The sequence below is a fragment of the Providencia sp. 6390 genome (assembly GCF_058148425.1).
The window spans coordinates 1-57,671 of the sequence record NZ_JBYVYL010000006.1 but is presented as its reverse complement, the minus strand read 5'-3'; the positions used below and the strand labels follow the sequence as shown (position 1 = coordinate 57,671).

Annotated in this window: 52 protein-coding genes; 25 read left to right on the top strand and 27 right to left on the bottom strand. The window is 37.2% G+C overall.

Features of this window, described 5'->3' with window-relative positions; genetic code table 11:
• Positions 1–250: 250 nt before the first annotated feature.
• The 21 genes from hpaC to AC3Z9T_RS13580 all read right to left on the bottom strand — a co-directional run bounded on the left by hpaC (position 251) and on the right by AC3Z9T_RS13580 (position 26,982).
• Positions 251–769 (bottom strand): 4-hydroxyphenylacetate 3-monooxygenase, reductase component, encoded by a 519-nt coding sequence (gene hpaC, locus AC3Z9T_RS13680; protein ID WP_070926679.1) that lies wholly within the window; start codon positions 767–769, stop codon positions 251–253.
• A 19-nt stretch (positions 770–788) separates the two neighbouring features.
• The gene (hpaB, locus tag AC3Z9T_RS13675) at positions 789–2,351 is read right to left on the bottom strand and encodes a 4-hydroxyphenylacetate 3-monooxygenase, oxygenase component (protein ID WP_490126668.1); all 1,563 of its coding nucleotides are present in this window, start codon (positions 2,349–2,351) and stop codon (positions 789–791) included.
• 501 nt (positions 2,352–2,852) lie between these two features.
• Positions 2,853–3,533 carry a LysR family transcriptional regulator gene (locus tag AC3Z9T_RS13670; protein WP_490126667.1) on the bottom strand — a complete coding sequence of 227 codons (681 nt, stop codon included), beginning with the start codon at positions 3,531–3,533 and terminating at the stop codon, positions 2,853–2,855.
• Between the two features lie 569 nt (positions 3,534–4,102).
• Complete coding sequence (gene galU, locus AC3Z9T_RS13665) at positions 4,103–4,993, bottom strand: UTP--glucose-1-phosphate uridylyltransferase GalU (protein WP_490126666.1); 891 nt, start codon at positions 4,991–4,993, stop codon at positions 4,103–4,105.
• A 276-nt stretch (positions 4,994–5,269) separates the two neighbouring features.
• The gene (locus AC3Z9T_RS13660; protein ID WP_490126665.1) at positions 5,270–6,169 is read right to left on the bottom strand and encodes a GGDEF domain-containing protein; all 900 of its coding nucleotides are present in this window, start codon (positions 6,167–6,169) and stop codon (positions 5,270–5,272) included.
• Between the two features lie 5 nt (positions 6,170–6,174).
• Positions 6,175–6,630: a cellulose biosynthesis protein BcsD gene (gene bcsD / locus AC3Z9T_RS13655; protein WP_490126664.1), complete on the bottom strand. Its 456-nt coding sequence runs from the start codon at positions 6,628–6,630 to the stop codon at positions 6,175–6,177.
• Between the two features lie 2 nt (positions 6,631–6,632).
• The gene (locus AC3Z9T_RS13650; protein ID WP_490126663.1) at positions 6,633–10,328 is read right to left on the bottom strand and encodes a cellulose synthase subunit BcsC-related outer membrane protein; all 3,696 of its coding nucleotides are present in this window, start codon (positions 10,326–10,328) and stop codon (positions 6,633–6,635) included.
• Positions 10,318–12,636 (bottom strand): cellulose biosynthesis cyclic di-GMP-binding regulatory protein BcsB, encoded by a 2,319-nt coding sequence (locus AC3Z9T_RS13645; RefSeq protein WP_490126662.1) that lies wholly within the window; start codon positions 12,634–12,636, stop codon positions 10,318–10,320. Before AC3Z9T_RS13645 ends, AC3Z9T_RS13650 begins: the two co-directional genes overlap by 11 nt.
• A complete protein-coding gene (gene bcsA / locus AC3Z9T_RS13640) occupies positions 12,629–14,737 on the bottom strand; it encodes a UDP-forming cellulose synthase catalytic subunit (protein ID WP_490126661.1) in 2,109 nt (702 codons plus the stop codon). Before bcsA ends, AC3Z9T_RS13645 begins: the two co-directional genes overlap by 8 nt.
• Positions 14,738–14,774: 37 nt before the next feature.
• Entirely contained in the window at positions 14,775–15,104 is a 330-nt protein-coding gene (locus tag AC3Z9T_RS13635; protein WP_490126660.1) for a hypothetical protein, read from the bottom strand.
• A gap of 427 nt (positions 15,105–15,531) precedes the next feature.
• Positions 15,532–16,413, bottom strand: coding sequence for a 4-hydroxyphenylacetate catabolism regulatory protein HpaA (gene hpaA / locus AC3Z9T_RS13630; RefSeq protein ID WP_490126659.1), 882 nt, complete (start codon positions 16,411–16,413; stop codon positions 15,532–15,534).
• 218 nt (positions 16,414–16,631) lie between these two features.
• Complete coding sequence (gene hpaX / locus AC3Z9T_RS13625) at positions 16,632–18,002, bottom strand: 4-hydroxyphenylacetate permease (RefSeq protein ID WP_490126658.1); 1,371 nt, start codon at positions 18,000–18,002, stop codon at positions 16,632–16,634.
• 179 nt (positions 18,003–18,181) lie between these two features.
• A complete protein-coding gene (gene hpaI, locus AC3Z9T_RS13620) occupies positions 18,182–18,988 on the bottom strand; it encodes a 4-hydroxy-2-oxoheptanedioate aldolase (protein WP_490126657.1) in 807 nt (268 codons plus the stop codon).
• A gap of 10 nt (positions 18,989–18,998) precedes the next feature.
• On the bottom strand, positions 18,999–19,802 hold the full coding sequence (hpaH, locus tag AC3Z9T_RS13615) for a 2-oxo-hept-4-ene-1,7-dioate hydratase (RefSeq protein WP_490126656.1): 804 nt from the start codon (positions 19,800–19,802) through the stop codon (positions 18,999–19,001).
• Positions 19,803–20,042: 240 nt separating this feature from the next.
• A complete protein-coding gene (locus AC3Z9T_RS13610; RefSeq protein ID WP_490126655.1) occupies positions 20,043–21,506 on the bottom strand; it encodes an NAD-dependent succinate-semialdehyde dehydrogenase in 1,464 nt (487 codons plus the stop codon).
• On the bottom strand, positions 21,503–22,729 hold the full coding sequence (locus AC3Z9T_RS13605) for a Bcr/CflA family multidrug efflux MFS transporter (RefSeq protein WP_490126654.1): 1,227 nt from the start codon (positions 22,727–22,729) through the stop codon (positions 21,503–21,505). Before AC3Z9T_RS13605 ends, AC3Z9T_RS13610 begins: the two co-directional genes overlap by 4 nt.
• Positions 22,730–22,738: 9 nt before the next feature.
• The gene (locus AC3Z9T_RS13600) at positions 22,739–23,119 is read right to left on the bottom strand and encodes a 5-carboxymethyl-2-hydroxymuconate Delta-isomerase (protein ID WP_490126653.1); all 381 of its coding nucleotides are present in this window, start codon (positions 23,117–23,119) and stop codon (positions 22,739–22,741) included.
• A gap of 8 nt (positions 23,120–23,127) precedes the next feature.
• Complete coding sequence (gene hpaD / locus AC3Z9T_RS13595; protein WP_490126652.1) at positions 23,128–24,009, bottom strand: 3,4-dihydroxyphenylacetate 2,3-dioxygenase; 882 nt, start codon at positions 24,007–24,009, stop codon at positions 23,128–23,130.
• 107 nt (positions 24,010–24,116) lie between these two features.
• Positions 24,117–25,583, bottom strand: coding sequence for a 5-carboxymethyl-2-hydroxymuconate semialdehyde dehydrogenase (gene hpaE / locus AC3Z9T_RS13590; protein ID WP_490126651.1), 1,467 nt, complete (start codon positions 25,581–25,583; stop codon positions 24,117–24,119).
• Complete coding sequence (locus AC3Z9T_RS13585; RefSeq protein WP_490126650.1) at positions 25,583–26,350, bottom strand: fumarylacetoacetate hydrolase family protein; 768 nt, start codon at positions 26,348–26,350, stop codon at positions 25,583–25,585. The genes hpaE and AC3Z9T_RS13585 overlap by 1 nt, the downstream gene beginning before the upstream one ends.
• Positions 26,350–26,982 carry a fumarylacetoacetate hydrolase family protein gene (locus tag AC3Z9T_RS13580; RefSeq protein WP_490126649.1) on the bottom strand — a complete coding sequence of 211 codons (633 nt, stop codon included), beginning with the start codon at positions 26,980–26,982 and terminating at the stop codon, positions 26,350–26,352. The genes AC3Z9T_RS13585 and AC3Z9T_RS13580 overlap by 1 nt, the downstream gene beginning before the upstream one ends.
• Before the next feature lie 406 nt (positions 26,983–27,388).
• Between AC3Z9T_RS13580 and hpaR the strand changes: the two genes are divergently transcribed.
• Positions 27,389–27,841 carry a homoprotocatechuate degradation operon regulator HpaR gene (gene hpaR, locus AC3Z9T_RS13575; RefSeq protein WP_490126648.1) on the top strand — a complete coding sequence of 151 codons (453 nt, stop codon included), beginning with the start codon at positions 27,389–27,391 and terminating at the stop codon, positions 27,839–27,841.
• Positions 27,842–27,902: 61 nt separating this feature from the next.
• On the opposite strand, the gene AC3Z9T_RS13570 is transcribed toward hpaR, so the two are convergent.
• The 4 genes from AC3Z9T_RS13570 to AC3Z9T_RS13555 all read right to left on the bottom strand — a co-directional run bounded on the left by AC3Z9T_RS13570 (position 27,903) and on the right by AC3Z9T_RS13555 (position 31,795).
• Positions 27,903–29,909, bottom strand: coding sequence for a BCCT family transporter (locus AC3Z9T_RS13570; RefSeq protein WP_490126647.1), 2,007 nt, complete (start codon positions 29,907–29,909; stop codon positions 27,903–27,905).
• A gap of 465 nt (positions 29,910–30,374) precedes the next feature.
• The gene (locus AC3Z9T_RS13565) at positions 30,375–30,641 is read right to left on the bottom strand and encodes a DksA/TraR family C4-type zinc finger protein (RefSeq protein ID WP_490126646.1); all 267 of its coding nucleotides are present in this window, start codon (positions 30,639–30,641) and stop codon (positions 30,375–30,377) included.
• Between the two features lie 46 nt (positions 30,642–30,687).
• Positions 30,688–31,125, bottom strand: a complete 438-nt coding sequence (locus AC3Z9T_RS13560) for a GNAT family N-acetyltransferase (RefSeq protein ID WP_490126645.1) — start codon at positions 31,123–31,125, stop codon at positions 30,688–30,690.
• Between the two features lie 265 nt (positions 31,126–31,390).
• On the bottom strand, positions 31,391–31,795 hold the full coding sequence (locus tag AC3Z9T_RS13555; protein WP_490126644.1) for a hypothetical protein: 405 nt from the start codon (positions 31,793–31,795) through the stop codon (positions 31,391–31,393).
• A 194-nt stretch (positions 31,796–31,989) separates the two neighbouring features.
• On the opposite strand from AC3Z9T_RS13555, the gene AC3Z9T_RS13550 reads away from it, so the two are divergent.
• Positions 31,990–32,643 carry a DUF421 domain-containing protein gene (locus AC3Z9T_RS13550; RefSeq protein ID WP_490126643.1) on the top strand — a complete coding sequence of 218 codons (654 nt, stop codon included), beginning with the start codon at positions 31,990–31,992 and terminating at the stop codon, positions 32,641–32,643.
• 57 nt (positions 32,644–32,700) lie between these two features.
• Here the strand turns inward: AC3Z9T_RS13550 and cptA are convergent, their stop codons facing one another.
• Positions 32,701–34,410, bottom strand: coding sequence for a phosphoethanolamine transferase CptA (cptA, locus tag AC3Z9T_RS13545; protein WP_490126642.1), 1,710 nt, complete (start codon positions 34,408–34,410; stop codon positions 32,701–32,703).
• A 360-nt stretch (positions 34,411–34,770) separates the two neighbouring features.
• On the opposite strand from cptA, the gene AC3Z9T_RS13540 reads away from it, so the two are divergent.
• From AC3Z9T_RS13540 to AC3Z9T_RS13435, 22 genes are all read left to right on the top strand, one after another.
• Positions 34,771–35,943, top strand: coding sequence for an ion channel (locus AC3Z9T_RS13540; protein ID WP_490126641.1), 1,173 nt, complete (start codon positions 34,771–34,773; stop codon positions 35,941–35,943).
• A 32-nt stretch (positions 35,944–35,975) separates the two neighbouring features.
• Entirely contained in the window at positions 35,976–36,593 is a 618-nt protein-coding gene (gene ccmA, locus AC3Z9T_RS13535; protein ID WP_490126640.1) for a cytochrome c biogenesis heme-transporting ATPase CcmA, read from the top strand.
• On the top strand, positions 36,593–37,258 hold the full coding sequence (gene ccmB / locus AC3Z9T_RS13530) for a heme exporter protein CcmB (RefSeq protein ID WP_490126639.1): 666 nt from the start codon (positions 36,593–36,595) through the stop codon (positions 37,256–37,258). The genes ccmA and ccmB overlap by 1 nt, the downstream gene beginning before the upstream one ends.
• 1,127 nt (positions 37,259–38,385) lie before the next feature.
• Positions 38,386–38,781 carry a helix-turn-helix domain-containing protein gene (locus AC3Z9T_RS13525; RefSeq protein WP_490126638.1) on the top strand — a complete coding sequence of 132 codons (396 nt, stop codon included), beginning with the start codon at positions 38,386–38,388 and terminating at the stop codon, positions 38,779–38,781.
• A 118-nt stretch (positions 38,782–38,899) separates the two neighbouring features.
• Positions 38,900–39,448 (top strand): fimbrial protein, encoded by a 549-nt coding sequence (locus tag AC3Z9T_RS13520; protein ID WP_490126637.1) that lies wholly within the window; start codon positions 38,900–38,902, stop codon positions 39,446–39,448.
• Positions 39,449–39,501: 53 nt separating this feature from the next.
• Positions 39,502–40,029 carry a fimbrial protein gene (locus AC3Z9T_RS13515; RefSeq protein WP_490126636.1) on the top strand — a complete coding sequence of 176 codons (528 nt, stop codon included), beginning with the start codon at positions 39,502–39,504 and terminating at the stop codon, positions 40,027–40,029.
• A gap of 73 nt (positions 40,030–40,102) precedes the next feature.
• A complete protein-coding gene (locus AC3Z9T_RS13510) occupies positions 40,103–42,637 on the top strand; it encodes an outer membrane usher protein (protein ID WP_490126635.1) in 2,535 nt (844 codons plus the stop codon).
• Between the two features lie 77 nt (positions 42,638–42,714).
• On the top strand, positions 42,715–43,464 hold the full coding sequence (locus AC3Z9T_RS13505; protein WP_490126847.1) for a fimbria/pilus periplasmic chaperone: 750 nt from the start codon (positions 42,715–42,717) through the stop codon (positions 43,462–43,464).
• A gap of 37 nt (positions 43,465–43,501) precedes the next feature.
• Complete coding sequence (locus AC3Z9T_RS13500) at positions 43,502–44,104, top strand: fimbrial protein (protein WP_490126634.1); 603 nt, start codon at positions 43,502–43,504, stop codon at positions 44,102–44,104.
• Positions 44,105–44,113: 9 nt separating this feature from the next.
• The gene (locus AC3Z9T_RS13495; RefSeq protein ID WP_490126633.1) at positions 44,114–44,638 is read left to right on the top strand and encodes a fimbrial protein; all 525 of its coding nucleotides are present in this window, start codon (positions 44,114–44,116) and stop codon (positions 44,636–44,638) included.
• A 10-nt stretch (positions 44,639–44,648) separates the two neighbouring features.
• Positions 44,649–45,143, top strand: coding sequence for a fimbrial protein (locus AC3Z9T_RS13490; protein WP_490126632.1), 495 nt, complete (start codon positions 44,649–44,651; stop codon positions 45,141–45,143).
• 9 nt (positions 45,144–45,152) lie between these two features.
• Entirely contained in the window at positions 45,153–45,671 is a 519-nt protein-coding gene (locus tag AC3Z9T_RS13485; RefSeq protein WP_490126631.1) for a fimbrial protein, read from the top strand.
• A 15-nt stretch (positions 45,672–45,686) separates the two neighbouring features.
• On the top strand, positions 45,687–46,220 hold the full coding sequence (locus AC3Z9T_RS13480; protein WP_490126630.1) for a fimbrial protein: 534 nt from the start codon (positions 45,687–45,689) through the stop codon (positions 46,218–46,220).
• Between the two features lie 38 nt (positions 46,221–46,258).
• Positions 46,259–47,086: an MrpH family fimbial adhesin gene (locus AC3Z9T_RS13475; RefSeq protein WP_490126629.1), complete on the top strand. Its 828-nt coding sequence runs from the start codon at positions 46,259–46,261 to the stop codon at positions 47,084–47,086.
• Between the two features lie 43 nt (positions 47,087–47,129).
• Positions 47,130–47,417: a helix-turn-helix domain-containing protein gene (locus AC3Z9T_RS13470; RefSeq protein WP_490126628.1), complete on the top strand. Its 288-nt coding sequence runs from the start codon at positions 47,130–47,132 to the stop codon at positions 47,415–47,417.
• A gap of 300 nt (positions 47,418–47,717) precedes the next feature.
• Entirely contained in the window at positions 47,718–48,032 is a 315-nt protein-coding gene (locus tag AC3Z9T_RS13465) for a helix-turn-helix domain-containing protein (RefSeq protein ID WP_490126627.1), read from the top strand.
• An 878-nt stretch (positions 48,033–48,910) separates the two neighbouring features.
• Entirely contained in the window at positions 48,911–49,231 is a 321-nt protein-coding gene (locus tag AC3Z9T_RS13460) for a helix-turn-helix domain-containing protein (protein WP_490126626.1), read from the top strand.
• Between the two features lie 283 nt (positions 49,232–49,514).
• Entirely contained in the window at positions 49,515–50,129 is a 615-nt protein-coding gene (gene ecpA, locus AC3Z9T_RS13455; protein WP_490126625.1) for a common pilus major fimbrillin subunit EcpA, read from the top strand.
• A gap of 180 nt (positions 50,130–50,309) precedes the next feature.
• Complete coding sequence (locus AC3Z9T_RS13450; RefSeq protein ID WP_490126624.1) at positions 50,310–50,990, top strand: EcpB family pilus assembly chaperone; 681 nt, start codon at positions 50,310–50,312, stop codon at positions 50,988–50,990.
• Positions 50,991–51,008: 18 nt separating this feature from the next.
• Positions 51,009–53,504, top strand: coding sequence for a TcfC E-set like domain-containing protein (locus AC3Z9T_RS13445; RefSeq protein WP_490126623.1), 2,496 nt, complete (start codon positions 51,009–51,011; stop codon positions 53,502–53,504).
• A 55-nt stretch (positions 53,505–53,559) separates the two neighbouring features.
• On the top strand, positions 53,560–55,125 hold the full coding sequence (locus AC3Z9T_RS13440; RefSeq protein WP_490126846.1) for a fimbrial protein: 1,566 nt from the start codon (positions 53,560–53,562) through the stop codon (positions 55,123–55,125).
• 28 nt (positions 55,126–55,153) lie between these two features.
• Positions 55,154–55,831 carry a fimbrial protein gene (locus tag AC3Z9T_RS13435; protein WP_490126622.1) on the top strand — a complete coding sequence of 226 codons (678 nt, stop codon included), beginning with the start codon at positions 55,154–55,156 and terminating at the stop codon, positions 55,829–55,831.
• 45 nt (positions 55,832–55,876) lie between these two features.
• On the opposite strand, the gene ugpQ is transcribed toward AC3Z9T_RS13435, so the two are convergent.
• The gene (gene ugpQ / locus AC3Z9T_RS13430) at positions 55,877–56,617 is read right to left on the bottom strand and encodes a glycerophosphodiester phosphodiesterase (RefSeq protein WP_490126621.1); all 741 of its coding nucleotides are present in this window, start codon (positions 56,615–56,617) and stop codon (positions 55,877–55,879) included.
• 269 nt (positions 56,618–56,886) lie between these two features.
• On the opposite strand from ugpQ, the gene AC3Z9T_RS13425 reads away from it, so the two are divergent.
• Positions 56,887–57,441, top strand: coding sequence for a tyrosine-type DNA invertase (locus AC3Z9T_RS13425; protein ID WP_490126620.1), 555 nt, complete (start codon positions 56,887–56,889; stop codon positions 57,439–57,441).
• Positions 57,442–57,671: the final 230 nt, after the last annotated feature.

Genomic DNA, 57,671 nt, shown 5'->3' with positions numbered 1-57,671 from the left:
TATTATCATTCAATAAATTAAGGTGTTATTAATATCAAAAAATGAGTTTGTACTAATGTCTTGATTTAAAAATAGTATAAACACAAGTAATTTACATTTGGGCAGGTAATATAATTACATAATATTTGTTGGGGTAATGGTTGGAATGCTGATTTGAAGAGTGATAAAAAGACCCCCAATAATTACTTGTCCAACTATTGGGGGTCACTTCATTATTTGCGGCCTCTTGAGGCTGTGATAATTTAATATGCTATGCAGTCACGGCGAGCAGCTGATGCATCACTGGGTGGAATTTACGTTTAAAGTAAACTAACCCATGGCCTTCTTCTCTCACGATGATTTGCTTTATCTCAACCAAGTAAACCGAGTGAGTGCCAATGTCTTGAACTTGAGTGATTTCACCTTCAAGATTCGCCAGAGCATCTTTCAGTAATGGCTGTTGTAGAATGCCTCTATCCCAAACATTCCAACCAAAACGTTCTTCCATGGTCGAGCCTTTCATACCCGCAAAATGGCAGGCCATTTCTTCTTGTTCATGATTTAGCACGTTCACACACAGGCGGCCATTTTCTTGAAAAACCGCATTCATAGCACTGTTGCGGTTAACACACACCATAAGAGTGGGTGGCGTATCTGTAACTGAACAGACCGCGGTTGCTGTAATACCGCAACAGCCCGCAGTACCATCCGTGGTGACAATATTGACTGCTGCACCAAGACTTGCCATCGCATCTCTAAAACGCAGGCGATGTTCATTTTCTAAAGACATATTGACCTCCTGCTGCCGATTACTTCAGCAGCGAATCTAACTGATTAATATCATTATTGTTATGTAGGTGTGAGCGTTTCCAGCCATGCTGATCGTAATCAGACAGGCAGCGATCAACCATATCTGTCATCGATTTCATATTGCCAGAACCGTATGCATGACGTAGACATTGCAGACGAATTTCGTCTTGGCTACCTGCGTAGTTGATTTCGTACAACTCATGTCGACCACCAAATTCACTGCCGATTGCATCCCACATCAATTTTAGGATCTTAATACGTTCTACATGATCCATACCGTTTGAGCCACGAACATATTTTGCCAGATACTTATCGATTTCTGGGTTATTCATATCTTTCACGCTGGATGGTAGATAGATCAGACCGCTCGTTACGTTACTTTCAATGATGTTTTTAATTTTGGTATAAGCCATTGGTGCCATCACGCGATATGTTTGAATCGCTTGCGTATCTGGTAGATATGCACCACCTTCCCAGGCTTTTGCTTCAGCGGTCATTGCATCAGTGAGTGACCAAAACAAGTTACGCCATGCAACCACTTCACCCAAGTCTGCTTGTACGCCACGGAAGTCGATAACGCCAGTACATTCAAGGCTCTTTTGTAGTAAACCAGTAATAAAATCCAGTTTGACTGCTAAACGTACGCAAGCTTGTAGAGGGAATAGACGAGCAAACCCACCTTGTACTGCCCAATTACGTGCTCGGTCAAAATCACGATAAATTAGCACGTTTTCCCAAGGGATCAGCACATGATCCATCACCAAGATGGCATCATTTTCATCAAATCGACTTGATAATGGGTAGTCAAAAGGTGCTCCCGTCGCACCTGCCACTAACTCATATGAAGCACGAGAGATCAATTTAACGCCATCAGCATCCATTGGAGCAACAAACATCAGTGCAAAATCTGGGTTATCACCCATAACTTGAGCGGAACCAAAACCAATAAAGTTATAGTGGGTTAATGCTGAGTTGGTTGCGACCACTTTTGCGCCGCTGACGATAATACCTGCATCAGTTTCTTTTTCCAGCTTGATATAAACATCTTTAACTTCATCAGCGGGTTTGTGGCGATCGATGGGTGGATTAACAATAGCATGGTTAAAATATAAACCACTTTCTTGAATTCGCTTATACCAATTGCGTGCATTATCAGCGAATTGCCCATAATATTCAGGATTAGCACCTAAACAGCTGGCGAATGCCGCCTTATAGTCTGGAGTGCGTCCCATCCATCCATAACTTTGTCTTGACCAATCAGCGATGGCATCGCGTTGTTGGCGTAATTCGTCTGCACTTTTGGCAAAGCGAAAGAATTTATGCGTGTATCCACCATTTCCGGTGTCGGTTCCCCAGCAAAGGCTGTCATGAGTTGCTTTATCATGGAGTGCATCATATAACTGTCCTATTGAAGCCGCAGAATTACGAAATGCAGGGTGTGTTGTAACATCTTTAACACGTTCACCATAGATATAAATTTCACGGCCATCTTGTAGGCTTTTCAAATATTCTTGGCTATTAAATGGGCGTTTAGCATCAGAGCGAAAATCTTCTGGTTTCATGTCTACCTCGTATCTCACAAAGAATGCCAGCGTGTTATAGGGTACTCTAGGCGCTGGTATCTGATTTATGTTAATTTTATGTTTATTTTGTGTTTCTCAATTGAAGCGCTTTATTGACAGATAAGAAAGAGATTTTAGAAAGGATCACTGGTACTTTTCGTTGAAGAGATGGTTTTATGATAAGAATGTGATCATTGTTGTATTTTTTATTAATAAAAAAATAAGCTTATAATAAAAAAATAAGTAAATTCATTATGTTATAGATCATTAATTGTTTAATAAATTTAAATGTTACATGAAAATTTGATAGATAAATAATCAATAAAATGAGACAAAAAGATTGATAGTCATAAAAAAAGTACTTTTTAAAGATGTTTATAGGTTGGTTGAATGAAGTGAAATGAGAAAAATAACGGAAAAAGTTAATGAAAAGTTGCATAAAGCGTACTTAATACAGCTACAGAGAGCGAATACTCAAGTACGCCTTTTGTTAATTGCTTATCAGGCTATATAAGCTTTTTTTGATATAGTATCTATTGATTCATTGATTAAATTACCAATGTTCAGATAGTTATCCATATTTTTATCACCATTTCTAAAGCAAATTTTAGATTTAATCTCAGAGTGAGCGCCTAGAATACTGGTGAATTGCTCATCATGCCCTTTATGTGAGGTATGCTGGTGATTTATTGGGAAACTTATCAATGAAGCAGAAATAAAATTATCTGGACATTTCATTGATGAAACAATTAATAAATTTAAAGACATAGCAGCAAGTTGTGAAAATAATACTTCGGTCTTATCAATGGTTATATTTAAATTAATGGTAGGATCATTATTTGAAACGGCTCCTGTAATATAAGAAATAAAGTATTCTGGTAATGTATCAGAAATACCAACATGAAATGTTTTAATATTATTATTTGTCGATTGTTGAGCGATAGCTTTAATCTCTTCAACTTCTCTTAAAATAATTTGGCTATGTTCTAAAATTCTCAATCCTAAAGGTGTGAAATTAACTCTACGTGTTGTTCTTTCTAGTAAGAAGCAACCTAAGTGATTTTCAAGTTTACCAATTTGGATACTTAATGTTGGCTGTGCCACATTACAGTATTGAGCCGCTTTCTTAAAGTTAAGAAATTTACCTAATGCGTTCAAATACTCAAAGTCTCTAAGATTCATGTTATTGCCTCTGCTGTAATTTAAATTTAACCCTAGTTGTTATTGTTTATTGCTCACATATACTCGTCATACTTCAAGTTCCAGCACCTTTTGTTAAGGTACGGTGACTATGTTCTCTTGTGCCAGCCACAGTATTTTTTAGATTCCTAGCGACTGATTCACTTGTCACTTAGCTACACCTCGAATTATTTAGAGTAGAGTGATGAGCGAGAGCTAATAGCAGAAAATAGTTTTCGCATTATAAAATGTGAAATTTACTGCCATTAATATTAAGTCGGCCTATCACCAAACTTATTCATAATGAAATCTCAATACGTTTAATAGAAGCAAATGCTGAGATGCCATTATTGGATAAGCTTTGCTCATGAAGCGAATTAATTTTTAGAATTAAATATAAAAAAGTATTAAAGGGCTATAACTAGTCTTCTAGTTTTTTTTGATACAAATCCAATCCTGAATTGCATTAGTTTAGCTATGTTTTCTAACGAAAAACGCAGTATCCAGACGACTGATTGGATTTAGTTAATTCATATTTGTGTACCTTTATAAGCTTAAACTTATGAGTGCTATTAAACGGCGACGACAGTATCTTTTATCCATCGGTGGAACTGTGATCCAAATGTTTGATGCTGTCGACTGTATTCAAAAAATGCTTTTATATAGCCCATTTTGTCACCACAATCATGGGATTGGCCTTTGATGTGGTATCCCTCAATTGCATGAGTTTTAAGTAATGCCGACAGTGCATCTGTAAGTTGTACTTCACCACTGACTCCAATAGGCGTAGTTTCTAATAATGGCCAAATCTCCCGGCTTAAAACATAGCGGCCAACAACAGCAAGATCAGAAGGGCTATTATCTTTATGTGGTTTCTCTACAATGGCAGAGATACTATTAAAGGAGCCTCTACTGGATGGTTCGTTATTACAATCAACGATACCATAGTTTTCTACATGCTCTTTACTGACTCTTTCGATTAGTATCTGACTTTTCCCTGTCGAATTAAACCGCTGTATCATGGCAGGCAGATTGTCTAATTGATAATTACATTCATATTCATTAATAATGACATCAGGTAAAACAACAATAAAATCATCATCCCCTATGAACGGTTTTGCACATAAAATTGCATGGCCTAAGCCATTTGAATCACCTTGTCTAACATGCATTATTTTTATATTTTTAGGTATCACATCATTAATTTCATTTAACAGCTGTTGTTTCCCCTTTTGCTCAAGCAATGACTTTAATTCAAATGACGTATCAAAATGGTTCTCAATTGAATTTTTTGACGAATGAGTAACGAAAATAATTTCATTAATACCCGCCATACAACATTCTTTTATGATGTATTGTATAATCGGTTTATCGACAAGAGGTAACATCTCTTTCGGTATCGCTTTTGTTGCTGGTAACATGCGAGTGCCTAAACCAGCAACAGGTATTACAGCTTTTAACATATATGATCCTTGGTCAATAAAATATTTAGTATATACATGCTATACTCGTCACATTTCAAATTGCAGCGTTTTCGTTGAGGTATAAGTGACTACGTTCGCTTATCACCTAGCTGCATCTCGGATTATTTAGAGTATATATTTCGGGTTGCAGTACTTTTTATTAAGATATAGCGATTTTGCTCATCTCCTTGCCACTGATCTGCATCTCGAATATATATTGCTATCAAAAACGTACTTTTGGATTTTATTAATATAAATAGCTATATAGTGTTAAAACTAAATAAATTTTTGTACTTTGTTTCCTCCTTCTTCTTTGGCCTTGTATAAGGCAATATCAGCATTTTTTAATAACAATCCCAAACGATTGCCATCTAATGGGTACTGTGCAACACCAACACTAATATTTATGTTTGAGATTTTTGCTCCCAAGTAACGATATGAATAGATCCTCATGCTATTCAAAAAATTTAAAAAAAATAACTCGACATTTGGAATGCTCAATTTATTGAGCATTAGAACAAATTCATCCCCACCAAGCCGAGCAAAAAGCACATCACTTGGTAGATTTTCTTTGGCATTCTTAGAAAATTGCTTTAACAAGTGATCACCATAAAGATGGCCAAAGGTATCATTTATTGTTTTAAATTTATCAATATCAATAATGGCAATATAATATTCTGTAGTATTACGCTGAGCGAGCTTTATTTTCATTTTACTTTTTTTATAAAAACCATATCTATTTAATAATTTTGTTAATGGATCATGATGAACCTGAAAAAGTAATTTGTTTCTTATAAATATGAATTTAGTAACCTCTGTTAGTGTAATGCAATACTGATAATTTTGATTAAGGCCACTTTTAAATTCAACTAAATTGGCAATAAAGAATATTTTCTGCTTTGTTTTCGTTATGAAAAAAATTTCTTTCTTGAAGCAATTATACCGTTTAACAGAAAATGAACTGTTTATACCTAAAATTAACTGATTTTTCTTTATATCAAATGCTAAGCCTACGATTTCATTATATTCATAGTGATAATTTTCTATGAAATATGAGCTAGCATAAGAGACTTTTCCATGTATATCAATTAATAATAATGCTACTACCTCATCTAGTATTAAATCTAAAGGGATGCTTTTATTGTTTTTTGATATAACCTTATTATGATTAAGCATAATAATTATTTAGATAAAGCATAGCGAAATATAAAAATGTCTTCTGTTGCGTTTTCATTCCATAAAACAGGAACTGACTTATTACCGCCTTGAGAGACTAACCACTGAGTGTACAAGCCCTCCAAAACACTGGCACTTGCTCTACGCCATTTTTTATTGACCGATTTTGGTGCATGAGGCCAAGCACAGTGAATAATGAGTAATTCACTATTAGCTGGAGCCATTTTAATAAATCCCCAGTTAAAGCCTTCTAAAGCACTATTAATACTTTTCTCTAATTGGGCTAATGTGTTTGCATTTTCAATTTTATGTAATTCACCTAATTGTTGTCCAATTTTTCTTAAAGTATTGCAACCTTCATTGGTTTCACCAGATGAAAACTCATAAAATAAGAAATTGATTAAATCATGCCAACCAGTTTTAAAGCTGCGTTGTAAGTAACTATCTTGGTCATAAATCATTTCTATTTTCCTAGTATATCGTTGTCGAATAAATATTTAAAGTAAATATTTGCTTTTGTTTCATCATAATTTCCAAAAGTGTTATAACTGACATTTGCACCAATCAATGCTGATGGTGATATTTTATATTTAGTATCCACACCAATTGCATAGCTAATACCATTTTTACTGTCACTCTTATAGCGAGCATCAATATATTCATCATTAATTATGTAGTTCTCTAACGTTTCTTGATATTGGCGATTATTGGGATAATAGTCTGTACTTTCAGTTGTATAAGACTGATAACCAATGCTTGAGCTTAATTTTACTGATAGATTATTGATATCTTGTTGATAGGATACAGGCAGTGAAAAGGCTATATATTTTTGTGGGCTAAAATAACCTGCATGGCCTAATGTATAATAATTAAGATTTTTATCAAACGCCATATAATGTACATTTGCACCAAAAGTTAGCTTTTTGTTATTTTTATTTATTCCATAAATATATGTGCCAGTATTAAAATCAATCGATTGGTTAGTTTGAACATTAGTACCGATGTATTTATTTCCTGCAATTTTTGTATATGCACCATAGTGGCTATTGTCCCATGCATATTGGGCAGAAACAGTATTACGAGTTATGGCTCCCCATTCTTTACCTGTGGCGTTATCTTTTAACCCGCCATAAGAGAGTAAACTATCTTTTACTGCGCGCCGTTCGGCGACAAATGTTAGTTGGCTATTTGGTGTTGCATCAACTGTCCATTCCGCCCCACCGACTAAAGAGACAATTAAGGCATCACTGTTGGTATGACCAAAATCTAATTGGAAATTGTCGTCTTTAAGCAGAATACTTGACTCCAAACCTTGTCGTGTATTGTTATCAATTGCATCGGCGTGAATATTTTCACGTAAGGAACTATCAACGAGGCTACGACGATTTGCTCTAGTTAGAGCACCGCTACCGACTAAACTGGCATTTTCAGCAGGGGTTTTACCTGAACTGATTACTGATGGCGATATATTTAATGCTACTTTCATATCATCAGATACAGGAATGGAAAGGCTTAGCGTATCTTTAAATTCAGTAAACTTACTTAATCCAGACTCTCCTGAATGACTATTGAACTCAATGGCGTTGTTTAAAGTAATAGCGGTTTTTTGCTGTAAATCGGTGAGCATCTTTTCAATATAGCTTAGTTGCTGTTCTTGTTGAGCACTTTGATGTGTATTCTCGAATAACTCTCCAGCTAGCGGGTGATTTATGGGTAAATAATTTGCGTCGTTATTAGGTTGAATTAAACCCCATTGTGCTGTTTTTAATAGCTTTATTGCTTGGGTGTTGTTTCCTTCAAGTCTCGCAACTCTAGCTGATAACATGATGTAATCTGTTTTGTTGGTTGCTGGTATTTCATTAAAATATTTTTTTACTGTAGAAAGATCTTTATCGGTTAATGCGATGTCAGCTAATCCCATTAATGCCTCCTGATTTTGAGGCGAAATAGAGAGAACATAACGGTATATATCACCTGCTTGATTAGCTTGTCCATTGGCTTGATAAATTCGTGCAGTCGCAAGAAGTAATACACTGTTATTTGGGTTAGCTTTGATTTCAGGAGCCAATATCTGCCATGCCGCATCCAAATGACCTTTTTCTCGATACAAGTCAGCTTGCTCACTTAAATAACTTGCTCTGATATTGTTTATTTCTTTTTCATTTGCGGTAGCTAACAGAGCAGGGGAGTTCATTAGGCTTTCTGCTTCAGACACGTATCCTAAGCGACGTAAAATAAGGATCTGTTGCCCATATTCATTGAGGCTTCCTTGAGGCTCAGATAATTGGTTTTGGCGGATCACTTGTAAAGCCATTTGATTGTCGCCAGCATCCATATAGAGTTGAGCTAAACGGCCGACATCACTTGGGTTATTTGGTGGTGTCTTAATGTTTATTCTAAGTGTATTGAGTGCAGCATTGTTGTTTCCGTTCTCTATATAATGTTTAGCAATGTCGATTTGCTGGTTAAATTTAGCTCGTTGCTTTAACTCAATAATTTCTGCCGATTGAGCTTCAATAGGGATGTTGTTGGATAACGTTAGTACATCACGCCAATTGTTTAGCTCTGATGCGAAAATAAGGGCACTATGCCAAGTTGCAGTAGAGGGGGAATGAGCAACTAGGTTGTTCATCACTGCTGATGCTTTATTTTTTTCGCCTTTTTTGTTTAGCAGTCGTGCGTAGTCAAGGTTTAGCCAAGCATCCTTAGGGTTTTTATTAATCGCTTGTTTTAAGATAGCCTCAGCTTCACCATCTAAGCCATTATCTAGTGCTTGTTGTGCTTCTTTTCGATATTGTTCACTCATGTCGATTCGTTGCTGGTAATAGTGACGTTCGGAAACCGGTAATGTTGCCAATAATTGGTTTAGTTCGGTATATTTTTTTTGATCTGCAAATAACCAAACTTGTTGTTCTTTGACCAACCTATTGTTGGGATATTTTTGATTGAGTTTTTGATAGAGAGACTCTGCACTCGCATAGTTTTTTTGATCGCGATAGATTTGCCCTCGTAGCAAATCTAAAGTGAGTTGCTGCTGTAAGCTATTTGCTGGAGCCCGATCAATAAAAGCAAAAGCCTGATCATATTGCTTATTTCGTGTTAGTTGCTTTATTGTGTCTAATGAAGAGTAATAACCAATATTTTCGATGTCTTTTAACCATTGTTCTCTTTTATGCTCAGTTGTACTATCTGCGGCTTCACGTAATCGCATTTCAGCTTGCTGGTAATCTTTCTTATGCAGTGCGACATAACCAAGACCGGCCATTGCATCACTATTTTTGGGATTATTTTCTAATACAGTTGTAAATTTTTGTTTTGCTTGATCAATGCTACCTTTATTTAACAGTGTAAATGCCGCTAATATTTCATTACCACCAACGCTACGATTATAGTGATCCATAACGCTATTATCGTTAGGAGAAAGGTTGATAAAATTTTGATAAAGTGGCAAATCTTTTTCATTAGCTTGCAGCCACAGTAACGCCTGTTGAATAGCGTTAATCACAGCGGCATTTTTATTGTCTAGCTGACTAAGTTTTTGAATACCTTCCCGGCGAGTTTTCTCTTGATAAGTTAATACAGTCGCGAGTACACGTTGTATTTTGCTATCTGAAGGAGCCTGCTGAGCTCTTTTTCTCAATTCTGTTATCGCTTTATCCAGATACTCCTTACTCCCTGCTAGAGTTTCATAATATTCAATTGCCAGATCACCACTTGGTGGATTGTTGAGAAACAGGTTGTTATAAGTTTGTATCGCTTGATCAATTTGGTCATTTTTTGCTAATGAACGTGCTTTTTTAAGCAATGTGTCTGATGCATTTTTTTGTGGATCAAGCTGTATTAGTTGACTGATCCTTTGGTCATTTGGGGCGTATTTTTTGAATTGTTCGATCCATGGAGTGGCATCTTGTTTGTTTCCTTGTTGGATCTTATAGCGTGACATCAAATATAACGCTTCAACATGATTTGGATCGATGGCGAAAATCTTATTTAACGCATCATAAGCCAATTCATAGTTAGATTTTCCATGCCAATAATCTGCCTTTTCCAATAGGACCTTGATTGCGGCTTCATTCTCTAAAGATGCTGCAGATACGGTAAATACAGGGATCCCACATAGCAGCATGATCAGCATTTTTCCAGCTTTACTATTTTTCATCGTATTTTTTCATCCTTGATAGGCGTTTAGATTCATGTGCTTTTAATCGTTTAAATAGATACAAACTGATTAAAAATAGCGCGCCAAATAATATGAGTATCAGTAAAAAGAGATGTTGGCTAAAAAACCAGATGGTTAAAGTAGTTAATGGCAATTCACCAGACAGGAATGACGGGTTTAGTCGTAGGATTTTTACATCATCAAGATCACTAAACAGCAAAGTATCACCAGACTCATTTTGTTGTCGTCCTGGTGTTGTCATATCAGTTGTTAACTTATTTAACTGTTCTGAGTTGGTTCCAGTGAGAATGGTGACGATCTTGTCTGAAGACCAAGGGGATTTAAAGCTAAGAGATCCACGCCATTGATGTGTGTTTAATAAGAAGTTATTAGCTTCTTCAAATTGATTTTTCCATTCACCCAGTAGTAGTAGTTTTGTTTTATGTATGAGTGAAGGTGAAGCAATTTGCAGGTTGCCTTTGTTATAATGATAGGATGTATTTGCGATTAATGGATGTAACGCCGCGAGATCCTTTAATTTACTGATAACAATAATATTTGATGATTTTAACTTTTCATTAGATTGTATTTTCTCAAAACGGCTAAGCAGCGTTAAATTTCTTACAGGAAAACCCGTGATACGCCCTGATTGCTCCATAAGATTGAGCAATAAAGTCACTTCATCTTTTTCAGGGGGATCAGGTAGTAAAATAGTGGTGTCTGATAAATCAGCATATTTTGTAAATGGGAAGAGACCACTCAGCAGCCAAGCGCTATTCGGTAATTCACCAAAATTAGCTATGTTACGTAAATCGAGTGTTGAACTGGATAATATCTGATTAATAATATCGTTATTGCTGAGGATATTACAGGGAGTGTCCTTGTTTGGAATGATATTGAAGTAAAAGCTTAATTTGTTTTCTCCTTGAAAACGTGTGTTATCTAAATAAAGTGTTGTGCTATTGCTATTTTGCGTTTCAAAGAAATCCACAATAGGCGCTATAACACTATGATTTTTAGCATTAACATTTTTTAAGAATTGCTGATTTAATGCAATGGTTAACATGGAGTTATCAACATCAAACCAGTTTTTTCGATCGAAAGTATAATCAATTTTTAAAGGAATTTTATTGCCTGATAACATAAACATGTCAGGAGGAACTCTAAAGTGAATTTTTTTCTCTTCATTCCAAAACATATGTGCCTGTAGTTCATCAGGGCTTTTTATCAGTTGGTTAAACTGAACAACTTTTTTTGCTGAAAGCCAGTTAGGTGCATCATAAGCTTGTCGTTTGTTGATGGATTGAGGTTGAACTTGCATACTGCTGTTATCAGGTAAGCTAGCAGTGAAAAGTTGATAAGCGGCTTGCCGTAATTCTTCGGTATTACGGCCGCTGACAACGAGCAATTTATATTTTTTATTATTAGGATTATCAATTAGTTTTAAGCTAGAACCATTAGGATCTGCAAAAGATTGCCCTGAAATGGTTTCGCCCACTGTGGTGAATAAAACTGCATGTTTTTCTGGGATCTCATCAAAGTAAACTTTGAAATCATTTTCTTTCTCACCACTTTTGATGCCAAAAATAGAGGCAACGATTGCCGATGACACTAAGGTATCTGAGCTTGGTGAAGCTGCATAAATAAAAGCAAGTTCATTTTTATTAATTTTTAAGGGATCTAAGAATGGACGTGGGAAATCAGCAAGTGATTTACGCGTATTCATGAGGATCCCTTTCATTGTCATTGAGCTTGATGGTGCTATTTTAATGACAAGGTTTTTGAGGTCTGGCCGCTGACATGTCCATTCATTATTAATAATGTCATCATTACTAATAACCTGAAAATTCAGATTATTTTTTGATACCAATAGTGAATTAGGTATTTTTAACGTAAAAATAGAGCGGTTCTCTTCAATTTGTGACAAAGGAACAGCACCTAAAGATTGGCCATTTAAGATAACTTGTAAGTTTTCTTTTTCGATGTCGTCTGCCTTATTAACTGATATAACAACTCGTATATCAGAATTAATTGCAATAAAATCATATGGTAAAGTGAAACTGAGCCCTGATTGCAACTTACTATTAGTTAGCGTTAGTCCATTGGTTAATCCTAATTTTTTGAGTGAAATTTCTTCAGAGGTTGTTTCAACATTATTTTTGTTATCGGGTAAATTACTGCTTAAAATAAAATCTAAGTCAGTAGCCAGTTTTTTATATTCACTTTCAAGTGGTTGGGCGTAAACAGTGATACATTGCATTAGCAACATATTCATGATCAGCAACAAAGTAATATAGCGTTTAGACATGTTGCTGCTCTTTATTTGGTGTGGAAAGAACGATTGAATTATCTGATAACTTTCTATCTTTACGGATAACAAAGAGCCCAAGAGCGCACTGTAAAACATCAACAAATGCTCTTAATGGTTTATCACCACTATGCTGTGAACTTAACCATGCATCTGCGCGAGTTAATACCACACGAACAACATCACGTCGTATGTCATATGTTAAGTGAGCAAATTCCATTCTTAAATAATCACCATCAATCCATGTTTTTTGAATTGGAATTAATGCTTTTTCTTTTCCGATACCAATCGCTATTTGTGTGACATATTGTTGTGTAGAACTGTGCTTAAAAGGATAATTAAGTCTTACACCGCTCATAGATAAATCAATTGAATGAGTTTCTATTTGGCTATTATCAGAAAAATAAACAGTAACAGGCAATATTGCAGATACTCGAGTTGTCCGCCGTAGTTGCTTAGTTTCTTTCGCTACCGCAATCGAAGCTAATACGATCAGTAAACTATAAATTCCCCATATTAAATTGATAATGATGACGCCATTATCAATGTGGCTATACATACCCATGGCCCATTTAATTAGTGCCATACTGATACCAGATACCAAAAGTATCGCTACGATGATTAAAGGACGAACAGCAGTATGGTCAAAATAATTTTTATCAGTTAAGTCACCTTTGTCCGTTACATTAAATTTACCCAGTTTTGGAGACATTAAACTCATTAATGTCGGAAGTATTAAGTGAAATGCCATGACCGTTTCATAAATTTCCCCCCAAAATGAGTAACGGTAACTACCAACTAATTTTGAGTTAACATAGTTAGAGGTAATTAAGTGTGGTAATGCATAAGAAAATATCAATGCTGCTGATGATGAAATAATATTTAGGTCGAATAAAATAAACACGAGTGGTGAGAGTAGAAAGGTGGCTCTGGGTAAACCATATTGAAAATGCAGCATTGCATTGAGATAACAAACACGTTGAGTGAGGGATAGCCCACGCCCAAGCATTGGGTTATCTACACGGAAAATTTGCGTCATTCCTCTGGCCCAACGAATACGTTGGTTGATATGCAAGGTTAATCTCTCTGTGGCTAAGCCTGCGGCAAGTGGGATTGCTAAGAATGCGGTATTCCAGCCTTTACGTTGCAATTTTAATGCTGTATGGGCGTCTTCGGTTACTGTCTCAATGGCAAATCCATTGGTTTCTTTCAATGCGTTACGGCGAATAACAGCACATGATCCACAAAAAAAAGCAGCATTCCAGTTATCATTACCTTGTTGTACGGGACCATAAAATAACGATCCTTCATGAGGTGCTCTTTTAGCTGCTTTTAGGTTGCGCTCAAAAGGATCTTTTGAGTAAAAATGATGTGGAGTTTGTATTAGTGCCAGTTTATCATCCACTAAGAAAGCACCAACGGTCGCTTGTAAAAATACCCGTGTAGCAACATGGTCGCAATCAAAGATACAAATAAGTTCTCCATGCGTTTTTGTTAGCGCATGATTTAGATTACCTGCTTTTGCATGGCTATTATCAGGGCGGGTGATATAACCGACATTGATTTCTTCAGCAAATTGACGAAATTCTTCTCGTTTTCCATCATCTAATATAAAAATTTTAAGTTTGTCTTTGGGATATTCAATGCATTGAGCAGCGAGTACAGTATCTTTGACGATATCGAGACTTTCATTATAGGTTGGTATAAATAAATCAACCGTTGGCCATAGTGTTGTATCTCGTGGTAATGGATCTATGGTTCTTTTTAGTGGCCAACATGTTTGAATATAACCAAAGAGTAAAATAGCGAGTGAGTAAAGCTCAGCAATAAACAGTAGTGAACCTAGAATCAGTTCAATATAAGAATCAAAATAAAGCGTTGTCGTTGCTCTCCACCAGATATAACGAGATGTACAGAGTAACGAAATTAATATCATCATCAGCTGGATTTTTTTACCTTTAAATAATCCAATAAAAAAAGTAAATATAATAAGAATACACCCTAATAAAAGTTGTCTTTCACTATCCAACGGGATAATGATTAATGAAAAGAATAGCAGCAATAAAAATATTGAGCTAAAAAATTTGAGTATTTTCTGCATATAACTAACTCATGATAATATTACGGTAAAATAAAATTTATTTTTTACTAATGCTTGAAAATAGTGCACTAAGTATAATGGCTTGCTCTGTATGAGATGTAGAACCATTTATTTCACTATAATAATGACTATTATTGTAATTAATAAAGTGTGTAAATTCATTGGTTACTGTAAGATTATCCTGTGATGGAGCTAGTTCTATTGCTGTGAGATGGCTATCTTTTTTATCTGACATTGGTCTTTCTAATGTATCCGTTATATTGGATAATAGTTGTCCGCTATTAGATGGCGCGGTTTCTTCAATTTCAAGAAAAGAGAAATTATCCATTTTAAGCTGTCGGCTTAATGAATTTAAATCATCGTACATAGTTAACCTTCACTCTGAGAATAGCAAACGCAATTACGCATAAGATGAGTGATTTTTACCATGGTCTTCTAGGTAAATCATCTTATTTTGATATAATATTTAGTTATAATATTAACTAAATAAATTTAATTGATAATATGTAAATAATCTAGAGAGATACGTCCTTTAACTTTATGATTTGATTTTTAATTATGGAGTAGTTATGAATATTTAATAAATAGTTGTTGTTAATTTGTCCAATATTTATAATTATTTTAAATAAATTTTAAATAGTATTAAAAGCGCTAAAAATAGAAGTGGTTACTTATTGATATATAATGCCAATTATTTTGTTTTTTTATTGTTCGCAAAGAATAAAAAGTGGGCTAACCAATGAACAAATAAAACATTTCTGTGTTACTAGTCAGATGATTTATGAGCAATAGGGTTAATGAACATTTTTATCACGCCATTGGCTCGGCGAATCGCCAACAAGCCGATTAAAGAAGCGGGCAAAGTAAGCCGGATCTTTAAAACCAAGTTGATAAGCAATCTCAGATACAGGGCTATCACAAAATAGCAGCATGCGTTTAGCTTCTCGTAATAGACGATCGAAGATCAGCCTCTTAGGTGGGCGGTTAGCAAACCGTCGGCACATATCTTTAAGTCGCGATTCTGTGACGCCTAATTTATCAGCGTATTCTGGAATAGAAAGGTGTTCGTGGTAGTGTGCATCAATCAGTTGGTTAAAACGTTGAAATAAACGATGTTCTCCTCTAACGCCACTGACAGGGTGGTCATCAAGCGGGATAGATCGTAGTAAAAAAGTAAATAAGGCTTGAGCGAGGGAAGAAAGGACTTGGTCCCGTCCTGCATAGCTGTTTGATGATTCGCGCGCCATTAATGACCAATAATAGCTAAAGGTTTCTAGATCGTCAGGTTTATCTGCAACTGATAAGCATATTGCGGGGATCGCTACCAAATCAGGGTTAGCGGGATAAAGCGATTCTAATAACGGAATAATCAGATCTTGTCGAACAGTGAGCACATGGCCATCCGTATCTTCTTGAGTAAAAAAGGCATGGGGGATTGAAGGCGGGGTAAGTATAAATAGCGGAGCTTGTACTGAATAGCGCTGTTCATCGAGTTGTAGTGTGATATGGCCTGTCTCAAGATAATGTAGCTGGAAAAAACCATCGTGTCGGTGAGCTTGCATGTCTCGACCAAAAAATGCGGCCATATTGCCAAAGGTTTGATAATGGACGTCATCGTTACCTTGTGTCTCATCATAATCTTTACTGATATCGATATTGGTTATTAGTGATGGCACCGCATTTATCCTTTACGTTATAAAACGAGCCGTTAAACACGGCTCGCAGACTGCTGACAAATGTATTTTGTTTGTCGGTGGTCATTAAGGTTTTTGAATAAACGAGGAAAATCAATTTATTGATTTTCGGCTGATAACACGGAGCGGGAAAAACCACGCTTTTATCCCGCTTCGTCAACAACCTCCGAGCCGTTAAACACGGCCCAGATCATTATTCTTTAAGGGGTTGCTCTTGGGCGTGAACTTTTCATGGGTATTAGCACAACCAATATAGCGCCAATCACCAGTAATCCTGCCACAAAATAAAGCCCTGAGTTAAAGCTGCCAGTTTGGTCTTTTAGCCAGCCAATCAATAACGGGCTGACAGCAGAACCAATATTACCGGTGGCATTAATAACCGCAATACCTACGGCACGTGCACGTAAACTAATTGATTGGTCTGGTGTGGTCCAGAACACCGCCATCGCTGTAAATGACCCCGTTGATGCCATAATAATACCGAGTAATTGGATCATTGGCTGGTGTGTCAGTGCTGCGATGACCCATCCTGCGGCGGCAAATAAATAAGGGAGTGCAGTGTGCATTTTACGTTCTTGTAGCCTATCAGAACGCCGACTCCAATATACCATACCTAATATCGTACAGAACTGAGGGATTGCTGTAAGTAAGCCGATCATGGCGTTACTACTGCCTTGATTAAAGCTCTGCATAATTTGTGGCGTCCAAATATTAATAGCACTGAGCGTATTGGTCAGGCAGAAATAAGCCACGGTATACATAAGAACAACAGGGGTAAAAATCTCTTTCCATAAGCTTGTGTTTTGTAATGCACTATGGCTTTTTGCACCCTGTGGTTGTACTAGCTCTAGCCTATCTTGATCCATCATTTCTTGGAGGCTTTCTTTATCTTCTTTGGTCAACCATTTTGCTTTGGCTGGCGAATCATCAAGATAAAACCAAACAAGAACACCTAAAATTACGGATGGGAAGCCTTCCAGCAGAAACAGCCATTGCCAGCCCTTAAGATTTAAAACACCATCTAAGCCTAAAATGTAACCAGAAGCTAGAGAGCCAAATGCCATCGTTACAGGCATTGCGACCATGAATAAGGCATTGGCACGAGCGCGGAAATAGGCTGGAAACCAATAAGTAAGATAAACAAGGATCCCCGGTAAGAAGCCTGCTTCAGCGACACCCACTAACATGCGTAAAACATATAGACTAGTCGGGCCCGTGGCAAACATGGTTGCAGTTGACGCTATTCCCCAGAGCACCATGATGGTGGCAATCCAACGGCGTGCGCCTACAATACCTAACATGATGTTGCTAGGAATACCAAAAATAACATAGGTTGCATAGAATAAGGTTGCAGCAAGGCCAAACATGGTGGAAGTCAGGCCAATATCTTTCCCCATGGTTAGTCCCGCAAAACCAATATTAATGCGGTCAAGGAAAGAGAAAACAAACAGCACAAATAAAAAGACAATTAATCGACGAAATAACTTTTTAATAACGCGTTGTTGTGGTTCTGTTAAGTTTTTATGCTGTTCTGCCGGGTTTTTCTCAGCAATGTTTGATGTATTGCTCATTTTGTAAATCCCTCATTTATATGCATTTAATGCTATTATGGGCACAAAAATCCGTTAGGCAGCCATACAATAATGTCTGCCCTAAAGGTATGTTGGTTGTTAATATTGGTTATTACTAGCTATCAGATACATGTAGTTGTAGGGTAATTTGTACCAGATAGCATATTTACTCTTTATGATTAATACACACTAGGCGTACTTGGAGCACCCTCAGAAATCGCTTTACCAAAGCGTGCGGCAAGTGATTCTGCTCCACGAGCTAGCAGCGTAGTATCAACGCCTACAGCAACAAATAATGCACCTAGTTTTAAATAATGATCTGCGACATCCGGAACTGCCATTAAAATACCTGGAGCTACGCCCGCAGCACGAATTTGTACGATGGCTTTTTCGATCACAGCTTTAACTTCAGGGTGGTTTGGATTACCAGAAAAGCCCATATCGGCACTGAGATCAGCAGGCCCAATAAATACTCCATCAATCCCTTCAACTTGCAAAATATCAGCAAGGTTATTTATTGCTTCACGAGTTTCAACCTGTACGATCACACACATTTCATCATTGGCGCGTTTTAGGTAATCAGGGATGCGGTTCCAACGTGAAGCTCTTGCTAAGGCACTGCCAACTCCACGGATCCCCTCTGGTGGATAGCGTGTCGAGCGAACCGCTTGTTGTGCTTGCTCTGCATTTTGCACCATGGGTAGTAATAATGTTTGTGCACCAATATCTAATAATTGTTTAATAATAACCGGATCATTCCAAGGCGGCCTAACCACTGGCTGCGATGGATATGGCGCTATGGCTTGTAATTGAGTCAGTGTGGTTTGCACGTTATTTGGGGCATGTTCACCATCTATCAGTAGCCAATCAAAGCCTGCCCCAGCGACTAATTCCGCGCTATATGAACTGCATAAACCTAACCATAATCCAATCTGTGGACGCTGTTCTTTCAACGCTTGTTTAAACTTGTTATGTAAAATATCCATGATGATTTCCTTATACAAAACGGCAGCTAACTGAGCCCATTACACCATAATCAACATGGAATACGTCTCCTTTACGAGCTGCAACAGGGCGAGTGAAAGAGCCACCTAAGATAATTTGGCCTGCTTCTAACTGGACATTGTGTGGTGCTAATTTATTGGCTAACCAAGCAACACCATTTGCAGGATGATTGAGAACCGCAGCAGCGACACCTGATTCTTCAATCACACCATTGCGATAAAGCAGGGCACTGATCCAACGTAAATCAAGATCACGAGGTTTGATGGGTCTCCCACCTAAAATAACGGCGCCATTGGCAGCATTATCTGAAATGGTGTCGAACACTTTGCGCGGGCGCTTTGTTTCAGGATCGATACCATGGCAACGAGCGTCAATCAATTCAAGCGCTGGTATTACATAGTCGGTTGCGTTATAAACATCAAACAGTGTGCAATTAGGGCCACTTAATGGTTTTGCTAAAACAAAAGCGAGTTCTACTTCAATACGCGGTACGATAAAGCGGTCTGTTGGAATTTCACAGCCATCATCAAAAAACATATCGTCAAGAAGTGCACCATAGTCAGGTTCATCAATCTGTGAACTGGCCTGCATCGCTTTAGAGGTTAGACCAATTTTATGGCCTTTAAGTGAACGCCCTTCAGCAATCTTCAAGCCAACCCATTCACGTTGGATAGCGTAGGCATCTTCAATCGTAATTTCTGGATGATCCAAGGAAATTTGGCGGATCTGCTCACGATTTTTTTCGGCCTGATTAAGGCGTTGTGCAACTTGCGATATAACATCTTTTTGTAACATGCGAATATTGCTCCTGTTGATTTCTGCTGTTAACGCAAGAAACGCTAGAGGCTTTTATACTCGTCATACTTCAAGTTGCAGGGCTTTTCGTTAAGATTTAAGGGACTACGCTAAGCTCACCGAATCACATAGTTTATCTATGCTCATCGTCTATCTTCACTTGTCGCCTACCTGCAACTCGAATTATTTAGAGTATAAATCCGCACTACACTGTTAGCGTAGTGCGGTAACTGACCTAAGTTAGTTAGAAAGCCCACCAAAGCAGAGGTATTTCACTTCCAGATAATCTTCAATTCCGTAACGTGAACCTTCACGTCCCAGACCTGATTGTTTAATGCCACCAAATGGGGCGACTTCATTTGAGATAATGCCTTCATTGATACCTACCATGCCGCTTTCTAACGCTTCAGCGACACGATAAATACGACCAATATCCCGTGAGTAGAAATAAGATGCCAAACCAAACTCAGTATCATTGGCTAGTTGGATAGCTTCTTGTTCATCGCGGAATTTAAATAATGGTGCTAATGGGCCGAATGTTTCTTCTTTTGCAACAATCATCGATTCAGTCACATCAGCCAGCACAGTCGGTTCAAAGAACAAACCGCCTAATGATGCGGATTTACCACCCGCGAGCACTCGAGCACCTTTAGATACTGCATCAGTAATGTGTTCGTTGACTTTATCGACAGCAGCTTGATTAATCAGAGGGCCTTGTTGTGAATCGGCTTGGGACGCTGGGCCGATTTTCAGTTCATTCACTGCTTTTGCCAGACGCTTCGCAAATTCTTCGTAAACACCTTCTTGAACTAAAATTCGGTTAGCGCAGACACAAGTTTGCCCACTGTTACGGAATTTAGCTGCTAATGCACCTTGAACGGCGGCATCTAGATCAGCATCATCAAAGACGATAAATGGTGCGTTACCACCCAGCTCTAATGACAATTTTTTCACTGTGTCAGCACATTGTGCCATCAGTAATTTACCCACACGGGTTGAGCCCGTAAATGTCAGCTTGCGCACAACTGGACTCGCGGTCATCACGCCACCGATAGCTTTGGCATCAGTACCCGGTACAATATTGAAGACACCAGCAGGGATCCCTGCCTCTTCACCTAATGCCGCGAGCGCAAGAGCAGATAATGGTGTTTCAGCCGCAGGTTTAAGTACCATAGTACAGCCAGCTGCTAGTGCAGGGCCGACCTTACGGGTGATCATCGCATTCGGGAAATTCCATGGAGTGATTGCAGCGACGACACCAACAGGCTGTTTGATGGTGACTAAGCGGCGGCCAGGGAGTGGAGAAGGAATGGTTTCACCGTAAACACGTTTACCTTCTTCAGCAAACCATTCGATAAAACTTGCACCATAAGCAATTTCACCCATTGATTCAGTGATAGATTTACCTTGTTCCCAACTCAATAGCTCCGCAAGTTCTTTTTGATTATCCATCATCAGTCGGAACCATTTGTTAAGGATTTGGCTACGTTCTTTAGCACTTTTGGCACGCCAAGCTGGCAGCGCTTTTTCTGCTGCATCAATCGCTTGCTGGGTTTGTGCTGCACCTACATTACTGACCTTAGCAATGATTTCGCCGTTAGCAGGGTTAGTGACATCAAACTGGCTATTATCGTTGGCATTGACCCATTGACCGTTGATATAAGCCTGCTGGCGGAATAAGGTAGAATTAACGTTAATACTCATTTCTCTTTTTTCTCCGAAGACACTGAAACTAACTGTGAGTGGACATTTCTAGCCGAAAAACGTTGGCTAGTGAAACTGAGTCCGGCACAGACAGCCATAACCAGTGCCATAGCAAATGGGGATTCATCCTGTAGTACAGAAACTGCAACACTTGCAATTGCTGCCAATGCAAACTGTATAGAAATCGCGAGTGCACTAGCGCTGCCTGCAATTTTTCCTCGATGCTGCAATAACAGTGATAAACTGTTTGTACCGATAGCATTGACCATTGATAAAAACAGCACGACCAGAATAACAATAATAGGCAGGCTTTGCTGGTAGAAAATAAGTAATAACACACCGAACAGCAATTGAGCCCCGCTTTGAAAGCAGAGGATACGGGTTAAATTATAGACTTTGAGCAATCGAACATTCAGTAGCAATACAGCGATCATACCAAGTATATTGCAGCCAAATAGTAGCCCGTAATACTGCTCAGACACCCCAAAATATTGGATATAAACAAAAGGTGAGCCGCTGATAAACGCAAACATACCTGCGAAAGAAAATGCCATGGTACCAATGATGCTCATGGCTTCTCGGTCATTTAATACCTGAGCGTAATTATGAAACGCGACGCTAAGTAAATTTTTAGAACCCGTTTGATGCGTAAGGGTTTCTGGGAGCAAAACGAAAATACAGCCCGCAGAACAAAGACCAATTAGTGCAAGAAGATAGAAGATCGCTTGCCACTGAAAGTGAATAAGCAAAAAACCGCCAAGCAAAGGCGCGAGTAGTGGGGCTATCATGGTGACTAAGGTCATTAAAGACAATACTTTAGGTAATGCACCTATTGGATAAACATCTCTTGCAATCGCTCTCGCCATCACGATCGCTGCACCACTACCAAATGCTTGTAATGCCCTAAAAGCAATTAAGGCCTCAGCCGAAGTGGCTTGTGCGCATAGCAAACTTGCCAGCGTAAAAATAGTGAGGCCACTTAACAACATTTTACGACGTCCAAGGATGTCGCTAAGTGGCCCATAAAACAGCATGCCAATACAGAAACCGGTGAAAAATGCACCGAGTGTGTACTGCATCTGCCCTTGGCTTGCATGGAGGTCGACCCCCATTTGCGGTAATGCAGGTAGATACATGTCGATCGATAACGGCCCAAAAGCCACTAATGACCCTAATAATGGGATTAGATAGCGAGGGATATGTTTATCGAATGCAGTCGACATCGCTATTCCTTACTTAAACAATGCATGAACATTGTTTTGTTTATAATTCAGCACGGGGTCTAACTCTTCCATGGTAAAAGACAGAGCAAGGTATCTATCATTCATCAACTGAGCGAAGTGCTCTTTGATTAATGCAAATAGTAATTCACCCGTTTTTTGGCGATCTTCAAGAGAACGACCCGCACCAATTTTGAGTGTCATGTGAACAAAGGCATAGTCATGCTTACCATCGGCCATTTGCCAAGTGTCTAACCAAATAGCACGGCTGCGGATCCCACCAAGAGGAAAAATACCTGTGCCCGCGAGCGCATTATTGACCTTTGAAAACAGCTCAGGTAGTTTTGCATGTTCACGAATGTTGTCAGTACACTCAGCAATAAAATGAGGCATGATGACTCCTAAGCAGTGGTTTGTTGTTTGTCAGTAATATAGCTAGGTAATGGGAAGATGGCGTTGATTTGACCTGTACCTGAACTAGGGAACAAATCGGTCAGCACTTCAACTTTTTCTGCATATTTATCCCAACCCAACATGCCTAATAGCATCACCGTATCGTGCATATGGCCTTCGCCATAACAGTAGTCAGCATATTCAGGTAACATTTTACAGAACTCATTGAAACGGCCTTCACGCCACAGCTTCACAACACGTTTATCCATTTGCTCATCAAATTCGCGGGTATAGTTGTTCATCCCTTCTTCTGCGCGATGGTCATCAATAAAACGGTGTGATAGTGAGCCACTTGCCAGCACTGCAACAGTGCCATCATATTTTTCAATCGCAGTCAGTACCGCTTCACCGAGCTTACGACTGTCTTCAAAACGGTGAGATGTACAGAAAGCAGAGATAGAGATCACTTTAAAATGGCGATCACTATTCATATAACGCATAGGAACGAGAGTGGCATACTCTAAAGTCAGGCTTGGAATTTCATGTGATTGTGCTCGAACACCTAATTTACGGGCTTCCTCACCAATCATACGTCCCAGTGCTGAATTACCCTCATATTCATATTCCATATCACGAATAAAGTGAGGTAGTTCGTTACTGGTGTAGATCCCTTCAAAGTGATCTGCACAGTTAATATGATAAGCACTGTTAACTAACCAGTGCGTATCAAAAACAATGATGGTATCAACGCCGAGCTCGCGGCAGCGACGGCTAATTTCTTTGTGACCATCAATTGCGGACTGACGGCAGCCGTGATGTTTGCCGGGTAATTCTGACAGGTACATGGATGGAACATGTGTGATTTTTGCCGCTAGTGCTAACTTACCCATAAGTCCTTACCTCCCCTGTGAGAGTCCGAGCAGAAACCAAAGGCGATTGCTCGAACTGTAATAGGGCATTATGTTGAATTAATATTGGTTTTTAGTATTTCAATAAATTACACACCCCAACGAGGAATATTATGATCCCCGTAGGAAATACAAACGTTTTTCATTTCAGCAAATACTTCAAAGCTGTATTCACCGCCTTCACGACCTACGCCAGATGCTTTAACACCACCAAATGGTTGACGTAAGTCACGTACGTTTTGCGTATTCACAAACACCATACCGGCTTCGATACTGCGAGATAATCGCAGGATTTTGCTGACATCTTGTGTCCAAATATAGGAAGCTAGTCCGTACTCAACATCATTAGCCATACGTAACCCATCTTCTTCTGACTTGAATGGGATCAAACACGCGACGGGTCCAAAGATCTCTTCTTGGGCAACACGCATGCGGTTATCAACGTCAGCCAATACTGTTGGGCGCAAGAAATTACCGTTTTTCAGATGAGCAGGTAGGTCGGTTGGTTTGTCTGGGCCACCTGCAAGTAATGTTGCACCTTCTTCAACTCCAAGACGAATATAACCAGAAACTTTGTTCCAATGTTGTTCGCTGATCAGTGCACCCACTTGTGTTTTCGGATCCGTTGGGTCACCGACGATTAGGCGATTTGCTCGCTCAGCAAAGCGCTTAACAAACTCAGGGTAGATACTCTCTTGGATAAAAATGCGTGAACCCGCAGTACAACGCTCGCCATTAATGGAGAAAATAGTAAACAGAGCGGCATCTAATGCACGCTCAATATCGGCATCTTCGAATACCAGAACTGGAGATTTACCGCCGAGTTCCATTGAGTATTTTTTCAGACCTGCATTTTGCATGATCATGCGGCCTGTTGCGGTGCCACCTGTAAAGGAAACTGCACGTACATCATGGTGTTTAACCAATGCATCGCCAGCAGTGCTGCCATAGCCTTGAACTACGTTGAGAACACCTGCTGGGATACCTGCCTCCAGTGCCAGTTCACCTAAGCGGTTTGCTGATAGAGGTGATAGTTCTGACATTTTTAACACCGCGGTGTTACCTAACGCTAAACAAGGTGCCGTTTTCCATGTTGCTGTCATAAATGGCACGTTCCATGGTGAAATAAGTGCACAAACACCAACTGGCTGGATCAGCGTGTAGTTCATCATTTTGTCGTCAACAGGGTAGGTACGACCATTCATCTGTTGGCAAATTTCTGCAAAGAACTCAAAGTTATGAGAAGCACGTGGGATCAGCACGTTTTTGGTTTGGTGAATTGGTAAGCCTGTATCTTGGGTCTCCATTTCAGCGATTTGAGGCACATTTTGGTCGATCAGCTCGCCAAGGCGACGCATCAAACGTGCGCGCTCTTTCATTGGCGTATTTGCCCATTTAGGGAAGGCTTCTTTTGCAGCAGCAACGGCTTGGTTGATTTCATCTTGTCCGCCAGAAGCTACTTCAGCTAGCACTTCGCCAGTAGCAGGGCTGGTGGTTTGGAAGTATTCTTTGCTGGCAACGTTTTTGCCATTGATCCAATGATTAATCTTAGTCATTACACTCGTTCCTCATATTCTTTTTCGCTGACAATGTAGTTGATCAGCCTGCCAACACCTTCGACTTCAACAATGACTTCATCACCCGGTACCACATCGGAAAGCCCTTTCGGTGTTCCTGTTGCGATCATGTCGCCTGGTTGCAGTGTCATAAAGTCACTGAGGTAGGCAATTAAAAATGGGATATTGAAAATCAGATCCGCAGTGGTGCCTTTTTGGCGTAATTCACCATTCACATAGGTGTAAAGTGCAAGGTTGTGCGGATCTTTAATCTGATCTTTATCGATAACCCAAGGGCCGATAGGCGTTAAGGTATCGCGGCTTTTCACGCGCAGGTTTGGGCGATAATAGTTTTCTAAATAGTCACGGATCGCATAGTCATTACATACGGTGTAGCCTGCCACATAGTCCATAGCATCTTCTTGTGAAACTTTATGTGCTGGTTTACCGATTACCACCACAAGCTCTGATTCATAATGCATATAGTCGACATTATCAGGGCGAACTGAAACTTGACGATGACCTGTTAGTGTGTTGTCTGCTTTGATAAAAATCAGTGGTTCTTCAGGTGGTTTAAAATCGAGTTCTGTAGCATGATCGGCGTAGTTTAAGCCAAGGGCAAACAGCGTGCCTCTTACTGGCGGTAGCCACTCAATATTCGCATCATCACCTGCAATGACTTGGCCATTTGGCAGTGTGATTTCTTCGTTATCACCAACTGTTACTGAGTACTCGTTACCTTGATAACGAATTTTGGCGTGTTTCATTATGACTGTCCTCCTGCCACAACAACGTGATTGCTTAAGCTTGGGAAGCCCTCTGCTTGTATAACCACTTGATCACCCGGCTGGATGGTGGCGCGTTGATGAGGAGTACCAATTAGGATCACATCACCTGCTTTTAATGTTGCGAATTCACTCAATGCAGCGACTAATTGATAGGCATCACGAACCAGATCTTTGGTAGACCAGCGATCGACTTCTTTGTCGTTAATCAGTGTGACTATTTCAACAGGAGAGGACAAGGTTGTCTCAACCATCTCACCAATTGGGCAGAAGCTATCACAGCATTTGGCTTTAATAGCGGGGCGATAAAATGAATCTTCAGGCAGACTAACTTCATTAGCTAATGCAAAACCAGCAATGTAATGTTTTGCTTCTGCTTGGCTGACTTTACGTGCATCTTTACCAATGATTAAAGCAAGTGTTGCACCACTTTTTACGGTCTCACCAGCAGGGTGCAAAATATTATCGCCTGAATTAATTAGCGTATTACGCGGCTTGATAAACCACACGGGTGTTTTAGGTGGGGTTTTATAAGGGGCTTGCCCGAAAGCCTCATGCCAGTGTGTAATTTGGCTTTGGTGATTGAGGGCAACGGCAAAAACAGTGCCTTTCATTGACAACTCCTTACTAAAAATCGAAGATTTTGAATGATTGTTAATATATTAATAATGTATTAATTCGGAATTGGCAATAGGCTAATGCATTTGTTAATTTTAATTGTGATCTCTTTAACATATTCAGATTGTTTGCATATAAGTATTTGATATTCATTATGTTGATATTTTAAATTATTTTTTGATGTAACTTTTCATTAACTTTTCCGTGTGTAAGTAAATTATTTACTCATTAATATTTTAGGGTTTTTCTTTGTGATTGTTATTTTACCGTGCTAACCTTGCTTTTAAGTGAATAGAGCTATCTATCACCGAACGTGAATTTACGATGTAAAGGTGTAACACATGAAGTGGTACCAGTGACTTGGTGCTAATTAAACATTTAAGAGTGGTGGGTTTTAGGCTTATGCATGAATCATTGACAATTGCATTATTACAGGCAAGAGAGACTGCAATGGGGTTCTTTCGGCCTATTTTAAAGTCATACAATTTGACTGAACAGCAATGGCGTATTATTCGAGTACTTGCGGATAAGCGCTCTATTGATTTCCATGAGTTATCAGTTCAAACCTGCATTCTTCGCCCGAGTTTGACGGGTATTTTGACTCGAATGGAACGTGAGGGGTTAATTTTTCGTTTAAAGCCACTCAATGATCAGCGCAAACTGTATGTTTCTCTGACACCTAATGGGCAGGAGCTTTATGATAAAGCACGCCAAGAAGTGGAAGAAGGTTATCAAAAAATCGAACAAGCGTTTTCTCATGAAAAAATGCAGCGCTTAACGGAATTGCTTGATGAATTGATCGCGCTAGAAAGCCCTGACTACAGTAATATTGTAGATAAAAGAGAAAGCGCTTAAACGGGTTCAGATTTTCAGTATGAAATAAATCTCCTCCGGCTATGCCGGAGGAGATTTATTATTACTTACCGAGTAAGTGTAAGAAGTGAATATGTTTTTCGTACTGATCGAGAATATCATGGATGATTTGCTCTTTAGTCCAGCCCATCACATCATAATCTTGACCTCCTTCTTTTAAGTGAATTTCCGCTCGGTAGTATTTCTGTTCTTCACTTTTTTCATCGTCATTATCAGTACCCATTCCAGCAAGAGCAAATGCAGGTTGTACGTAATAACGTAGGCGAACTTCATATAAGAAATTCATGTCTTCGCCTAAATCGACTTCAAAACCAATTCTGTCATCTTTCTCATTATGGATATGGCAAGCAGTTCCCTGTTTAGCTAGTTCTTCAGAGACCATTTCCATTGATGGATAAACAACTTCACCTAAGAAACGTTTTACCTGATTACGTTTCGGGAAATAGGCGATGTTACGTAAGCGACGCTGCCATGGAATAGGGTTACGACTGGCGGTTGGTGCAATAGTTGCTAATTGCTGACTATCACGTTTATAGGCATCAACACGTAATGCTTTAAATAAGCCATAGATAGCAACAAGTAATACCATAGCGAAAGGTAAGGCGCTGGCAATAGTTAATGTTTGCAATGCCTGTAAGCCACCTGCGAGTAATAAAGTGATGGCAACGACACCCATCAGACCTGCCCAGAAAATACGTTGCCAAACAGGGGTATCTGAATCCCCACCTGATGCTAAAGTATCAACCACCATTGCGCCTGAGTCAGCAGAGGTGACAAAAAACACGACAACCATGATCATGGCAAAGAAGGATAACACGGTAGAGAAGGGGAAATAGGTTAAAAATTCAAATAACGCCAATGAAACATCAGACTGAACAGTTTCAGCTAATTTTACAGCCCCTTGGTTTTTTATCAGATCAATCGCAGTATTACCGAAAAATGTCATCCACATTAATGTGAAGCCAGCGGGAACAAACAGCACACCAGTAACAAACTCACGAATAGTACGGCCACGGGAAATTCGGGCAATAAACATACCGACAAAAGGTGACCAAGACAGCCACCAGCCCCAATAGAGTAACGTCCACCCACCTAACCAATCGCTCGATTTAGGTTCATAAGCATACAAATTGAATGTTTTATTCACTATCTCGGATAAATAACCGCCTGTATTTTCAACAAAGGATTTTAACAGTAAAACAGTTGGACCAAGAATGAGTACCAGTAGCAGTAAGATAAAGGCTAAACCTAAGTTAAGCTCTGACAGAATACGAATGCCTTTGTCGAGCCCTGAAACGACAGACAGTGTTGCCAGTGAGGTAAATAGAACGATTAAACCAACTTGGATCATGGGGGTTACAGGCAAACCAAACAGATGGTTCATCCCTGCATTAACTTGTAAAACCCCAAAACCAAGTGAAGTGGCGACACCAAAAACCGTACCCACAACCGCAAAAATATCGACAAAATGGCCAATAGGGCCATAAATACGGTCACCAATGATAGGGTAAAGCGCAGAGCGTAGCGTCAACGGTAGCCCATGACGGTAGCTGAAAAAAGCGAGGATCAGGGCAACAATGGCATAGATTGCCCAAGCATGTAGACCCCAGTGGAAAAAGGTTAAACGCATGGCTTCTTTAGCGGCTTCAACTGTTTGAGGATCACCAACCGGCGGATTGAGATAGTGCATAACAGGCTCTGCAACGCCGAAAAACATTAAACCAATACCCATACCTGCCGAAAACAGCATCGCAAACCACGAAACATAACTAAAGTTAGGCTGTGCATGGTCAGGACCTAATTTTATTTGCCCATACCGAGAGAGTCCCAGATAAGTCACACTCAATAGAATGATAGCAACGGCTAAAATGTAGAACCAGCTAGCGTTATTGAATAGATTTTGTTGAAGATGACTTAGATGAGATTCTGCTATTTCAGGCATTAGGGCGGCAAAGCCAACAATCACTAAAATGACCAAGGCAGATGTATAAAATACGGGGGGACTAATTTTTGAGCGAATTTTTTTCGAATCAGCGTCAATTTGACTCATAACAACCTTCTTAGATTTTATTTTATTTTTGACATACCAATAATGCACAGGGTATGCAACGAACTGTCCTTCTTAATGAAACAATGAGAATTGCGATGGGTTTCTAAATAAGAAACGGTAGAAAGAACAATAATCAACTAATTTATTGAGATAGCTGAAAAGCCGATCGAGAGAGCTATCACTACCCATTATTTTGCCTATTATTACCCCTAACATAGAAAAATAGGCAGATATACTGCCACATATAGAGTTTAGATTCAAATAAATGGAGATGATTACCTATAATGAAATAGCGATATAACCTTATAAATCATGCTATTAATAATAGATATCACTGTATTACTGACGATTAAATAAAAAACTACATGAAATGAGTAAAATATGCTGTTATGTTAATTTTTAGCAAATGAGGACTATTTCTAGTAAATTGAATATATTGGGTTTTTATGGTGTAAATAAAAAATGTTATCTTAATTGGCTATCTTTACTCCCTCGACGATTATAGCCACTGAAAGTTGCATTTTTTTCATCAAGCGCGCTTTGGCAAACAATACAAAGCTGTACGCCAGGAAGAGCTTGGCGGCGTGCAATAGGGATGGCTTCACCACATTCAATACAAAATTCAGCGCTCTCACCTGAATGAAGTTGGCTACGCGCTTTGGCGACAGCATCATCAAGTGTGGCATCTATTTGCTCTTGTACGGCATTTTCATTTGCCCAACCGTTAGCCATAAAGACCTCCAATTATCGGACAGAAATATTGAATGGGTGACTTAATTTACTTTAACGGTAGCACCATATATATATGATCCATTCCATCTTCATCGTACATCCCACCTTCGGTTTGGTAACCTAACGTTTCATAAAATACAATCGCAGTATGCTGCGCTGACAGCCCAATTGTTTTAAATTGATGTTGTCTTGCATACTGCTCAACAAATATCATCAAATTACGACCCAACCCTTTACCTCGGTGCTGTTTGAGTACAGCAACACGGCCTACTTTTACAAGGCCATCTGAGCGTAAAATACAGCGTAATACTGCGACAGGGCTATCTTCTAGGTATAGCACAACATGTAATGCATGTTTATCATATTCATCAACGTCAATTTCAGCAGGGAAACCCTGTTCATGGGTAAAGACTTGTTGACGTAACTCGAATGCATCATCGACAAGTTCAGGAGAAGAGTGGCCTAGACTGTATTTTATCTGCATATTGGTATCTATATAGTGAAAAATTATTGAGATTATAATAGCGATACCAGAAGATAAACAAATACGGTTTTTGTGCTATTTATATATGACATACTTCAAGTTGTAGCGATTTGTGTTGAGGTGTGGTAACTGTGTTCACTTGCCGTCAGCTTTCGCGTTTTCTATTCTCATAGAACTCTGCTCGCTTGTTGTTTCATGCATTATTGTTCAATAAAAAAACAGGCCAATTGACCTGTTTTTAAATATGAGTGTTTAACTGAAAGAACTATTGATTTTTTGACTTTAGCTCTTCAGTTTTATTTTTAGCATCAGTTGCTAGTTCATCGGCCTTATTAATGGCATCAGTCTTAATTTCTTGGCTCTTTTCAGAGATTTTGTTATCGGCTTCTGATAGCTTGCTTTTTGCTGCATCAGTTAATTCATCCGCTTTTTTATCGGCTGAATCTTTAAGCTCTGATGCTTTGTCTGAGGCTTGTTTTTCAAGTTCATTAGCTTTTTGTTTAGCACTATCAGTGAGTTCAGATGCTTTTTGCTCACCTGAATCTTTCAATTGCTCAGCTTTTTCTTCAACCTGCTTCATTGTTTGATCAGTTTTTGAAGAATCGTCACAACCCGCAGCCATAGTGATGATGCCAGCTAAAATAAGGGCACCCAATATTTTCTGTTTCATAAATATATCCTTTAGCATGTTATGAGTGGGACAAGTTATGCATATAGCATTGATATAAATATAACGCATATTGAAAATAATGAAAAATAAGTGGTCTCTGAAAATAAGATGTAAGAATAGTTGGTAGAGAGTATGCTATCGCTGTATCAGTTAAAATGTATAAAAAACAATAATTATGCTAAAGGGTATGAGATATGAGTTATTATTATCTACTTGTTATCATTAAATTTGTAATTGGTTTTGCTATTGTTCTTACGCATATGAATTTTTCAGGGAAAACCCAGTTATCACAAATGACACCGATTGATTTCATTGGCAACTTTGTTTTAGGTGGGATAATTGGTGGAGTAATTTATAGCGACACTATACCGTTATATCAGTATGTTATTATCCTGCTGATCGGTGTTTCATTTATTTCTGGGTTAAACTACTTAACTAAAAAGTTTAACTTTATCCGGAACGTCACTATTGGTAATCCTATCCCTATTATTAATAAAGGGAAATTTATTATGGAAAATATATTAGAGAAGGGCAATAAAATTGATATTTTGAATATTTCTTCTCGAATACATGCACAAGGTGTTCACTCATTCCAAGAAATTTATTACGCACAAATTGAGCCCGATGGGCAACTCACTGTTATTTGTGACCCAACCAATATGCCTTCAGTGATTGTAATGAAGGATGGGATTGCTAGGTTATATGAATTACGATCTGTAGAGAAAGATGAGGCGTGGTTAAATCAGCAAATGCATGAGCAAGGGATTGAGGATCCTGATTCCATATTCCTCGCTGAGTTTTGGCAAGGCGAAGTTAAGTTTATTTTGCGAGATGGGAAAATACAGTAGTCAAATGATTTGTATAAAAATGGGAAGCTAGATTGCTTCCCATTTTGGGCGCTACAATTATTTTTTTAAATCATCATACAGCTTAAGTGATGATTTATTTTCAGGGTCGCCGATGTAACGCGGCTGTGGCTGAAATTCACTACTGAACAGACTTCTTTGTGGGATATAGCCTTGGTAGTTGATCCCTGCGAGATCAGACCAGGAATAAATGAAATCCATTGTGCTGTATGGCCGGCTGGTTTTGTCATTTAAATTGAATTGATGAGTTTGTAGCCATTCAGGTGATTGCCACACAAGGAATGGGACATTGTACATCACTTTAGTTGGCTTACCTTCCGTACGGCCTAATGTTTCATGCGGTGGAGTATCAAAGACATCTTCACCGTGATCTGAGAAGAAAACTAAGAACCCATTCTCTTTCGATGAATCAAAGTCTTTAATCAAAGTTGAAACTATGTAGTCGTTATAATGCTGCGCATTATCATAAGCGTTGTAGTCTTTGATTTGGTCGTCATTTAGGTTACTCGGTACTAAGCTATCTTTATTTTTAAACACAGCTTGGTCTTCTGGGTAACGGAACTCATAACGCATATGGGTGCCAAGTAAATGAACAACAATAAATTTCTTCTCAGCAGGATCAGCCAGTGCTTCTTTAAATGGCGCGAATACCACATCATCATAAATACGCGAACTCTGTGCCATATCGTTATTTAAATAATATTGCTTATCAGTCTGACGTGAAAATGCGGTTAATAACGTATTACGTTCAGTCATAGTTTGCTGATTGGTGATCCAAAATGTTTTGAATCCTGCCTGTTTCATCATATTCATGATAGAAGGGCGTGAATTAAATAAATCAGGTTCTGTTTGCGAAGCAAATGTGAGAATTTGCTGCAATGCTTCGATGGTATAAGGGCGCGATGTCACGACATCATTGAATACGGCTAAGTTGTCTGGATAGTTCTGTTTTAATTGAACTAACTCAGGCGTTGTTGGGCGTTGATAGCCATAGAGACTCATTCTATCTCGGCTAGTCGATTCGCCAATTACCAGCACAAACGTTCTTGGTGTATTGCCATTAGCATCAACAAAACTCTCTAATGGTGGAATTTTGCTGTTATCACGGATCAGTTCTTCCATATTCGCGAGCTGGTTTTTGTACAGAAAATATCCGCTCACAAACTGCCAAGGTGCGGCATAAGCCAGCTTGCTATTAATGTAAGACATGACATTGGCTATTGGTCTGTCTTGTTTAATCCCTTTATTGTAATAAGGCGCACCAAATAATATCCCTAAAACTAATAATGATACTACCATACGAGCCGGTACAGGCATGGTGACGGGTTTTAAGCGTGTCCATAGGAAAACTGCAACTAGGGTATAAATAAGGATAACTGCAATGACCTTAAAGCTAAGGTATTGTCTTAAAAATTCGCCAGCTTCATTAGTATTGGTTTCAAACATCACAAACATGACGCTTTGTGAAATTTGATGTCCATAAACTACGAAATAAGCTAGTGCGATGACAGACGAAAGCCAAAGAATAATACCAATAATACCGGCTACCAATTTAATTCGTTGCGGAAAAAACAACGCGGGTACTAGCCAAAGCGTACTGTACAGCAATGAGTCTCTAAGCCCGATGGTATTGCTTTGTCCTGTGACGACCACATAGATTTGTAGTAACGAGGAAAAGTACCAGAAGTAGAGGAGAAGCCAAAGTAAGGCGGACCAGCTAAATCTTTTAGCTTGTGTGGAATTAACCATAATTTATTGAACTCTTATTCTTAAGTTAAGTTAGGTAATAAGAAAAAATGCAGGAAATCAGTTTTTAGATTTTGCCCCAATAGTTTAGTTCAATAAAATAATTAGCTTGTTATTGATTTTAAACTTTATTGCTATTTTGTTTAATTTTACGTTATTGATTTGTCGTTTTTTGACTAATTTTGTCAAGGGATCATGCGTTTTTTAAGTGCTCTAGTGGCTGTTTTAATGCAGACGGTGTGGATGGTTGGTGGAATAATCGATTAAAAGGTGACGAGCGTGCATTGTTGCTAACATCATTCTGCAACATATGATATATAGAGGGTTCTATGTAATCCTATCTAATCAAAGGGTGAGGGCAAAATGTCAGATAACGCTTTTATTGTTTTTCTGAAATCATCCTTATTTATTCGGTTTGTCCTTTCAATTCTTATCATTGTTGATGGCTATATGATCATTACCCCTGTGTTAGGGGCTTATACTGACTATATTGACTGGCGTGCAAATGGCTTTAGTGAATGGCTAAAATCCCTCGGGTTCATGAAGTTGCTTGATATTCCACGCTTTTTACTCGGTATTTCGTTAATATTCTTATCGTTATTTATGCTTAATGGTGCGCGTATCGCCTGGGTATTTTCGCTGTTTTTATTGGCAATCATTGCATTTGTTGATTTGAAAATTGCAACGGAAAATATACATCAAGGCTATCTCTCTTTAGGCTTATTTGTTGCGTTAAGTGTGTTTTGGCGGCGTTATCACCATCATAGCTTAACCAGTGCTGGCTTTGTGGCAGTGACCTGCATTATTGCTTTGTTGCTCTATTCTATTTTTGGCACGCTTTATATTGGTAATGAATTTTTTCCTGTGGTGAAAGATGGAACAACAGCATTCTATTTTGCTTTAGTTTGTATGACGACCGTTGGATTCGGTGATATCGTTCCTGTTTCAACAGATGCTAGGATATTCACAGTTACAGTGATCATTCTTGGTATCACTATATTTACAACGTCAGTGGTTTATGTTGTTGGCTTGCTAGCTAAGGGAACAAAGGAAATTGTTCGTAAGAGGTTTTCTTATATGAAGAATCATTATGTTGTTATTGGTAGTACACCAATGGCAGTCAGTGTGTATCAAGGGTTAAAAAGTCGTGAGCTTCCCGTTGCTGTGATTTGCCAAGAAAGTCATCGGGCACATTATCCAGAAAAAGATAATATTGTTATCGGTGATCCTACAAGCACAGGGCTATTAGCAGAGGCGAATGTTAAACAGGCACAGTATGTATTAATCATGACTGATAGTGACGCTTTAAGTACTTTTGTGCTGCTAGGTGTGAAGCAATTAGCAAATAAAGATGTGAAAACGATCGTCTTAGTTAATCAAGAAAGCAATATGGATAAAATTCGTCTGCTAGAACCCGATATGTTGTTTTCACTTTCTTCACTTGGTGGTGAAGTTTTGATGAAGGTGCTTTGCGGTGAGACAATATCGAATGATAGCATCAGTGATATTCTGTTAAACAAAGTAGCGAAAAGCTAATAGCATCAAGTAACTAACAGGAAAAAAACACTATGCTAACTGCCGAGCAAATCAGTTGCCAGCGACAAAATAGGCTGCTTTTCCAGCAACTTGATTTTACTGTTCTACCGGGGCAAATTTTACAGGTAGAAGGACCTAACGGTGCTGGTAAAACAACATTATTGCGGATGATGGCAGGGCTTTTAAAACCAGATGAAGGGGATATTTTGTGGCAACAACAATCTATCCACTACCTAAAAGAAGACTTTACGCGGCACTTATTATATTTAGGGCATAAATCCGCGGTTAAATCTTTACTCACTCCCTATGAAAACCTACAGTTCTATTATCAAATGCACCATAAAAAAACTGCGGAAGAGCAAATGTGGGCCGCTTTAGAAGAGGTTTCTTTAATAGGTTATGAAGATATCCCTGTCGGTCAATTATCAGCAGGGCAACAACGTAGGGTCAATTTAGCAAGACTCTGGCTCAGTGATGCATCATTATGGATACTCGATGAGCCTTTCACCGCAATTGACGTTACTGGTGTTAAGCGCTTAACTGAGCGTTTTCATCAGCATGCAGATCGGGGCGGGATCATTTTGTTTACGTCACACCAAGCAATGTCTGGACATTTTGGCACTCTAAAGCTGACGGGCGGGTATGAATAATGTTTTTATTAATGATCAAAAGAGAGTTAAAAATTGCTTTTAGAAGCTTATCTGAACTGATTAACCCATTATGGTTTTTTTTGATAGTGATTACTTTGTTTCCTCTGAGTATTGGCCCTGAACCTCAATTACTTGCGCGTATTGCTGTTGGCATTTTTTGGGTTGCTGCTATTCTTTCGTCTTTATTATCACTAGAGCGTTTATTTAAAGACGATTACTTAGATGGATCACTAGAGCAACTTCTACTCGCTCCCTATCCGCTTTTTTTAACTGTTCTTGCCAAGGTGATTTCTCATTGGTTGGTGACCGGCGTACCTTTAATATTATTGTCGCCAATAGCGGCGTTGATGCTTTCATTTGATGCGAACACTTTATTTGTCTTGGTTGGTACATTGCTTCTAGGCACCCCGATCCTCAGTTTTATTGGGGCAATTGGCGCCGCGTTAACTGTTTCATTAAAAAAAGGTGGGGTACTTGTTAGCTTATTAGTGCTTCCTTTGTATATTCCAATCTTGATTTATGCGACGGGCACAATGGAAGCGCATAGTTTTAACATGCCTTTAAATAGTTATTTTGCAATATTAGCGGCTTTGTTTGCAGCAAGTGTCACATTTTCACCTATTGCAATTGCAGCGGCCTTGAAAATTAATGTGAGTAATGGCTAAGCAAGTAATGTGAATAAAAAATTTCAATCAGTAACATATAGAGCTGAGGAAAGGGATCATCTTCCGGTCAGAATAAAAATTCAAGATTTAGTGATTAATCATTCGAGCTACCCCTAAAAAAGAAAAGTTTTACTAATGGATCTTCCTATAAGGTGGCTGCCTGACACTTATCCATCTATATACCATAGATTGTTATCTTAACTAGTCTATTGTTATTTAGAAAAAGCAATCCGATTTATGTTACTAGCTAAAAGAGATATCCAATTAGGCCCTCTGAAATTTGTCACTATTGTACTGAAATTCAATGTTTATTTTTCCAATAAAGGATATTCATTTTTTGATGTGGATAGTCTTGTATCGGTTATTTTATGATTGCCTTTGCTCAAATAGTATCTTATAAAGATAAATCAATAATGACTATCAATTGAAATTACCCTATATATTTTTATAAATATCGAATGGTGAATTGTTATTTATGTAACAACTTAATGATATATATTACCATTAAAAACTCATTTAAACTGTTTTTAATTTAAATATACTCTTAATAATGAACTTGTATTAAAAAAATTCCCTTATCGTTAATGTGTGGTTAACGACATTTAACAAGTATATTAATCAAAAAAAATGCAAAAAATCAAAAAAAATTAAACTTTTGTTTTTTTAACATTTTTTGTTTTTTAAATTGAAAAGCATAACATTAAATTAACATGTGGATTTGTAATTGATTGAAATTAAATGAGTTATTTTTAAGTGAAAATGAGTTAACAAAAGAAAAACATTGTAGTGATATTAATTAGCATATTTGACGTAACTATTATTATTCGATTATTATTATTCGCATCGAATGAGGCGTACATTATTATATGGTATTTACTGGTTTGACCTGTTTTGTTATCAAGGTTGATTCAGACTTTATTCTATTTGTTAATGTACGATTTCTATTATAGTTCGTTAATATAATTGTTGTTTTGGTAATTAAAGGTATTCACTTGTACAGTGATTATTCTCTGATAACAGGAGTCAATTGTATTTAAAACCAATTAAATAAGTATTTAAGAGAGATTTTTTCATTATCACTTAAAACCTATTTCATTACTTTAATATTATTATTGAGAGGTGGACTAGTGCCTTTTTTAAAGCTTTCACTAGAAGATAAAAATGCTTTTACGGTATCTATTGGTGAGGAGTTAAAGTTTTTTAGAAAAAAAAAGGGACTTACTGCGAAAAAAGTGGCTGAAGGGATCAATGTTTCACAGCAGCAAATGTCTAGATATGAGAGGGGACAATCTCATATAGCAATAGATACATTACTGATCATTCTTTATAAATTAAATGCTCCGATAGATTTGTTTTTTTATAAAGTTTTTGAAAGATTGAAAGAAAAAAATACTGATATATTTTATAAGTATATCTCCTTATTTGGCTCACTAAAAAACTATCCGATGCTAGCGGCTTATATGAATGCGAAAGATGATTTTTTTTCTTTCTATTCAAATAATCCAAAGGTGGGGAAAAGATAGGTTAGTATTATTGGGTAATACTAACTGATTAAATATTATATGAACACTTTTACAATTACAGTGAATTAATCATTGATTAATTTCTGTTTAAAGGATTTTTTAAGAGGAACGAGAAATCATGAATAGCAAAACTATTTTAGCATCTATTTTATTATTCGCTTTTGGTAGTGCAAGTGCAGTCAGTGCGGAAGCAGTTAAGGATCAGGGTCATGGTAAAGTGACATTTAAAGGCTCAATTATTAGTGCGCCTTGCTCTATTTCTCCTGATTCTGTAGACCAAACAGTTCCACTAGGTGAAGTGTCTAATATGGCTTTAGTTGACGGTGGGAAATCGACACCACGAACTTTTGATGTGAAATTAGAAAACTGTAATGTTGCAGATATCAAGCAAGGTGTACAGCTAACATTTACAGGTGCATCAGCTAGTTTTGATAAAACAGGTAAGACACTGGGTATCGTTGGTACCGGTGCTGGTGCTGGCGTTCAAATTACTAACGGTGGTGGCAATATATTAACTCTAGGCCAACCAACACCATTCCAAAAAATACAACATGGCGATGATACATTATTATTTTCTGCTTATTTGATTGGTAATGGTGGTGATGTGTCTACGATTACTTCAGGTGACTTTAGTGCAGTTGCAGACTTTACATTGAATTATCAGTAATTATTTATAAATACTTATTGATAAGTATGAATAAGGATCCTTGCGGAGAGAGTATGTTTTGCCTTTCAGGTTATAGGAAATATTTAAGCTGTATTATCGGAGCTATTTTTACTTGTACTGCATATGCAGAAGGTACGGTAAAAATGTATGGAAGTATTATCGAAACAGCTTGTGCAATCGATGTTGGAAGCCGAGACCAAACTATCGATATGGGAAGTATTCCAATTAGCCAAATTAAACGAGATGGCCAAGGACCGGCTCGTCCTTTTACAATTAGATTGGTGAATTGTACTTTTGAACGTGAGGATCCTAACCAGCCAGACTGGAAGTATTTTCGTGTAACATTCGACGGTGAACGAGAAAATAAACTGTTTGCAATTAGTGGTGAAGCTAAAGGTGTTGGGCTAGAAATACGTCGTCAAGATGGTGAAATGGCGGTTCCTGGGCAAGCGATGTCCCCCCAGGATTTAACGCAAGGAACACGCGATTTAATTTATCAACTAAGGCTAGTTGCTGATCATCATTCATTACGGTCAGGTTTATATCATAGTTTAATTCGCTTTAAACTGGATTATGAATAAAGGTAACTATCTGTAGGAAAGTCATTTTATTTCCCCCATTTTAAAATTTGAGTAAATTTAAAAGGTCGCATTCATGGCCATACGTTATATTAAAAATAAGTTCAACTTAATATCTTGCTCTAATTTATTGGGAGTAATTATTACATTGGTTTTAGGTTTTAATTCGCATGTTAAGGCTGATGATATTAAATTTAATACTGATGTTTTAGATGTGAATGATAGAGATAATATTGATTTGAGTCAATTCTCCCATCCTGGGTATTTAATGGAGGGCGAATATGATTTTACAGTTTATGTAAACAAACAAAGTTTATCGGAACAAAAGATTAATTATTATCAATCACCCACAGATCCCAAGAATACAGATATTTGTTTGTCACGTGAATTAGTGAAAAAACTAGGACTAAAAGAAAAGATATTATCATCACTAACATGGTGGCATGAACAGGAGTGTTTAGATCTGTCGAGCATTCCGGGTACCAATATTAGAAATGATTTATCGACGTCGTCACTTTATATCAGCTTACCACAGGCTTATTTAGAATATACCGCTGATAACTGGGATCCACCAGAAAGGTGGGAGGATGGTATATCTGGGGCTGTTTTTGATTATAACTTTAACGGCCAAGTTAGTGAGCAATTACGCAGCAAGCACAATACAAATTATGCATTAACGGGTAATGGAGTCACAGGATTTAATCTAGGGCCTTGGCGATTACGGGCAGATTGGCAAACACAGTTAAATAAGACTTCAGGTGGGAATTCTTCTCATACCTTTGACTGGGCTAGATATTATGCATATAGAGCAATTAGAACGTTAAATGCCAAGCTGTCATTAGGAGAGACATATTTTTCGTCGGATATCTTTGATAGTTTTCGTTTTACAGGTATGAGCCTGATCACGGACACCAATATGTTACCACCTAACTTGCGTGGCTATGCCCCAGAAGTAACCGGTGTTGCAAAGAGTAACGCGACGGTAATTATTAGTCAGAAAGGGCATATTATTTATCAAACTCAAGTTGCTGAAGGTCCATTTAGGATCCAAGATTTGAACGACGCTATTGCTGGTGAATTAGATGTAAAAGTTGAAGAGCAAAATGGCTCTGTGCAAACTTTTACTGTTAATACTGCAACAGTTCCATATTTAACAAGGCCAGGGCAAGTAAGGTATAAATTAGCAATGGGCCGACCTTCTGATTGGCACCACCATGTGAATGGTCAATTATTCTCGAGTGGTGAATTTTCTTGGGGGGTTAATAACGGTTGGTCACTTTATGGGGGGGCCGTCGGTTCAAAAAATTATATTGCGACAGCGGTGGGGATCGGACGAGATCTAATGGCTCTAGGTGCATTATCTTTCGATGTTACGCGTTCGCAGGCTAAATTACATCATCAATTTTATCAAGATGATAAATCTTATGGTGGTAATTCATATCGTTTAAGTTACTCAAAGCAGTTCGATAGTTTAAATAGCCAAGTGACATTTGCGGGTTATCGTTTCTCAGATAAACATTTTATGAGTATGTCTGAGTTTATGGATGCAGAGGATTCAGGTATGCATCAATATAGCAGTAAAGAGCTATATACGATCTCCTATAATCAGCAATTGCCTAATTTAGGTATAAGCTTATTTTTTAATCTTGATCATCAGACATATTGGGATCAGCCTAATAATGACCGCTATAGTATTTCGTTCGCACGATATTTCGATATGGGGCGGGTTAGGAATATTAATTTTAGCTTAACAGGCTATAAAAATCGTTATCGTAATACAGATGACAATGGTTTATATGCTTCTATCTCTGTTCCATGGGGAGAAAGCGGAACTTTAAGCTTTGATAGTAATTGGGATCAGGGCGAAAACATACAAAGGGCAAGTTATTACGACAATATTGATGAGAGCAGTAATTATCAACTTAATACAGGTTGGGGACGTTCAGGTGGTGTAGTTGGTGGATTTTATACCTATCAAGGAACATTAGCTCAGATTAATGCTAATGCGACTTACCAACAAGATAGATATCGATCCGCGGGATTATCAATGCAAGGTGGCTTTACTGCCACTCAACAAGGTGCAACATTCCATCGCTCAAATCAATTAGGTGGAACACGAATATTTATTGATACAAATGGCGTGCCTGATATTCCATTACATGGTTATGGTGCGGTGGTGACATCAAATCGTTTTGGGCAAGCCGTCGTTACTGATGTTAATAGTTATTATCGTAATCGGTTAAGTATTGATGTTAATGAGTTACCTGATAATGCTGAAATTACTCATTCAGTTAAACAGGAGACCTTAACAGAAGGTGCAATTGGTTATGAGAAGTTTAATGTGATCGCAGGACGAAGTGCTATGGCTATTCTGCGTTTGTCGGATAATACACATCCACCTTTTGGAGCGACTGTATTTAATGCAGAAAACCAGCAAGTGGGTATTGTTGGTGATAATGGTAGTGTATATCTAACAGGGATAATTCCAAATGGTAAGTTGAAGGTACATTGGGATAGTAAAACGCAGTGTCAAATAGTATTACCACAAACGTTATCACAATCTAATGGATTAATTGTTGATTGGTTATTACCTTGTACATCAACTCACTAAAGCTAACTTGAGTATGTTATTTTAAAAAATAGATAGAGTAGATTTTAATGAAGAATTTAGATTTAATTGTCAATGTGATTAAAAATAATCACAGAAAAATATCGTTTACAATTTTAATGCTAATGACACTATTGAGTATATCTTCAGCTAATGCTGCGATTGCACTTGATCGTACTCGTGCGATTATCAATGGAGATGAAAAATCAATTAGTTTAAATATTAGTAATGAAAATAAACAGCTGCCTTATCTTGCTCAAGGGTGGATTGAAAATGAAAAAGGTGAAAAGATCACTAAGCCATTTACAGTATTGCCTCCAGTGCAGCGTATTGAGCCTAATGAGAGAAGCCAAATAAAAATTCAATCTTTACCTGATGTCATGAGTTTACCACAGGATAGAGAATCGGTATTTTATTTTAATTTACGTGAGATACCTCCGGTAAGTAATAAGCCAAACTCACTGCAATTGGCATTACAAACACGAATTAAATTATTCTATAGACCAAAATTGATTATTCCATCTCGTGAGCAATTAGAAAATCCATGGCAAAAAGAATTAACACTTAATCGCCAAGGGGATAAATATATTATCAAAAATCCAACACCTTATTATATTACGATTGTCGATGCTCAGGAAAATAAAAATGCACAAACTGTTAAAGGATTTGAACCTTTAATGATCCCGCCAAAGAGTCACCAAACATTAAATTTTAGTGCTGCTCTGTTAGGTAATAGACCTATTTTAACCTATATCAATGATTATGGTGGTAGACCAACACTGACATTTGAATGTCAGAATAATACTTGCCAAGTGGTCAAAGAAAAATAGTTCAGCTATTTATTTTCTTAAACATTTAGGAAATATAATGAGAGTAATCAATCACTACCAACAATACGTTTTAGGCGTCGGGCTGTGCCTTGTCTCTGCATTTTCTGTCGCAACTGATTTTAGTAAGATTAACAATTGGGATGTTGATGGTGAACATGGTGTCTTGCATGTTCATGGTGCCTTAACCGAAAGCGCCTGCCGATTAGCCATGTCGTCTGCATGGCAAACTGTAGAACTTGGTAATTTAGGAACAGCAAGAGTACAGAAGGTTGGACAGCAAGGAACGCCTATTGCTGTTCATTTACGCTTAGAAGATTGTTTGGTAGGTGAGAGCCGTAATTATAACAAACTTGGAAATTTATTATGGGCTCCTGAAATGCCAGCATTAAAAATTCGCTTTCTAGCACCAGCTGATAATAATAATTTAAGTTTGGTTAAAGTTAACGGTGCTGAAGGTATTGCTTTATTGTTGAGTGATGCGAGCAAACATAAAATTGTATTAGGAGAGTTTAGCCCTCTGACATTGTTAACACCAGGGCAAAATGAATTAACCTATTATATTACACCAGTTCGTACTAAAGCGGGTGTTAATCCTGGTGAATATCATGCTCAAATACAGTTTCAATTAAGCTATGACTAGGGGTGAAAAATGGAAAATCCTAATTCATTCTTTCAGTATTTAAGCTATTTTATTATTGGATCCTTAGCTGCCATTTCGATGGGGCCAGTGAATAGCCTTGCGGATGATTATGTCTCTAATGTGAAGATAACGGTCTCTGTTTATGGAGAACCTGACTGTACGGTTAATGGTGGAAAAACAATCGATGTCGATTTTGGTGATGTTTATGACATTTTAATTGATGGTACGGGCTATAAACGATTACCTATAGAGTATGATTTGCAATGTAAAGAATTAGCGAAAAACTCCCTCAATATGATTTTGAAGTGGAATGAAACAATAATTGATGGGAAATCAGTAATATCAACGAATTATAAAAGTTTTGGTATAGCCGTATATCATGACAGTACTCAGCTAAATAATAATAGTAGTATTAACTTTGCATATAATAATTCACCTAAATTGTATGTTGTACCAGTAAAGTCAAGTAAATCTGAATTTAATGAAAATGGTAAGTTTACTGGCAATATGACAATGATTATTAACTATCAGTAGAATTATGAAAATGAAAAACTATACAACTTTCCTTTTTGTTTATTTAGCAAGTAGTATGTCTTGTGCTTATGCAACGTCTTTTGATATCAATTTACATGGGAATTTAATTAACTCTCCACCTGATTGTATTGTAAATAATAATCAGAGTGAAATTGTCCATTTTGGTGATATTCTACTTACAAGAATAAATGGTGAAAACTATAAAAGGTCAGTTCCATTGAAGTTGTCTTGTAACCATTTATTAAAAAATAGTTTAAAAATGACATTGCAAGGCGATACGACATCATTTGAATACAATGGTGCACTAAAGACCTCAAATGAAAAATTAGGCATTATATTTTTTGTCGGTGATAAACGAAAAGCGATTAATCAGCCAATAATGATTGATTATAACAGTCTGCCAAAGTTAGAGGCTGCCCCGATCAAAAATGATAAGGCAAATTATAGTGAGATAGATGGTGGTTATTTTACTGCATCATCAACACTGAAAATTGAGTATCAGTAAGGGCAATCTATGTTTAAGTTATATGTAAAAAAGCTATTGCTAAGGCTGGTTGGTTATTGTGTTATATTTATAGTTGATATCCATATGTCGCAAGCAAATTGGCAATTTGATGGAAAGCTGATTATTCCTCCTGTGTGCCAATTATCACAAGAAAATCCAATTAATATTTCATTTGGTAAAGTTGCGATTCGCAAGATTGATGGTATTAATTTTAAAAAGGATATTCCTTATCAATTGAAGTGTGATGGGGATATTAATCAGCCATGGGATGTGAGTCTGAAATTTAGTGGGCAGCTAGCAGGTAATGGTTTTGATAAATCAACACTAAGCACTAGAACAGCTCTCAATAAAGATAAACTGGGTATTCAACTGCAAAATTCGGGCAAGCCTCAACCTCTGAATGAATATTTTTCAATCAATATTAAGTCGCCTCCTGAGCTTTCAGCTGTCCCTATTAAAAAATCTGGCGATAAATTAGTTGCTGATAATTTCACTGCCACAGGAACATTAATGATCGATTTCCAATAACTAACGGAATAAAAGATGATAGCCATTAAGCTAGTTAGATGTATATCACTAATTTTAATCATATTTTTTAGTTGCCTATCTTTTTCTGATACAACGGTGAATTTTGATGGGGTCTTAATTGAGGATGCCTGCGATATATTGCCTGGTGATGACAATATAGAATTAAATTTTGGCACTATTATTGATAAATACTTATATTTAAATACACGAAGTTGGAGTCAGCCATTTTCAATACATCTTATTAATTGCGATTTGTCCGTAGGTAAAGAAGTTAAAGTGTCTTTTATGGGTGTTGAAGATAAGCATCTACCAAAATTACTTGCATTAGATGATTCAAGTCAGGCTAAAGGTGTTGGAATAGCCATTAATGATGCCACAGGAAACTTATTAGCGATTAATAGTGGTGTTTATTCTAAACCATTAAAAAAAGGTAATGATGTCCTTGATTTTAGTGCCTATGTACAAGGTGAGCCACAAGCCCTAGCAAATAAAAATTTAGTGCTAGGAGAATTTACAGCGACGGCAACATTTAAATTAGAGTATGAGTAAATTTAATCCTTTAATTTATGTTCAATTAGAGAAATGAAATGAAGAAATTTTTGATGTTGATATTGGGTATATCTTTGTTTTCGATATACCGTTTAGCTAATGCGGGTGCCTTTGTTATGCCTGTAAAAATGTGGACAGATTGGTTAGGGGTCAGAGTAGAGCAACGTATTATTGCTTGGAGTGAAGATGATAATACATTGAATCCTTGTTATGGTTTGCCGGAATGTTGGGTTGGGCCTGATGTATTATATCCACGAAGAACTCCAGGTTTGTATGGTTCTTGCATTGAGGCTGGAAATTGTTTGCAGATAGGAGGGTATCGAACTAGAAAGGAAGTTGCTGAAGCATATAATCAGAAATTTCCTTTGCCCCATAATTTCACATTTACAATAGCTTCATCAGATGCAACATGTGTGGGATTATTTTATATCAGAACCAGGCCAACAATGAGTACTGCAGGTCAAGGTATTAAATGGCCTGGAAGTACTTGTGGTAAATTACCACCAATAAATCAGCATTGCAGTATTAATTTACCCCCGACAATTGATCATGGCTCTCTGAGTAATAACAATCTAAATGGAAGTAAAAAATCGATAACAGGGAGTATAAATTGTACTCAAGCGGGAGCACTGAAATTATATTCTCATTCATCAACAGGTGAAAAAAATGTATATTTAAATTCTGAGAAAACACTTTATTCAATGACATTTATTAATGGTCAGGATGGATGGGGTGGGGCTTATATTAACACATCTGGAAATAATCTTTCTTCACCATTTACCTTCACTTCAGAATTAGAAACGTCAGGTAATGTTAAACCTGGTAATTATTCGGGTAGCGCAGTAGTTTTACTGTCATTTTTATAAAATGCTAACTTTTTATCAATAAAATAACTAAGATTCGACCTTTATGACAATAGCTAATTTAAGAAAGTATGAAATGAATAAAAAGTATCCATTGGCCTATAAGGCTGGTCAGCAGCTAAAAGCATTACGCTTACAGCAAGGATATACTATCACCAATTTTGCTTATTTATTGAATGTGAGTGCACAGCAATTATTTAGGTATGAGCGAGGGGTGAATCGTATTGATATTGACACTTTGATTCGCGGATTAATATTACTTAATGTCAAGCTTGATGAGTTTTTTGCTTTATTGATAGCAGTTGATCAGGATCTGCAAAGCAAGGTAGATTAGATTAATTATATGTTTTATTAAAAATAGCACTAGTATGTCTAGTGCTTTTGTTATTTCTAAGTGTGTTAATATTTGAAATTTATTAACTTATGTAAAATTGTCATTTTTATTGTTGTTTTTGTCATTATATCTACGTTTTTTTCTAAAAAATAAATTTAAGTTACTATCATTTGACTAAATTAATAAACTAGCTGTAAGATAAATTTTATGTGATTTACTTATTGAAATAATTTAAATGAGTAGAGCTATTTTTTTTCTTGTATAATAGGTGAATAATTATAGTCATAAAAGGAGGTGATTATGGATAATAGTGATTTAAATAGCATGGTTTCATTGTACTTTAAAAATCTTAGAAAAAAACAGCGAATAAAAGGCTATGAATTAGCTCAACGATTAGGGCTTAGTCAACAGCAATTGTCTCGTTATGAGACAGGGAGAGTTAACTTCAATATCACGTTAATTAATCAGCTGATGATAGAGTTAAACGGCAATTGGGCCGATTTTATAAACAAAACTGTTAACGTTAACAATCAGTTGGAACTTGAGCAATCAATAGAGAGCGAAAGTATTTATTTGAAAATACTGAGTAAAAGTTCAAAGAATTCTTGGGCATGATTGATTTTAAACATATAATCTAAAATGTTTTGCAGTGTGTGTTGCATACTTATTAGTATGACGTTGGCTATATTCGTCATACTTCAAGTTGCAGAGCTTTTCGTTGAGGTATAAGTGACTTTGTTTAGCTAGCTGAGTCACTGTGTTTATCTATGCCCCCGTCTACCTTCGCTTGTCGCCTACCTGCACCTCGAATTATTTAGAGTATATAAGTAGTGATCAGCTCATTCATTATGATTTTTAAAATTACAGTAATTATTCTGTTATCTGATCTCACTGTAGTACAGTGATGAGCTGAAATTAGTTCTTCAAAATAACAAATATCGAGAGTAGCGTTTTTAGCTATGTTGATGTGATTATAGAACGTGTACACTACGGTTTTATTATTACATTTTATTTACAAAATAGCGCATTTCTAGGTAGGACACAGCTCAATACATATATTATATCTTGCTAAGATAAATCTTAAAAAAGATATTATCAATACATAAAACGCATATTACGAGTAATTTGAACATAAGATTATTTTTTGTTAGAGTGTTTTTCGGTCAAAATAAACGGTATGTGAGTATATTTTTTGTGTGAATATTTTCAATTGTGTCTAAATGTAAATAAATAACCTTTTTTTTTATATGTTATTTTTATAACGCATTGTTATTGTTGGTTTTTTGTTTTTGTTTTTGTTTCTTGAGTAAATGTAAAAGTGCCCCGTTTTAATAGCTTCCCACTCTTTATTTATAGACTTTGATTTCCTAAATCAATTATACAAAGCTATCAGTTGGTTTTACTATCTGCTTACAAAATATTTGCACATGACTTTAACTGCATTTATTAACGCATACTGATTAATATACTTATTTTATATAAGGCTGGGATTTATGGATTATCTTGCAGATGAAATAAACAGAAAAATAGGGCTATATATAAGAAAAATAAGAAAAGAAAAAAACCTATCAGGGTATCAGTTAGCGACAATGTTAAAGGTCAGCCAGCAGCAAGTATCTCGTTATGAAACTGGGCAAACAAAGCTAACCTTTGAAATAGTCGACAGTATTTTGGTTGTTTTAAATAAATCATGGCGAGATTTATTTAATACGGTCATGGATGAACACGATAATAATCGGGTAAATGATGCTATCAATAAAGATAGAACATACTATCAAATCGTCGGCAATACCTCTAATAAATTGTGGAATTAGTCTTTTTGTTATCTGAGTTTAATCTGGAGCATCATAGAAATGAACATTTATTTAAAATAAATTGAGTTTTTGATTAGCACTACCTATTGATGAAATAGGTACTTCCAAGTAAGGAGGGTAAAATTAGCATGGATGCCAGTTTTTAAAATAGCTTCGAATTAATTCGAAAGTTAGGTTTTTATTTTTATAATTCTAATTAATTACATTTAATAAAGGATCCTGATAACAGTATTCTTTGTACTATGTATTTAATTTTGTCACAGATATGAATAGAGAGAATAATATGTTCAATAAAAAAGTGTCGTCTGTATTGCTATCCACTATTATTGCTGCTTCTTTTGCAACCGTTGCTCATGCAGATACACGTACTGCACAAGCCACGGCGTCATGGCAGGCAACTGCTATTAAAGATACAACTAGTATGCTAGTTGTGACCCCATTAAAAAGCTTAACCTTTAATTATGCAGAAGGGCAAAAAAGCTTTAACCAACAAAACGGTGCTTTTGATATTGCTATTCAAGGGCAAGCGGGAGCAACAGATTTTAAATTATCATCAAAAATTATTGCTAATACATTAGCAAGAACAACTGACGACTCTAAGTTGACTGTTGGTGTTAAATGGAATGGTGAAGATCTGAGCAAAACAACCGATACTGTTTTGATTGATACTTCTAAAAATCTGACTTCAGGTTTAGATAATTTAGCAGCTAAAGGTATTTATGACGGTTCTGATCGTGCAACCGATCGCGGTGAATTTACATTCGTTATTGCTAGCGCGGAAGCGAAAGGCGCATCAGCTGATTTTAAATCACTGACCGATGGTACATGGGATGGTGATGTGAAAGTTCAATTCACAGCAAGTTGGGATGGTGATTTTACTCCAGCTCCAGCGCCATAATATTTAATAGATATAAACATATATTGAATATTTCAAGAACAGCTAAAGCAACCAACCAATGAAATACTAAAAGTTGGTTAGTTTAACTAATGCTGTAACCTGATGTATGACGTTTAATACCGCGATAAAGATAGTATATGGAAATAGTATCTTTATCGTCATTATTTTTGAATTATTATCATGAAAAAAATAACTTTAGTTATTATTTTATTGTTATTACCACTTAAAAGTAGTTTAGCCATTAATGTCGGCAATATTACTGAAATTATTGACTCTGATGATAGCACATTAGCTAAAGAAGTAGAGAATACGGTTACTACTGCAAGATTGGTTAATTTGAGTATTGAGAAAATTGATTCCCCATTAGAAAACGGGAAGGTTTTATCAATTAGTGATCCCAATGAAATTTTATCTACCCCTGCTAATTTAATTTTACCGGGTAATGCAAAGGATATCTTTAAGATTATATATCAAGGTCCAAAAGATGATAAAGAGCGTTATTACCGATTAAATTGGAAAGACGATCCAATTGGTGAAAGCGGAGCAACTGAAAGCGCTAAGTCGGCATCGGCTACAACGTCTGCAACTATTAGCACCATATTGGTTGTTGCCCCAAGAATTGAACGATTTGATTACAAATATGAGAATTCGCAAATTTCTAATTTAGGTAATAGCTCTTTCCGAATTGTTGCTTCTGGTCCATGTTTGGCTACAAAGAAAGAAAGTGGTGTAGATGGTATTTGTCGCGAGCGTTATTACCTTATGCCCCATTTAGCCGTGAAATTACAGCTTGTCGATCTCTCAAATAAAAAATCTAGCGTAGGTATTTGGCACAAAGGAGAGTTCATTGTTGTCAAATAATTAGAATGGGCTTTAATCATGCGTAAGAGTGTTGTTGCTATATCAATAATGGGTGTTATTTTTTCAGGCTCTATTAATGCTAATGGAATGAAGAGTATAAAAGTTGGTGGGTATATTATTCCTCCTGCATTTGTTATGGCTTTAGAGGAAGGCATGACTGTACCTGTATTCTTACGCTTAAATGATGCAGATAAAAATAATCAAAGTGAAGATAAAATAGCGGATGCAGTGATTGTTATCGATCAGGATAAGATAAAGCTATCGAGTATTCATCTTATTGATAATACGCAAGGACCTAAATTAAATGACCAATTAGTTGAGAAAATCGATAATCAACAAAATGTTTTTTTTAATGAAAGTAATAGTATCGTGATGAGTCACGATGCAATATTGCAGTTGAATATCTCTTCTTTTAATTTATCTTTAGATGTTGATAGGCAAGCATTTGCACCTCAAGAACGAACTAGGCAATCGTCATTAGGAAATTCATCTGTTGATTCAGTCTCCGCAGTGGCTAACTATGATCTTGGTGTTTTTCAAAGCCAAGTCAAAAATGCTAAAAATACCTCTAGTAGTTATTTCAATTTAGATACATTATTTGCTCTTGCAGAACATCATGTGAATGTTAATGCATCTGCTTATAGTATTGGTAAATCAAACTCGAATGTTGAACTCTATCGTGCAATGTACGAGCGAGATTTTAATGGTTTTCGCTTTGCACTTGGGTTAATGAGCACATGGAATTTACAGTCTATTGCTAGTTTGACAACGTTAAGTAGTAGCAAAATTTATGCAGCGTCAATTGGTAATAATTCCTCAAGCCTCATGGTTAATAAGCAACAATCGTTGACACCAATTTATGCTTTCTTGAATAGTCCTGGCGAAGTACGAATTTACCGACAAGGTAAGCTATTAAATATTCAAAATTTTCCTATGGGTAACTATGAGGTTGATACTAGTGTATTACCTTATGGTATTTATGAAGTCACGATTGAAACCGTTGTTGATGGTAAAGTTGTGACGACACAAAACCAAACCATTAATAAATCGTTTGGCGCTATTGGACGAAACTTTGATAAGACCAATTGGGAAATTTATGGTGGTTATGTTGATTTCGATAAGAAAAGCTATGTACGAGGTGAAAATTCACATACGCAAACACCAGATAAAAGCTATTTATTAGGTGCTTCGATCGCAAAAAGTTTCCCTATATTCTCCGGCTTAAGCTTAACCATGTCTAACTATGGTTTTGACAAATTTTTAGTTAATGAAACTAGTGTTAATGTTGCTTTAAATGAGCATTTATCAGTTTCTTGGCAAGGAATGTTAGAAAATCATGGTAGCCATCGAAATATTGGTACTATTACTGTCAATTTGCCTGATGGATATGCATCATTATGGGCATCAAGAGAGAAGACTGTTATCAAAGGGGATTTACCACTTTATGATGCAGATAGCTATTCTTATGGTGGTACTTTTAACTTTGATAAAGTGATCGACAGAGCTGGCAGTTTTACCATTAGTAATACCCGAGATCGCCGTGTTGGCAGCAATTCCATTAACTATGAATATGCGAATACATTATTTTCAGGTCGCTACGGAACCGTTGGGTTAAGGGCTGGTGTTCAGCGTTATCATTATGATAATCAAAGCAGTACTAATGAAAAATATATCAATCTTGATTTTTCATTACCATTATCAACTTGGCTCAGTACAGGTGTTTCTTCAACTAATGGCAATGTAAAAGCCAATATTTATGCGAATAAAAATTTTAATGATTCTGTAATTACGAATGCAGGGGTGTCTGTCTCTAAACTAGTACGGGATAAAAATAATGGAGAGTCAGATTTCTCAACGTTAGCTTATGCTTCTTACGATATGAAATATAACTCAGGTACGGTCACGCTAAATCGACCTGATAATGATAGGCTTAATGGTAACTATACTTCACGTGGCTCAGTCGCTTATAGCAATGGGATGGTGACGCCAAGTGGTCAACAAGGTAAATCAGGGGTGATTATTAACTCTGAGATCAACGGTAGTGGAAGTATGGTTGCAAAAGTAAATGGTCAAAATTATCCAATTAGTGGGAAAAATACGTTTATTCCACTATCACCTTATTCTGACTACGACATTCAATTAATGAATGATGGAAAATCAAAAGATAGTTTCGATATTGTTTCTGGGCGGAATAAGTCTGTCACATTATATCCAGGTAATATTGCATTTTATCAGCCAGAAGTTAGGCAATTAATCACTGTATTCGGCCGTCTTAAATCACCAGATGGTGAATTTATTAAATATGCTTCAATACGTAACCATATTGGAAGGACGAAGACGGATAAAAATGGTGAATTTTCGATGGATGTTGATGTTCGCTACCCAGTTATTTCGCTATTACAAGAAGATGAAAAAACAATTTGTGAGGCAGATTTAAATCTACAAGGTGCTAGAGGTGCTTTGTGGGTTGGTGATGTGACTTGTGAACCTCAATCTTCAATTGCGAAAAGATAGTGAGAATTTACTAATGCATAAAAATAGACTCTTTGTATTTCTTATTTGTACCATTATGAATGGTTTCATGGCAGGAACTGTACAAGCTGCGAATGTGACTAATAGTTATGTATTCATTGAGAATAACGTTGATGATGAATATTTTATTACCCCGAGATCGACCGATCCACGTTTCTCTGGGTCGAATAAATACACTCGTTATTCAGGGACATCACAGTTAAGTTTAGGTTATATGGGGTATGTGAATACCAGTATTCGAGCTAATCAAAATGTTGATATTTGGTTAGAAAATTCACCGATAGATCGGCCATTTACGGGTAATCGGTGCATGAGAAACTCTTGCACCGATAGTTCGGGATACTGGCCTGCTCAATATATGGGCAAGGACGGAGCCTATAAAATTGTACAGAGTGATGTTCGTGGCGAATCTAATTATGCGAGGGGGATCTTTAGTGATTCCGCATATCAATATTTTCTACAATTACCTGTTAATACTACCGAGACATATAGCTATCGAGCTTGTATGACACAAACCGATTATGACCCAAGTAAAGGCGGATCTTGTAAAGCTGTTGGCGGTACTATCATTGCCTCGCATGAATTTAATATTACTAAATCTGGTCATATAAAACTGACATCGACAGGCGCACTACAAGAAATTTTTATTGATAGTAATGGAAATCCAAGCATAGGACTAGGATCTGAGTTTTGTCGTATCGGGATTATTTCAAATCAAAGTGGGATCATTTGTCAAGTTATTGATCAGGAAACTAAAGGTGACATCTTTACTAATATTAGATTGAGTTTGAAAATCAATAATACATTAATTCCTTTCACCCCCGGAGGAAATACAATTTTGATAGGGCCTGATGACGGCACTAATAGTTGGTACAATTATAACTCAACATATCAGGCGAATTATTACTTTAAACCGACGAATAAACATGTCTCTATATTTCTATCAAATACCTTTTTTAAACAACTCATTAGTCGTAATGTTGACTTTACTAATAGCCAAGATTTTTTCACCTTTTCATTTACTAATACGGCGGTACCACAATCAGGGTATTATGAGTTTACACCATCAAATAAGATGATCATTAAACCAAGAGACTATGGGATCAGTATTATTCCAGCCGATTTTAATCCTGTTCAATCTAAAACAGGAAAAGTTGGTAGTGATGAACCGCCTATTGAGTTCAACTATATCGTTACTACCAGCGGCTTTCGTCAAGCCGATTCAATTACCGCTAAAGTCGATGGCCCTTCTGTAGCTTTAAAAGGGCAAACTTATTGCCTTTTCTCATCAGACGATGAAAAATTTAAAGTGCCATTCTCTGCTTATCTTTCATTTAAAAATGAAAATGGTAGTGAAGCATCATATCGAGCAAGCTGTGATAGCAATGAAATATCACTTAAAAATGCCTTATGGTCAGAAACACCATGGGATAAGCCGAATCAAGACCTTGGGTCTTTTTATCGTACTAATTTGGACTTATCGTTTCCAATGAATGATTCAAATTCATTGTTTACATTGGATGGGATTGATTGGCTAGGAACGGTATCAGCAAGTGGTACAGTGACGGTTAAAGCAATTTGGACTGGGCCTGATGTTCATTAATATTAGCCGTGTAGGCATAAGTGATAACATGATTAAAGCAAAATTAAGTTCTTATATTTTATTCATAATATTATGTTTATTTTATAACAATGCTTATGCCTTATATATCGATACCGATATTTCTTCGATGGAAGCGGATAAAACCTTTTTTGCAAAATCGTACATTAATGATACAAAAACTACCAATCTATATAGCTTTAGCGCCTATAAAATCGATCGGCCTGGTAGCCATGAAATTGGGAAAGAGATGAGTGGTGGTGAGATCATTTTTACGCCATTGAAAAAAATCTTACTACCAAAAGAACAAGAGTTCTTTAAGATTTTTTATCGTGGCAAAGTCGATGATAAAGAACGTTATTACAAAATTATTATTAGCGAAACCCCGTTTGAGGCACAAAGCAGCGTAAATCAAAAAAAATCGCCTTTGTTTTACCCAACAATCAGCTTAGAAACCTACTTTGTTGTCAGACCTAAACAACCTAACTTTAAGTATGAAAGTAATCCGAATGAAGGGGTACTAAAAAATACTGGCAATACATATTTTAGGGTGATCCTACATGATAGCTGTCAAGTCAGTGAAGATGAAACGCCAGATGTGTTTTATTTATTACCTCATCAGGAATACCGAGATATTCGTTTAAAAAAGAAAAGCCGCAAATACATTGTGATTTTCGACAAATATTACTCAATTGGTAATTGTGAGTAGGGCAGAACATGCAGGTTATTGTTTAACCTGCATAGCAAAAAAGTTTTATGAATTAAAATCAGGACCGATCACGTCAATTGCATCGGTGCAAATTGCATCAACTCCCCATTTTAATAACTCGGCTGCACGAGCAGGTTTATTGACGGTATACACTAAAATACGTAATCCTGCGTTTTTTAATTGTTTAACTCGTTTTTCATCCAATAACTTATGATTTAGATGGATAGACACACAATTAAGTCGTGTTGTCAGTTCATGCCAATCATCGCGCCAATGATCTAATAATAGCCCTCTTGGCAGCTCTGGAGCTGCCTGTTGAGCTGCTTCAAGTGCTTCAATTGAGAAAGAAGAGAGGAGTGGTGCAGTTTGTCCTTGCCATAATTGAAGTGCTGCAAGAGCAACCATTTTTCCTGTTTCAGCTTCTAAACCGGTTGTTGGTTTTATTTCAATATTGGCCATCATTGCATGTTGCTGACAACGGGTTGCAACTTCAGCAAGTAGAGGTAATGGCTCACCAGCAAACTTTTTGCTATACCAACTCCCTGCATCGACTTTCAATAATTGTTGCCAATTTAATTCACCGGCAATACCGTAAGCGTTACTAGTTCGATCAAGCGTGTCATCGTGTAGTAAAAAAATTTGACCATCGAGAGAAAGCTTTGCGTCGAATTCAATCATGGTGTGACCAAAACTCGCACCGACATCTATTGCAGCTAATGTATTTTCTGGAGCAAGTTTACCACCACCACGATGAGCGACAATTTTTGGATAAGGCCAATATTTCATAGAGTCTGTCCATTTTTCTAGTAGAGAAGTGCCATTGGTTTTCGATTAAAACTTAGTACTACTTATTTAGTATCCACAAAAAGTATTTTAATGCTTCAATGGGTTGCTCGCTAGTTAACGCATAACAATACGTTATCGTATATTAAAGTGTAAAAAATCTTCCTCTGTAGGAGTATCGAAAAGGATAATAAAAGTCTAATCTGTGGAGCCTACAATGATAGATATCGGATATAAATTAGGTTGAGGTGATCATTTTTTAAGGGAAGAAAATGAAAAAAAGAAGTTTTATGACTCAAGCAGAAGTTGAAGCATTGCTTGCTGCAACAAAGAATGGAAGGCACCCAGAAAGGGATTATTGTTTGTTCTTAATGGGTTTTTTGCATGGTTTTAGGGTAAGTGAATTACGTCAACTATCCCTTGATGATATCGATATGAAGCAAAAAGTCATTTATGTTAAGCGTTTAAAATCAGGGCTTTCGACTGTACAACCTCTAGTTCCAGAAGAATATGAAGCTTTAATAACATGGTTATCTAAGCGTAAAAAAATCGTTTCAGAAGACAATAAGTGGGTTTTTTTATCACAAAAAAATCAGCCATTATCACGCAGCCAGATTTTTCGTTTAATTGAAAAATATGGGCAAGAAGCGAAGTTATCAATTAAAGTACACCCGCATATGTTACGTCATGCCTGCGGTTATGCTTTGGCTGATTTAGGGCGTGATACACGCTTAATTCAAGATTATTTAGGGCACAGAAATATCGCGCATACCGTTATTTATACTGCCAGTAATGAAAAACGATTTAATGGTATATGGGACTATTAAATGAAAGGATGTGAACCGCGCCACTATGGCACGGTCAGACTGCAGACAGACTTATTTTGTTTGTCTGCAGTCGTTAAAGTTTTTGAAATAAACGAGGAAAATCAATTTATTGATTTTCAGCTGATAACACGGAGCGGGAAAAACCACGCTTTTATCCCACTTCGTCAACAACCTCACTGCGCCATTATGGCGCAGTTTGAGTACTAAGGGCTAAACATGCCTGCTGTAAG

Excerpts from the sequence above, each read along its gene's own strand:
- AC3Z9T_RS13540 (WP_490126641.1), top strand. The coding sequence starts at position 34,771 with ATGTCAGATAACGCTTTTATTGTTTTTCTGAAATCATCCTTATTTATT.
- hpaR (WP_490126648.1), top strand. The coding sequence starts at position 27,389 with ATGCATGAATCATTGACAATTGCATTATTACAGGCAAGAGAGACTGCA.
- AC3Z9T_RS13485 (WP_490126631.1), top strand. The coding sequence starts at position 45,153 with ATGTTTAAGTTATATGTAAAAAAGCTATTGCTAAGGCTGGTTGGTTAT.
- AC3Z9T_RS13480 (WP_490126630.1), top strand. The coding sequence starts at position 45,687 with ATGATAGCCATTAAGCTAGTTAGATGTATATCACTAATTTTAATCATA.
- AC3Z9T_RS13600 (WP_490126653.1), bottom strand. The coding sequence starts at position 23,119 with ATGCCTCATTTTATTGCTGAGTGTACTGACAACATTCGTGAACATGCA.
- galU (WP_490126666.1), bottom strand. The coding sequence starts at position 4,993 with ATGTTAAAAGCTGTAATACCTGTTGCTGGTTTAGGCACTCGCATGTTA.
- AC3Z9T_RS13440 (WP_490126846.1), top strand. The coding sequence starts at position 53,560 with ATGAATGGTTTCATGGCAGGAACTGTACAAGCTGCGAATGTGACTAAT.
- AC3Z9T_RS13520 (WP_490126637.1), top strand. The coding sequence starts at position 38,900 with ATGAATAGCAAAACTATTTTAGCATCTATTTTATTATTCGCTTTTGGT.
- AC3Z9T_RS13490 (WP_490126632.1), top strand. The coding sequence starts at position 44,649 with ATGAAAAACTATACAACTTTCCTTTTTGTTTATTTAGCAAGTAGTATG.
- cptA (WP_490126642.1), bottom strand. The coding sequence starts at position 34,410 with ATGGTTAATTCCACACAAGCTAAAAGATTTAGCTGGTCCGCCTTACTT.
- hpaC (WP_070926679.1), bottom strand. The coding sequence starts at position 769 with ATGTCTTTAGAAAATGAACATCGCCTGCGTTTTAGAGATGCGATGGCA.
- AC3Z9T_RS13515 (WP_490126636.1), top strand. The coding sequence starts at position 39,502 with ATGTTTTGCCTTTCAGGTTATAGGAAATATTTAAGCTGTATTATCGGA.
- bcsA (WP_490126661.1), bottom strand. The coding sequence starts at position 14,737 with ATGCAGAAAATACTCAAATTTTTTAGCTCAATATTTTTATTGCTGCTA.
- AC3Z9T_RS13500 (WP_490126634.1), top strand. The coding sequence starts at position 43,502 with ATGAGAGTAATCAATCACTACCAACAATACGTTTTAGGCGTCGGGCTG.
- hpaX (WP_490126658.1), bottom strand. The coding sequence starts at position 18,002 with ATGAGCAATACATCAAACATTGCTGAGAAAAACCCGGCAGAACAGCAT.
- AC3Z9T_RS13510 (WP_490126635.1), top strand. The coding sequence starts at position 40,103 with ATGGCCATACGTTATATTAAAAATAAGTTCAACTTAATATCTTGCTCT.
- AC3Z9T_RS13645 (WP_490126662.1), bottom strand. The coding sequence starts at position 12,636 with ATGTCTAAACGCTATATTACTTTGTTGCTGATCATGAATATGTTGCTA.
- AC3Z9T_RS13635 (WP_490126660.1), bottom strand. The coding sequence starts at position 15,104 with ATGTACGATGATTTAAATTCATTAAGCCGACAGCTTAAAATGGATAAT.
- AC3Z9T_RS13445 (WP_490126623.1), top strand. The coding sequence starts at position 51,009 with ATGCGTAAGAGTGTTGTTGCTATATCAATAATGGGTGTTATTTTTTCA.
- hpaH (WP_490126656.1), bottom strand. The coding sequence starts at position 19,802 with ATGTTACAAAAAGATGTTATATCGCAAGTTGCACAACGCCTTAATCAG.
- ccmB (WP_490126639.1), top strand. The coding sequence starts at position 36,593 with ATGTTTTTATTAATGATCAAAAGAGAGTTAAAAATTGCTTTTAGAAGC.
- AC3Z9T_RS13425 (WP_490126620.1), top strand. The coding sequence starts at position 56,887 with ATGAAAAAAAGAAGTTTTATGACTCAAGCAGAAGTTGAAGCATTGCTT.
- AC3Z9T_RS13660 (WP_490126665.1), bottom strand. The coding sequence starts at position 6,169 with ATGCTTAATCATAATAAGGTTATATCAAAAAACAATAAAAGCATCCCT.
- AC3Z9T_RS13465 (WP_490126627.1), top strand. The coding sequence starts at position 47,718 with ATGGATAATAGTGATTTAAATAGCATGGTTTCATTGTACTTTAAAAAT.
- AC3Z9T_RS13565 (WP_490126646.1), bottom strand. The coding sequence starts at position 30,641 with ATGGCTAACGGTTGGGCAAATGAAAATGCCGTACAAGAGCAAATAGAT.
- ugpQ (WP_490126621.1), bottom strand. The coding sequence starts at position 56,617 with ATGAAATATTGGCCTTATCCAAAAATTGTCGCTCATCGTGGTGGTGGT.
- ecpA (WP_490126625.1), top strand. The coding sequence starts at position 49,515 with ATGTTCAATAAAAAAGTGTCGTCTGTATTGCTATCCACTATTATTGCT.
- hpaI (WP_490126657.1), bottom strand. The coding sequence starts at position 18,988 with ATGGATATTTTACATAACAAGTTTAAACAAGCGTTGAAAGAACAGCGT.
- hpaD (WP_490126652.1), bottom strand. The coding sequence starts at position 24,009 with ATGGGTAAGTTAGCACTAGCGGCAAAAATCACACATGTTCCATCCATG.
- AC3Z9T_RS13460 (WP_490126626.1), top strand. The coding sequence starts at position 48,911 with ATGGATTATCTTGCAGATGAAATAAACAGAAAAATAGGGCTATATATA.
- AC3Z9T_RS13585 (WP_490126650.1), bottom strand. The coding sequence starts at position 26,350 with ATGAAACACGCCAAAATTCGTTATCAAGGTAACGAGTACTCAGTAACA.
- hpaB (WP_490126668.1), bottom strand. The coding sequence starts at position 2,351 with ATGAAACCAGAAGATTTTCGCTCTGATGCTAAACGCCCATTTAATAGC.
- AC3Z9T_RS13570 (WP_490126647.1), bottom strand. The coding sequence starts at position 29,909 with ATGAGTCAAATTGACGCTGATTCGAAAAAAATTCGCTCAAAAATTAGT.
- AC3Z9T_RS13610 (WP_490126655.1), bottom strand. The coding sequence starts at position 21,506 with ATGAGTATTAACGTTAATTCTACCTTATTCCGCCAGCAGGCTTATATC.
- ccmA (WP_490126640.1), top strand. The coding sequence starts at position 35,976 with ATGCTAACTGCCGAGCAAATCAGTTGCCAGCGACAAAATAGGCTGCTT.
- AC3Z9T_RS13475 (WP_490126629.1), top strand. The coding sequence starts at position 46,259 with ATGAAGAAATTTTTGATGTTGATATTGGGTATATCTTTGTTTTCGATA.
- AC3Z9T_RS13495 (WP_490126633.1), top strand. The coding sequence starts at position 44,114 with ATGGAAAATCCTAATTCATTCTTTCAGTATTTAAGCTATTTTATTATT.
- AC3Z9T_RS13450 (WP_490126624.1), top strand. The coding sequence starts at position 50,310 with ATGAAAAAAATAACTTTAGTTATTATTTTATTGTTATTACCACTTAAA.
- AC3Z9T_RS13470 (WP_490126628.1), top strand. The coding sequence starts at position 47,130 with ATGACAATAGCTAATTTAAGAAAGTATGAAATGAATAAAAAGTATCCA.
- AC3Z9T_RS13555 (WP_490126644.1), bottom strand. The coding sequence starts at position 31,795 with ATGAAACAGAAAATATTGGGTGCCCTTATTTTAGCTGGCATCATCACT.
- bcsD (WP_490126664.1), bottom strand. The coding sequence starts at position 6,630 with ATGATTTATGACCAAGATAGTTACTTACAACGCAGCTTTAAAACTGGT.
- AC3Z9T_RS13580 (WP_490126649.1), bottom strand. The coding sequence starts at position 26,982 with ATGAAAGGCACTGTTTTTGCCGTTGCCCTCAATCACCAAAGCCAAATT.
- hpaE (WP_490126651.1), bottom strand. The coding sequence starts at position 25,583 with ATGACTAAGATTAATCATTGGATCAATGGCAAAAACGTTGCCAGCAAA.
- AC3Z9T_RS13560 (WP_490126645.1), bottom strand. The coding sequence starts at position 31,125 with ATGCAGATAAAATACAGTCTAGGCCACTCTTCTCCTGAACTTGTCGAT.
- AC3Z9T_RS13670 (WP_490126667.1), bottom strand. The coding sequence starts at position 3,533 with ATGAATCTTAGAGACTTTGAGTATTTGAACGCATTAGGTAAATTTCTT.
- AC3Z9T_RS13605 (WP_490126654.1), bottom strand. The coding sequence starts at position 22,729 with ATGTCGACTGCATTCGATAAACATATCCCTCGCTATCTAATCCCATTA.
- AC3Z9T_RS13550 (WP_490126643.1), top strand. The coding sequence starts at position 31,990 with ATGAGTTATTATTATCTACTTGTTATCATTAAATTTGTAATTGGTTTT.
- AC3Z9T_RS13435 (WP_490126622.1), top strand. The coding sequence starts at position 55,154 with ATGATTAAAGCAAAATTAAGTTCTTATATTTTATTCATAATATTATGT.
- AC3Z9T_RS13650 (WP_490126663.1), bottom strand. The coding sequence starts at position 10,328 with ATGAAAAATAGTAAAGCTGGAAAAATGCTGATCATGCTGCTATGTGGG.